This is a genomic window from Yersinia nurmii, from assembly GCF_001112925.1.
In the GTDB taxonomy this organism is placed as follows: domain Bacteria; phylum Pseudomonadota; class Gammaproteobacteria; order Enterobacterales; family Enterobacteriaceae; genus Yersinia; species Yersinia nurmii.
Genome location: NZ_CPYD01000006.1, coordinates 57,672 through 115,342, shown reverse-complemented (window position 1 = coordinate 115,342; position 57,671 = coordinate 57,672). Strand labels below are relative to the sequence as shown.

The following is a 57,671-nucleotide window of genomic DNA, read 5'->3' as shown; positions in this document are numbered from 1 at the left end:
ATTGTGGCGTTAATCGGTGCTTTTGCCTTTGCTATGCTGGCGCTCAGCCGCGGCGAACACGTAAATGCCATCTGGTTAGTTATCGCCGCGGTAGCCTGCTACAGCATCGCTTACCGTTTCTACAGCCTATTTATCGCCAAGAATATCTTTGAGTTGGATGATCGTCGCCTGACACCCGCCGAACGGCGCAATGACGGTCTGGACTACGTTCCTACCAACAAATGGGTGCTCTTCGGCCATCACTTTGCCGCTATCGCCGGTGCCGGCCCGTTGGTCGGCCCAATTTTGGCCGCGCAAATGGGCTTTTTGCCGGGCACTATCTGGATTTTGGTCGGCGTAATGATGGCCGGGGCAGTGCAGGACTTCCTTATCCTGTTTATTTCTACCCGCCGAGATGGTCGCTCGCTGGGTGAAATGGCGAAGCAAGAGCTGGGGGCATTCGCCGGGGTGATTACTATGCTTGGCGCATTGGGGGTCATGATCATTATCCTGTCCGCCCTGGCGTTGGTGGTAGTCAAGGCGCTGGCAGACAGCCCGTGGGGGCTATTCACTATCGCTGCCACCATTCCTATCGCGCTGTTTATGGGCGTGTATATGCGTTACCTGCGTCCGGGGAAAATTGCTGAGGTCTCCCTGATCGGTTTCGTGTTGATGATGGCCGCTATTATTTATGGTGGAAATATTGCCCTTCACCCTTATTGGGGGCCGTTCTTCACGTTACATGGCACGACTCTGACCTGGGTCTTAGTGATCTACGGTTTTATTGCCTCGGTGCTGCCGGTCTGGCTGTTACTGGCTCCCCGTGACTATCTGTCTACCTTCCTGAAAATCGGCGTTATCATTGGTTTGGCTATCGGCATTGTCTTCGCTATGCCGGAAATGAAGATGCCTGCGGTATCCCGCTTTATCGACGGCAGTGGGCCGGTGTTCTCCGGCAGCCTGTTCCCATTCCTGTTTATCACCATTGCTTGCGGAGCTATCTCTGGCTTCCACGCCTTGGTTTCCAGCGGTACCACGCCTAAATTGGTCGAGCGGGAAAGCCACATTCGCTTTATTGGCTACGGCGCGATGCTGATGGAATCTTTCGTCGCGATCATGGCTTTGATTTGCGCCTCGGTTATCGATCCTGGCGTTTACTTCGCCATGAACTCCCCGGCAGCGCTGATCGGTACTACGGTGGAAAGCGCCTCAGCGGCGATCAACAGTTGGGGATTTGTGGTGACGCCGGAAGTGTTAACCATGATCGCCAAAGACGTGGGGGAAAACTCCATTCTGTCGCGAGCCGGTGGTGCACCGACCTTCGCCGTGGGTATGGCTCATATCATTAGCGAAGTCTTTAATAGCCGCAATATGATGGCGTTCTGGTATCACTTTGCCATACTGTTTGAAGCCATGTTTATTTTAACCGCAGTGGATGCAGGAACCCGCGCCTGCCGCTTTATGGTGCAAGATTTGGTCGGCGTGGCAGTGCCAAGTCTGGCCAATAACCGTTCCTGGTTCGGTAATCTGGCGGGAACCACCGTCGCTGTCGCTTGCTGGGGCTTCTTCGTCTACCAAGGGGTTGTTGACCCATTGGGCGGGATTAATACTCTGTGGCCACTGTTCGGCATTGGTAACCAGATGCTGGCGTCGATGGCGCTGATTCTGGGCACCGTGGTGCTGTTCAAAATGAAGAAACAGCGCTATGTCTGGGTGACGATTGTTCCAACTATCTGGTTGTTTATTACCTCGATGACCGCCGGTTGGCAGAAGATTTTCCATGAAAAACCGAGCATTGGTTTCCTGGCGCAGGCAAAGAAATTCTCAACCGGCTTAGAACAAGGGGTATTAATTGCTCCGGCCAAAAGCTTTAAAGACATGGAAACTATCGTGTTTAATAACCAGATCAACGCCGCCCTCTGCGCTTTCTTTATGTTAGTGGCGGTAACGATGCTGATTTCTGCATTCTTCGTGGTACGTCGGGCGCTGAAATCCAGTAAACCCACCGCTCATGAGAGCGAAATTGTGTTACGCGAGGAGGTCGCTCGTGGTTAATTCAGGTTTAATTTTCCAGCAGAAATCTGCCGCTGCCCGGTCTGGGCTGCATATCCTACGCTGTGTTCCTTTGGCTCCGCTGATGCCCCAACCGAAAAGTCTGTGGGGCAAAGTGAGGCTGGTCGCCAAGCGAACTGCCCAGAGTTTTCGTTTGATGGTTGGCGTGCAGGATTACGGTAATTATCTGCAGCATATGCAGCGTCATCATCCGGAAAAAACGCCGATGACCGAACGGGAATTCCACCGTTATTGTCTGGATGCGCGTTTCCCTAGTCAGGGCGGAAAGCTAGGAAAGTGCCCGTGTTAGCGGAGATTCCAGCCTAATATTCAGTACTCTATACAGGCGAGGAATTAAGTGACGATGTAACGCCTCATCCGCAACGATGAGGCGTTTTTTATTGGATGAAAAACCAAAATCAGCACAGTGTCTCACTCACAGGACCGTTAACTCAACATCGGCGACCCAAATGCGCTCTGCCAATCTTGTTCAAACTGCTCGACTGCGGCCTGTACCGCTGGCGTTGAAATAAACTGTTCGGCGACGTCTACCGGTAGCGTCACTGATTGACAGCCCGCCAGCAGGCAATCCAAAACCTGCCTCGGCGTGCGGAAACTGGCCGCCAGCACTTTGGCCTGCGGCGCATGTAAATTCAGCAGTTGCTGCAACTCGCGCACCATCGCCACGCCATCCTGGCCTTGCGCATCTAACCGGTTGACATAAGGCGCTACATACTCTGCCCCCGCCAACACCGCCAGCAATCCCTGACCGGCACCGTACACTGCAGTACCCAAGGTCGGAATTGACATAGTTTTCAATTTTTTAATCGCTGCCAGCCCCTCGCTGGTCACCGGAATTTTCACCACCAGTCCCGGCACTCGTTGAGACAATAACATCGCCTCCGCCACCATTCTTTCGCTATCGCTGGCAATCACCTGAGCAAACAGCTTGCCGGTTCCTCCCAGAGCGTCCCGCAGCGCGGGCAGCACTTCCCATATCGGCTTCCCCTCTTTCGCCACAATACTCGGGTTAGTGGTCACGCCCTGTAAAGGCAAGATACGCGCCAACCGTTTTACTGCCGTCACGTCCGCCGTATCGAGATAAAGCTCCATGGGGATCTCCTGATTCAATAAATGTGAGTGCCAAGATCATATGACTAATCATAAACTAATCGAGGTTATTATAGGGTGATCGCTGTCATAGCTGTTTTACCGCCGATCTGGCCGCGGGTCAAAATGGATGTTCCTCATGATTCCATTCGGGTATTTCGCAGCTCGGCTACCACACCTCCCGCCAGATGATGACCATTATCAGGTATCATTCAGTTTTACAGCCTTATCAAGGTAAAAACCCAGTGCTATTCTGGATTAATTGCTATACGTCAGGCTATTACTACGCCGCGCCATTTCTCGCCGTATAGCGCGACTTTTGCCCATTGGCGCAACAATTTAATACGCAGACAGGCTCATCCCATCGGCGTAAATAGTGGAGATTAAAATGGCGGAAATCGTATTTAACCGTGAACAGACCCGTCTCATGGCGCAGAAAATTCAGCGCTATCTGGAGCGCGAACATAAGTTCGAATTAGGGGATTTTGAAGCCGAATTTTTATTGGATTTTTTTACCCAGGAACTCGGCGCTCATTATTATAATCAAGGTATTGCCGATGCTATTGCACAAGTAGAAGCCAAAATGGAAAATATGGTGGATACCCTGCTGTGGCTAGAGAAACCCGTCCATAATTAATTAATTAGAAAGGCCGGCCAATCAGAATGGCTCGTAAAGACGGTGACTTCAAGTTTCAGCAAATACGGATAACCTTTGGCCGACATCATTGGCAATCAGGAAGTCACCATCGATTGGAGAACATGAGCTGTCGTTCTTATTGACTAATCGTGCGATTTTACGCACATCCTCGCTTTTGCCTGTCAATAGGTGTCAAATTAAGACTATTTACCTATTAAATACCTCTTAGTGATTTATACTATTTTCTACGGGGGTATTTACCGTCAAATTATCATTAATCTGGCATTTAAGTCAGATTAACGTTTTATATACCGTTACTTTAAAAAATGACCCACCAGCTAAAGTTGGAGTAATGCCTATACTTATTGAGGTAACTCCAGCGGAGTAATGTCCGGCAGCCCATGAGTTAATGGACAATATTCCAGGCCAACGTCAGGAGAATTTATGATGATTAAGACTAAACGATTTGCTACCGCCGCTCTGGCTATTACTTTAGCGTTATCCCTGAGCGCCTGCTCCAATATGTCCAAGCGCGATCGTAATACCGCTATTGGTGCCGGTGCCGGTGCCGTGGGCGGCGCCGTACTGACCGGCAGCACACTGGGTACGTTAGGTGGTGCAGCTATTGGTGGGGTTATCGGGCATCAAGTGGGTAAATAATAAGGCGAGTTATTCCCTACTTGATCGTTCCGCTGAAATATCTTTCGCTGCGGCGGTGATTTAAACCGCAGCGAAAGTTGTTGCTTAAATAACGTTGCTATCAGTCCAGCTACATACCAAACGATTATTTCAGATGGCAAAAAACCGATGGGTGGAGTGAATGAGTGACGCCAGAAAATAGTCGTCCCCAACAGGGATTCTCCTGATATCAACCTCCGGCCAGCTTGACCTTCATTCCTTTCGCTTCCAATAACTGTTTCAATAGCTCCCGCTTATCACCCTGAATTTCGATCACACCATCTTTTAATGAACCACCGCAACCGCATTTTTTCTTTAATTCCGCCGCCAGTTTCTCTAGCACTTCATCACTGCCATCAACGCCGGTAATCAGGCACACGCCTTTGCCTTTACGCCCGCTGGTTTGTCGTTGGATACGGACAATGCCGTCGCCCTTTGGACGCTCAGCCTTCACCACGGGTTCGTCAATGCGCCCGGTTTCCGTTGAATACACCAACCGACTACTATCGTTAACCATTAAGCCCCCTTTACCAAAGATGCCCGAATATCCCGTAGCGTTTGCGCTGGATTTTCTGATTGCGTAATCGGACGCCCGATCACCATATAATCTACACCGGCCGCCAGCGCCTGTTGTGGCGTCATAATCCGGCGCTGATCCAAAGCCTCACTGCCTACGGGGCGGATACCCGGCGTCACCAACGTAAAGTCACTGCCGCAGCTCTGTTTTAAACGCACCGCTTCCTGAGCAGAACAGACCACGCCGTCCAGGCCGCAGTTTTTAGTCAGTTTAGCCAGACGCTCGGCGTGATCGGCCGGATCGGCGTCAATACCGATGCCGAGTAAGTCTTCTTTTTCCATACTGGTCAGCACGGTCACGGCGATCAACAGTGGAGCCTGCGCGCCATAAGGCAGCAATGCTTCTTTTGCCGCCGTCATCATACGCGCACCGCCGCTGGCGTGGACATTCACCATCCAGACGCCCATTTCTGCAGCGGCAGCCAAGGCTTTAGCGGTAGTATTTGGAATATCGTGAAACTTCAGATCCAGAAAAACGTCGAACCCACGCTGATGCAGATCACGCACCAACTGAGGACCAAACAAGGTAAACATTTCTTTGCCGACTTTTAACCGACAATCGCGCGGGTCAACGCGATCGGCAAACGCCAGCGCCGCGTTTTTATCGGCATAGTCCAATGCGACCACAATCGGGGAAGATCCTGAGTCATTATTATTGGTTTTAGTATCCGACGTCATGTTTCTGCCCTCTGTCATATATGCAAATAATCAAGGCTGCCTTTAACGGCTAACGACACGCTATCTATAACAGCCACTCAAAAATATTAACCGACCGCATTCTACATGGCGTCGAGGGGAAATTACAGATATCCGTCCCTGTTATCTCTCGAGGGATGACAGTTATCACCACGGCTATGACAACGGCGAGGTGTCAGAGGTATGAAATGTATAAATCATTGCGGAAAGGTCAATTTAGGTCAGCCCTGCCCAATAGTGAATAACCAGTAGAAAGTAAAACAGTTTCAAGAAAGGTAAATTATTAATCAAAACATTTGAATGAGATAATCAGGAGTTTGAGATTTTCATTAATTTAAGATGCTATATCATTCAGTCCATCGGAAGACATCGCCTTCCACTTAATCATAACGGACTGGAGTTTCACATGAAAAATATCAAATATATCGCCTCTGCCTTAGTTCTTTCCCTAGCATCGTTCACCAGCATAGCTTCAACCAGTGTGAACACTCAACAGTCAGCAAGTTTGAACAAAACTGGCGTTATCTCTGCCAGTAACGCCGGTACTCTGACCGAATTGGAAAACGCATTGGCTCAAAAAGCGCAGGCCGCGGGTGCAAAATCTTTCCAGATCACCTCTGCCAGCGGCAACAATAAGCTGCACGGCACCGCTGTTATTTACCAATAAATAACAATTTTGGCCCATGTCAAGATAACTAATCTCATGTAGCTATGACAAGAAGAGCGCCGATGCGCTCTTTTTTGCATTTTATATATGAATTTTTTGTGAATTTTATGTTATCAGCTAGACAGCGCGCTAAACCTCACATAGCTTGGTACTTTCCCCTGCTTAAAGGTGACATGATGAGCGAAGTATCGACCTTAACCATTAAAATTCCTCTGGAATTAAAAGAAAAGATTAAAGCCGCTGCGCTGGAGAAACAGTTTTCGCTCAGCACCGAAGTCTGCGAACGACTGGAGCAAAGTTTTAACCCGGTAGCCAAGAATGCCAAAGCTGGCCGAAAGGACGGGAAAACGCATCACAGTGAGATTGATAACCAGGGAGTTGAAGAGATTTCCGAACAGCCGCTGAGTCAGAAAGAGTTGAAAAAACTGCGGCAGTTGCTCAAAGACGGCGTTAAACCGGCACAAAAGAAGAAGTAGAAAATGACATGATTAGGGTGAGAAAAGTTCTCACCCTACTGTTCCCCGGCCACCAGCCATCGCTGTAAACAATCCTTAGCGATCATTGCCCATCCAGCCCACGAATCGGTTTGACCGACGCCCAAGCGCGGCAAGATGGACAGTGCCAATAGAGCGAATGTGCGGTAAAACCGCATTTATGGCAGCGATAACGCGGTTTGGTTCTGATCTGCTCGCCCACCATATCCCGCAGCAGTAGCAAACTTTCTTTGGCTCGCCCTTCTTCCGCGTCGGCCAAATGGTAATCCATTAAACGATAGAATACCCGCATGGTTGGATGGCGTTGTAGCTGGCGGTTAATATACACCTGCGCCACATCGCGCCCATCTTGCTGTTCCAAAATTTCTGCCAGCATCAGCTCAGCGGTGGCACCGGTATTGTCTTCTACACAACGCTTCAGGAAATCAGACCACGCCTGCGGTTGCTGTAAATGCTGGTAGCAATCGTGCAGCATCGGTAGCGCCTCGCTGACCACTTCTTTATCCTGTTCCAACACTTGCTGTAAAGCTTCCGCGGCTTTAGCAAAATCGCCGCGCGCCATATGAACGCGCCCAAGCATAATTGACACTCTGGCGCAGTCTTTATCGGCGCTTGCCGCCTTTTTCAGCAACCCCATTGCCTTATCCAGGTCGTCACTTCCCATGGCCTGCAGCGACAGTTCGCAATAGAAATGCGCAATTTCGCTACGCTGCTTATCTTTGCCCAACTTCACCAGTTTTTCCGCTACTTCGATGGCTTTGGTCCAATCGCTGGTGGCCTGATGGATAACCAGCAGTTGCTGTAAGGCTCCAACGCGAAAGTCAGCTTCTTCGATCAGTTGGGTAAACATGTCTTCGGCGCGGTCATACAGCCCGGCGGCCATATAGTCGCGGCCTAATTGCTGAATGGCCAACAGACGTTGTTCAAAGGTTAGTGATGCGCTTTCCATCAAAGCTTGATGGATACGAATGGCGCGGTCAACTTCACCACGCGAACGGAAAAGGTTACCCAAAGTAAGATGCGCTTCAACGGTGGAGCTGTCCTCTTTCAACATATCGAGAAAGAGATCGACCGCTTTGTCCTGCTGATTGGATAAAAGGAAGTTAACCCCTGCCACGTATTCACGAGACAGGCGGTTGGCATCCTGTTGTTTATCCTGCTGAGCGCTTCTGCGACCCATGTACCAGCCATAGGCGGCAGCCACGGGCAACAGCAGAAACAGCAGTTCTAACATAGAGAATTATTCCTTGCTGACAGCAGGCTGAGTCGCAGAGTGACGCTCTTCAGCAGGTTGTTCCAGTTGCAGTTCAAGCCGTTTGATTTTGCGCTCTGCGCGTCCCAGAGAAATGCGGACACGTAGATAAAACAGGCCGCAAATAATCCAACCCAAGATCAACCCAATGGCAAACAATGTTGCTAATAACGTTGATACCCGGTATTCGCCCTGAGCCAATAAGTAGTTAAAGGTAACAACCTGATCGTTATTCGCCCCTAACGTGACTGATATCACGAAAATCACCAGTACTAACAAAAAAATCAGCAAATATTTCACGTTCTTTCCCATAGGCCGGATTACCCGACGAATTATGCCAAAAAAGTGGCGACATGACGTTATAAATTAACACTGACCCTGTGCGCAAATAAACCCTGGAGCACGATAAAAGCACGATCTTGAACGCTATTTTGACTTTTTATCGCTTTCATTTAAAAAATAATGAGAAACGCTCACAATCATACGCCAGAGTAAAGATATGGGGCGTCTGCAACCAAAAGCCAATAGCGCCGCCAATCAGATACCCATAACCCCTGATTATAACCGTTGTTCTCGCTGCTCAATTTCTTTTTGCTCTTGCGGCGGAATAGTCAATGGGCCGATCCAACGCTGAACCCCCATAGTGGCCAGTGCCACCAGTAGACCGCTAATGAAGGTCGCGACAATCAGATCCTGTGGCCAATGCATTCCTAGCACCAGACGGCTACCCATCACGCCCATCGCCCATACCATCAATAAGCCGACGGTTTTGTAATGACGACGTGGCCAAAGCAACCCAACGCCCAGCAATGCCCAGGTTGCCGCAAAAACCGTATGTCCAGAGGGAAAAGCAAATCCGGTTTCAAAACGCCAATGTTTGACTAGCCATTTCGGTACCAGCGTTTGATTCTGAAGCTGCTCTTTCACCATTGCGCTGCGTTCTTTACGAGGTAACTGGTAAAATTCTTCACTGGTTAAGTGATTCTGATTTTCCAGCCAGACCACGAACGGACGCGGTTCCTGCACTTGCTCTTTAATCAGAGATTTCACGCCCTGCCCGACAACGATAACCAGCGTTAATATCATCAGCAGACCCGCAGCCGGTTTAAGGCGGAAACGCAAACACCATAAAAACCAACCGCTTAATATGATACTGGTTACTATTCCCCAAGGCGCGGTGACAGTTTCCGTTAGCGCAAAAAGTCCTTTAAGCCAAAATCCGGATGCACCGGGTTGCCAATGCCAACCGGAGATCCATACCGCTACCGGCATAAGTAATAAAAGAACAGTCCCAATAATGATTCGCTTTGCGATGTTTAACATCAAATATCCTTTTCTTTACTTAGCCTTAACCGCAGACCATTTTTTACTTCATTGATAATATACGTAAAATTGATTGGATAGCGAAGTTATCTGTTACACCCTCTTTCATCGCTCATTTGTTGAACAGCTAATAATTTGAAGTTATGGCAATATAAATCATCAAGTGTAGCGAAAGTTATAATTCGACCGTTTCACTGGTTAAACCGCGAATCTGAAAGTAGGATGCGCTACAATAATTGTATAAGAGCCTGATGTATTAATATGAACACTAACATGCAGCTAAAACGTGTAGCAGAAGCCAAATTGCCTACTCCGTGGGGCGATTTTTTGATGGTCGGTTTTGAAGAACTGGCAACCGGTCACGACCATCTGGCATTGATTTTTGGTGATATTTCAGGTGATACACCGGTACTTTCCCGGGTTCATTCCGAATGTCTGACCGGCGATGCTCTGTTCAGTTTACGCTGTGATTGTGGGTTCCAGTTGGAAGCCGCGCTGGCTCAAATCGCGGAAGAAGGTCGTGGTGTGCTGATTTATCACCGCCAGGAAGGCCGCAATATTGGTTTACTGAATAAAATCCGCGCTTATGCACTACAGGATTTGGGCGCAGATACTGTGGAAGCCAACCATCAGCTTGGTTTTGCCGCCGATGAACGCGATTTCACCCTGTGCGCAGACATCTATAAGCTATTGAATGTCAAAGAAATTCGCCTGTTGACTAACAACCCGAAGAAGGTCGAAATTCTGACTGAAGCCGGAATTAACATCGTTGAACGCGTGCCGCTGTTAGTGGGTCGTAATCCTAAAAACGAACATTATATGGCGACCAAAGCAGCCAAAATGGGTCATTTGCTAAGCAAATAATACAGGGGGGTTTTTACCGCCGATGCGCTTTTATCCCTACATTTTTCCGTAAAATGAGTATCGACATTAGTATTACTCACATCATAAGTATTATTGCGTCCAATATAAGCATCGCGCACATAGACGTACACAGAAAAGGGTGGCCTCAACGCCACCCTTTTGTTACAACGTCACTTATCTATCCTGATGGATTACAGCATCTTGCGAATAACATAATGCAAAATGCCATCGTTTTGGAAGTAGATCAGCTCATTGCCGGTATCAATACGACAGCGTGTATTGACGATCTCCTGTCGCCCGTCGGCGTAAGTCAGCGTCACCGGCACCTGTTGCCCCGGCGTCAGATTCTGCATTCCACTCACGCTAATGGTTTCATCCCCACTTAACCCTAAAGTTTTACGGGTAACGCCCTGCGGAAATTCCAACGGTAAAATGCCCATCCCAATCAGATTAGAACGATGAATTCGCTCGAAGGATTCGGCAATCACGACGCGAATACCTAACAAACGCGGCCCTTTCGCTGCCCAGTCGCGGCTGGAACCTGAACCGTATTCTTTACCGGCAATCACCGCCAGCGTCACTTTTTCCTGCTGGTATTGCATCGCCGCGTCATAAATCGCCATGAGATTATTTGAAGGAATATGTCGCGTCATTCCCCCTTCCACTCCCGGCACCATTTCATTACGGATACGAATATTGGCAAAAGTACCGCGCATCATGACTTCGTGGTTTCCTCGACGCGAACCGTAGGAGTTAAATTCCTTGATTTCCACGCCGCGGTCCCGCAAATAGCGACCAGCCGGACTATCGAGTTTGATATTGCCTGCGGGAGAAATATGGTCGGTGGTCACTGAGTCCGCCAGAATCGCCAGAATCCGCGCATTCTGGATATCCTGCACCGGCTCAGGCTCCGCTTTCATATCGCTAAAGAAAGGAGGATGGCGAATATAGGTAGAATCAGCCTGCCAATCGTATGTCGGTGTGCTTTCTACCTGAATAGCCTGCCAGGTCTCGTCTCCGCTAAAGACTTCCGCATACTCCTTGCGAAACATTTCGGTTTTAACTTCTTCCACCGCTTTAGCAATTTCATTTCCGCTCGGCCAGATATCTTTCAGATACACCGGGTTACCATCATGACCTTTCCCCAAGGGTTCGGTCGTGAGATCCAGCTTCATATTCCCTGCTAGCGCATAGGCCACCACCAGCGGCGGTGAAGCGAGCCAGTTGGTTTTAACTAGCGGATGAATACGCCCCTCGAAGTTACGGTTACCTGACAGCACGGCACCAACGGTTAAATCACCAACTTTGATAGCGTTTTCAATTGGATCCGGTAAAGGACCGGAGTTGCCAATACAGGTAGTACAACCGTAGCCCACCAAGTTAAAGCCCAGATTATCCAGATAAGGCGTTAATCCCGCTGAATTAAGATACTCAGTCACGACTTTCGAACCGGGAGCCAAAGACGTTTTCACCCAAGGTTTGGTTTTCAACCCTTTTTCTGCGGCGTGCTTAGCCAGCAAACCCGCAGCCATCAGTACGCTTGGGTTTGAAGTATTGGTACAGGAAGTAATGGCCGCAATCACTACAGCCCCGTTCTCAAGCTGATGATTTTCACCGTTCAGTGAAAACTCAACCTGCTCAACCTTATCTTTCTTACTACCCACTTCCAGCTCACCAAAAGCGTTAAACGCCTGAGGGACTTTCGGCAGCGCCACGCGATCCTGCGGCCGTTTCGGCCCGGCCAGGCTGGATTCCACGCCACCGAGATCCAAAGATAATGAACTGGTAAACACGGGCTCATCCCCCGGATGGCGCCACAGTCCCTGCGCCTTGCTGTACGCCTCTACCAGTGCGATTTGCGCATCGCTGCGCCCGCTCAAGCGCATATAACTCAGCGTGACCTCATCAACCGGGAAGAAACCGCAGGTTGCGCCGTATTCTGGCGACATATTGGCGATAGTGGCCCGGTCAGCCAAAGGTAAATCGGCCAGTCCGTCCCCGTAAAATTCAACAAATTTCCCCACCACCCCATGTTTTCGCAACATTTGGGTGACGGTAAGCACTAAATCGGTGGCGGTGATGCCTTCGCGGATTTTCCCCGTCAGCTTGAACCCCACCACATCAGGAATCAGCATGGATACCGGTTGGCCCAACATGGCGGCTTCCGCCTCAATCCCGCCGACGCCCCAGCCCAGAATCCCCAAACCGTTAATCATCGTGGTATGGGAATCGGTTCCGACTAAGGTATCCGGATAGGCAATCTGTTTATCGCCCTGCTGTTCGTGCCACACCGTTTGCCCGAGGTATTCCAAATTCACTTGATGACAAATACCGGTTCCCGGCGGCACCACGCGGAATCGATTAAAGGCTTTTTGCCCCCAACGCAGGAAGATATAACGTTCATGGTTGCGTTCCATTTCCAGCCGAACGTTTTCCCCGAAGGCTGCTTTATCGCCAAATTCATCAACGGTAACCGAATGGTCAATCACCAGATCGACCGGTGACAGCGGATTAACCTGATTGACATCGCCGCCCAAACGGTGAACGGCTTCCCGCATCGCGGCCAAATCGACCACGGCCGGTACACCGGTGAAATCCTGCATCAGCACGCGCGCGGGCCGATAGGCAATTTCGCGATCGGCATGTCCATCCTTTAGCCAGTCAGCAACGGCTGCCAGATCCTCTTCATGTACCGTATCGCCATCAATGTGGCGTAATAGATTTTCCAGCAGGACTTTCATAGATTTAGGTAGCCGGTCAATATCACCTAACAGCGGAGCCACTTTTGGCAAGCTGTAATAGTGATATTCCGTACCTAAGGCGACCAGCGTGTCCATACTCGTTTTACGTAGATCCAACGACATAGCGGCTCCTTTATTGTTCTGTACAGAGGATTTTTATTGGGATATTGATGCAGTCCGACGGAGAATAACCCGCTCGGTTATAGGGTTTGATTTAAATATAACACAAAGCCAAGTTAACATTTTGATAACAACACGTTTTATTTATAGCAATAGGTAAAATCGATGAATAGCGTTTGTTACGAGGAAATCAGATCTTTTGAGAAGGAATAAGCGCTATGCCAATAGGAAAACGCTGAGGCAACCGGCTGAACACACTAATAAAAATAAAAGCGCCTATTTACATCATACGTTCCCGAGACGCTTTCTATGTCGCATTGGCTGAGATCTATTCCCCCGTGGCTGGCGTTTTCTGATAAGGATGAAACTCTTTTCGATACTGGCTGGCGCGATAAATTTTATAACTATTGTCGCCCCGATTTGATTCGAAATCACTTTTGATCGCCCGAATCCCATGTACGCTACGATGGTTAGATATTATGCCTAAACCATGATAACCAAATACTTTAGTCGTTAATCCTCTTTCCTGTAACGCATCGCTCATATGCTGAGCCAGCGATTTTTTATTACCTTGGGTTGTCGCTCGCGCTGCCAAATATTGTTCGTCCAGATTCCGGGCACTTTTACTGTCCGCGCTTTCACACAGACGCAGACGAATATCAATTTTATTTTCTGCCTGACGTTTTAGCAGGTCTGCCAATTCAGCCACAATTTCTTTTGCCGTCTTAACGAATTTCTTTCCGTCCTGATAGCTAACTATATGTTCACTCCCAGCACAACCATGGCCACAAATATATATTTTTCCAATCTCAGATGCTTTGACGGTGGAAAGAGAAAAATATTTGGTTCTATCGTAAAGCAAATACTGCCCTAGTTTGTGAAGATTGTTGCAGTTCTCACTGTACATCACATCCATTGAATCTTTATTAAAATATTTATCTATAAACAGTTTTTTGTCACATCCACTGATAAATTCGTCTGCTTCAATAATTGAATCCCTTTTCTTTAAAAGATAATAATACAACCCTTCATTAAACAATTTTGTTGGGTCGGGCGATAATATCCCGTAGGGTTCCTTCCCCTGTAACATTCTGGTGCTATTCATAGAGAAAGCGATTTTTATCATTTCATCATTGAAAAATGGGCAATATATATAACCCTTGTTTTTTATTGGCGTGGTAGTCTTAGCATCAGTTCTGGTTTCTGCTGAATATGATTTTGAAAGAATAGCTGGTGAGCTTTGAGTAGCGTTATTGATATTGATGCAGCGAGTCGCCACCGAATTTTCTTGATTTCCCCTCGGTGACTCTGTCGCCATTTTAGACACATAAGTAATAACAGGAACTTTTAACGACCACATTATCATCTCCTTAAAGAAGAGCCTAAAAATAGCAAAGAAAGCCATTTTACAGTTATCGTAAGCGATAAGTTTGCTTACTCTACAGTCAGAGCAAGCAATAGGATTATCTACATTTTGTTAGATTTCTTTTGCGGTAAAAACTCTTGGCGTACATCGCTGGCACGATAAATGTCATATTTTACAAATTTATTATCGATGGTCTTTTTCACCGCACGTGTTGAGTGAATATGATGTAGTTCATTCAGGGCGGAAGTACCTCTATAGCCAAATACTCTGGCCGGGACACCTGCATCAGAGAGCGCATTACTCATATATTGAGCTAAAGGCTTTTCGTCACCGGCGGGCTCGGCACTTTCCATTTGTAGCATTCTGATATCAACAGGGCCATCCACGGCGGTTAGTAATGGTAAGAGATCTTTAGTCACTAGGTTGGCTGTCGCTAAACTGAAATTTTCTAATGTGTTTTTACCCAAATTTAAAAGTTCCCCCCCCGGCTTACCGTATCCGGCGATATATATCTTTCCCAGTGAGGACGGATTAACTTCGTTCAAACTAATATATTTAGTGGTTTTTAACGCCAGATATCGACCCAATGTTCTAAATTCGTCTGGGTTTTTATTATAATTGATTTTAATCAATTCTTTAGTTAAACAGCAACCCAGTTTCTGAAATCGTTTTTCATTACTCTCACTGTCCGTATCTATACTTTTATTTTTAGCCATTGCGGCCAAAGCTGTATCGCAAAACAGTTTCGGATCGGCCAAAAAAATAGGGTAAGGCTCCTTGCCCGATAGTATTCTTGTGCTATTTTTATCAATGACCTGACGCACTGAAACCTCATTATACAGTGGCAAATAGAAATAATTACTTTTTGGCATAAGATTCTGTTTTGGTGGTATTGATGCATTATCTTTTAATTTAGAAACCAATTTCCCTGCAACATAAGATTGTTCTACATCACTGATATTTTTCACCCCCGTAATATTACCAGAATAAATCTTAACAAGATTTTTCCGCCAATGAATATCGTTAGTCTGTTTTTTATTTATCTCAGATAACTTTGGTGCATACTTTATAACAGAAGGCCTTTGTAGCATTGTTTTCATAGTTCCCCCTTATAAGATACTTTTTTATTTATACAGGTGAGAATAAGTAATATAATTCCTCAGTCTATTATAAAACGCTTATTTCAAATTAAAGAGCAAATAAGTTATTGACCATCGCCGCTCATTAAAAAATTTGATAAAATTTACATAGACAATCGTTCCCAAGTTAAAAACTCAGCACATCTATTTTTAGTACAAAATGGGATATTTTTTCACTTCTTATAAAAAGAAAAACCGAAGGCAAGAGCATTCGGTTTTTACGATGGCTACGCGATTAACGAGCCCAAGAATAAAGATGCTGCCCTTATTTGATCGGCAGCTTAATATCTTTAAACATAGCTTCAATATCTTCATTTGAACGCAGAGCAACGGCATTATCCACCACATCGCGGGTCAGGTGCGGTGCAAATCGTAGAATAAAATCATACATGTAGCTGCGCAGGAAAGTGCTGCGGCGGAAACCTATCTTGGTGGTGCTGTAGGTAAAGATATCGCGGGCGTCTACCGTAACCAAATCAGGATCTTGAATCGGGTCAACCGCCATACTTGCGATAACCCCAACCCCTAACCCAAGGCGTACATAGGTTTTAATCACATCGGCATCGGTGGCGGTGAAGACGATACGCGGTGTCAGCCCGGCACGATTAAAAGCGGTATCCAGTTCGGAACGGCCCGTGAAACCAAAGGTATAGGTCACAATAGGATAAGCCGCCAATTCTTCAATAGTGACATGCGCCTTTCCTGCCAACGGATGATCCGGTTTGACCACCACCGCGCGATTCCAGTGGTAGCACGGCAACATAATCAAATCGTCATACAGATGCAGCGCTTCGGTGGCAATCGCAAAATCGGCGCTGCCTTTGGATACTGCCTCGGCAATTTGAGTCGGCGAGCCTTGATGCATATGCAGTGACACGCGCGGATAGCGTTCAATAAAACCTTTAATCACATTAGGCAAAGCGTAACGAGCCTGGGTGTGAGTGGTCGCCACATACAGTGAACCTTTATCAGGATAAGTATGTTCACCGGCAACGGCTTTAATCGCATCAACCTTCGACAATACTTCGCGGGCAATACGGATAATTTCCAGTCCAGCCGGCGTAACCTGCGTCAAATGTTTACCGCTACGGGCAAAAATCTGAATACCCAGTTCATCTTCCAACATTCTGACTTGCTTACTGATTCCCGGCTGGGAAGTGTACAAGCCTTCAGCGGTCGAGGAGACGTTGAGATTGTGGTTTACCACCTCAACGATGTAACGTAGCTGCTGCAATTTCATATCTATACCATCCTAGGTTGAACGCTGTGATCATCTCACAGTTTGGTATATCGGTGTCACCCTGGTAAGCCAAATAGTTATTAAGTAAAAAACCATTAACGCTATTATGCCAACAGTACTGGAAGCGACTTTATAATATCTTTTAACGATAAGAAAAGTTTTAATATAACCACTATAACATTTTGCTTAGCGCTGTATAGAACTTAACAATAAAAAAACAATAGCCAACAAACTTGCCATACTCATTATTATCAAAAACAGAATAGATCGATCATATTTTCTAAAATATTCGGATTGTTCAAACTATAAAGCACTACTCCTGCTTAGCCCATAAAAAAACCAGTCACAAAGACTGGTTTTATTAACAGGCATCGCGCTGCAATCACCGCGCCACAAAAACTGCCTTATTTTTTAGCTTCAACCCACTTGCCATCGATATAGAAAGCCGTCCAACCCGTGGCCTTTCCTTCCTTCTCTGACGAAACATACTGCTGCTTGGTCTTACGACTGAAGCGAACCTGGGTTTTGTTGCCTTCTTTATCCGTTACCGGCGCATCGGCCAAATAACGCAGTTTCTCCGGTAAGCGATCCTTAAAGCGTACTAATTCTTCCACCAACGGCGCGCGAGTTTCGCGGGATTTAGGGAAAGTGTTAGCCGCTAGGAATACGCCCGCTGCACCGTCACGTAATACAAAGTAAGCATCGGATTTTTCGCACGGTAATTCAGGGAGCGGAACCGGATCTTCTTTAGGTGGAGCCACTTCGCCGCTGCGTAAAATTTTACGCGTATTCTTACACTCATCGTTAGTACAGCCCATGTATTTACCAAAACGCCCTAATTTAAGGTGCATTTCAGAGCCACATTTCTCGCACTCAACGATTGGGCCTTCATAACCCTTAATGCGGAATTCACCTTCTTCTATCTCATAACCTTCGCAAGCCGGGTTATTACCACACACATGCAATTTACGGTGAGTATCGATAAGATAGCTGTCCATTGCGGTGCCACAAATCTGGCAGCGACGACGGGCGCGCAAGGCGTTAGTTTCCGCATCATCTCCTTCAAGAACGTTCAGTATTTCCGTTTCCGGCACCAGGTTAATGGTGGTTTTACAGCGCTCTTTCGGCGGTAAGGCATAGCCAGAACAGCCGAGGAATACGCCGGTGCTCGCTGTACGGATCCCCATTTGGCGGCCACAGGTCGGGCAATCAATGCTGGTCATCACCATCTGATTCGGGCGCATACCGCCGTCTTCAGGATCTTTTTCCGCGGTTTCCAGTTGCTCGCTAAATTCAGCAAAAAACTCGTCTAGTACCGCTTTCCACTCAGCCTGATCGTTGGCAACCTGATCCAAACCACTTTCCATACGCGCGGTAAAATCATAGTTCATCAGCTCGCGGAAGTTCTCTTCCAGACGATCGGTGACGATTTCACCCATTTTTTCCGCATAGAAACGACGGTTTTCCACTCGGACGTATCCACGATCCTGAATGGTAGAAATGATAGACGCGTAGGTAGAAGGACGACCAATACCGCGTTTTTCCAGTTCTTTAACCAAAGAAGCTTCGCTGTAACGCGCTGGCGGCTTGGTAAAGTGCTGGCTAGGAATCAGTTTTTGCAGATCCAGTTCGCTGCCGACCTCAATCACCGGTAAGGTGCGATCTTCATCGCCTTTACGCAATGCGGGCATGACTTTGGTCCAACCGTCAAAACGCAGAGTTCGCCCTTTGGCACGCAACTGATAATCACCCGCCTGCACCGTTAGCGTAGTGGAATCGTATTTTGCCGGCGTCATCTGACAGGCGACAAATTGACGCCAAATCAGCTGATACAGCTTCTGCGCATCCGCTTCCATGTCTTTCAACTGCTCAGCCAACACGTTGACATCCGATGGACGGATAGCCTCGTGAGCCTCTTGAGAGTTTTCTTTGCTGCTGTACTGATTAGGTGCTGACGGCAGGTATTTATCGCCGAAATTCTCGCCGATATAACCCCGCACCATGGTCAATGCATCCTGACTCAAATTAGTCGAATCGGTACGCATATAGGTGATATGACCCGCTTCATACAGACGCTGCGCCATCATCATGGTTTTCTTCACGCCAAAGCTCAAACGGGTACTGGCCGCCTGTTGCAAGGTAGACGTAATGAAGGGCGCACCCGGTTTGCTACTGGTCGGTTTATCTTCACGATCCAGCACTTTATAACGCGCAGTTTCAAGCAGCTTGAGCGCCGCATGAGTTTGTTCGCGATTAACCGGTTTGAAAGGTTTATTGTGCGCATGGGTGACTTCCATTTGAATTGGAACTTCACCTTTGGCCAATAGGTCAGCATGCAGCTCCCAGTATTCTTCAGGAACAAAGGCTTTAATATCCTTTTCGCGCTCAACCACCAAACGCACCGCTACGGATTGCACTCGCCCAGCGGATAAACCGCGAGCAATTTTTTTCCATAACAGTGGAGAAACCATGTAGCCCACCACGCGATCCATAAAGCGGCGAGCCTGCTGAGCGTTAACCCGGTTGATATTCAACTCACCTGGTTGATTAAACGCCTGCTGAATAGCATTTTTAGTAATTTCGTTAAAAACCACGCGACTGAAACGCTTGTCGTCACCGCCAATCACCTCCCGCAAATGCCAGGCAATAGCCTCTCCTTCGCGGTCAAGGTCGGTTGCGAGATAGATGTGGTCTGCGTTTTCCGCTAAGGCTTTTAGCTCGGCAACCACTTTCTCTTTGCCGGGCAGGATTTCATAATGCGCTTTCCAACCGTGATACGGGTCAACGCCCATACGATTTACCAGCGCAACCTTTTCGTCCTTTTTAACTTTCTTTTTGGGTTTGTCTTCTTTCTTGGTTTTATCTTCGGTTGAGTTAGCGCTCTTCTTGCTGGCTGAACCACTGGTCGGCAAATCACGAATGTGACCGACACTGGACTTAACCACGTAGTCATTCCCTAAATACTTATTAATAGTTTTGGCTTTTGCCGGGGACTCAACTATTACGAGAGCTTTACCCATAATTACCTTTACCTAAATTATTGCTTCTAAAAGAAGGTTTTTATCTCGCCATACCGCGGCATTCTGCATCTCTTTTTTATATTGCGGTACTTTTGCAGGAGATCAACATGTTTTTTGATCGGCGCCTCAACCCGACGATCCTAAAATCCGTATCAAACGCCTTCAAGATTTTTGTCTGCGCCCAGAGGCCAAGCCATTAATTCAGCCCAATTGCGTCAACAAAACCTTCCACCTAGTAGTATAAAATCCCACACTGTACCTGATAAAAACCGCTGCGCAACCTAATTAACTCGGAATCTTAATTTAGCCAATCCCTTAAGGTTAAACGTTTGTTCACTCGCATAAACCTTAGCCTGTTTGCGGATAAACGCTAACCCGCAGTAGAATAGCGACAGAAATTACCTTAGAGGGAGAAAGATAATGCACGGTGAAACAACCCCGATTCAACGTCAGGCATTACTGGCTGAAGCTAACGAAATAATCCAACAACACGAGGATTATTTGCACGGCATGGTGGCAACTGAAGTGGAGCAAAAAGGGCCGGTATTGGTTTTTCGCGGCGAATTCTTCCTAGATGAGGACGGGTTACCGACGGCAAAAACTACCGCCGTATTTAATATGTTTAAGCATTTAGCCCACGTGCTGTCGGCCAAATATCACCTGATTGATTAACCGCCGCTTTGCGGCATCTCAATTTTGCTAGGCACCATAAAACAACAGGGGGCATTAGCCCCCTGCTTTCTTCTATTTATTATCTGACATTTATTACCTGATACTGATTGCCAGGCAATTAGCCAATCTACTTACAGAAGTGGTTTCTCACCGCGCTGCCACCAGCGTAATAACAGGCGGTCGACGCTTTCTGCCGCACTACCGGTAAAACGGTCCATCAGACGTTTACGACGAGAATAACGCACGCCAATCACTTCGTGATTTTCCATCTCGGCAATCAGTAAATCATCGCTGGTGCCAATGGCATCAACCAGACCTTTTTCCTTTGCCTGAGTGCCAAACCAATGTTCTCCGGTTGCCACTGAATCAATATCCAGTGAAGGTCGTTGTTGATGCACAAATTGCTTAAACAGCGCGTGAGTTTCGTTCAGGTCTTCTCGGAATTTCTCGCGGCCCTGTTCGGTGTTCTCACCAAATAATGTCAAAGTGCGTTTAAATTCGCCGGCGGTGTGCAATTCCACATCAATATCATTCTTTTTCAATAAACGATGGAAGTTAGGAATTTGCGCAACAACGCCGATCGAGCCGATAATGGCAAAAGGTGCAGAAATAATGCGATCAGCGACACAAGCCATCATGTAGCCACCGCTAGCCGCCACTTTATCTACCGCCACCGTCAAACGCACGCCTGCATGGCGTAAACGTTCCAACTGGGACGCCGCCAATCCGTAACCGTGAACCACGCCTCCGGGGCTTTCTAACCGAAGCAACACTTCGTCTTGCGGCGTCGCCACCGCCAATACGGCCGAAATCTCTTCACGCAAAGAGGTCACCTCATGTGCATCAATACTGCCTTTGAAATCCAGCACATACAGGCAAGGTTTCACCGCAGCAATAGCACCGGCCTTGGCGCGTTCTTTTTTCAGCTTCAGATCGGCTTTTTGCTGCTTTTTAAATTCTTTGCTCCAGACTTTCCGTTCGGCGGATGACATACGCGCTAAACGCATTTCCCGCTGGGTTTCTCGATACTGCTCGCCAAGATCCTCCAGATTTAATTCACCCTTTGCACCTTGCTTACGTTGCCCAAGGCTTACCCCCAGCAGAACCAGCGCCCCAATAGCCACAACAACAGTGATAACCTTGGCTAGAAACAGCCCATACAGTGAAATTAACTCCACACATTCCGCCTTTCTTAATCAGTGTTGAAAGAGAGTATTTGCATTCTAGCGAACACCTGACTCGCCGTCTTGCGCAAATGATGAATTGCATTAGTTTCTCTTAAATATGAGAATGAATGTTATTCAGTAGCGGAAAAATGAAACGAAATCACCCCTAAATTGTTACAAACAAAAACATCTTCAAGGCATTTCCGATTGAAAATGCATTTTGTTTCAGGCATATAGGAGTAATGACTTTTTCTGATGCTCGCCATTTTCGCGCAAGATAGTCAGTAGGTTGAGCTTAGGTTCGATCGAGTTCCCTTCCGTTATCCTGCTTTGTTAACTGCCTGCTATCGCGCAAACCTGCCGATAGTGAGAGGATTTGTTATGCATTATCAACCTAAAAATGACCTTTTGACGCATCGAATCATTCTGGTAACCGGTGCCGGAGACGGCATTGGCCGCGAAGCCGCGCTAACCTACGCTCGCTACGGCGCACGCGTGATTTTGGTTGGCCGTACTGAAAGCAAATTGGAAAGTGTTAAGCAACAAATCGAGCAGTCCGGCGGTTTACCCGCCACGGTTCTGACACTGGATTTACTGCATGCTACCTCCGCCGATTGCCATCAGCTAGCGCAAAAAGTTGCTGAGGTAGTGCCTTATCTGGACGGCGTATTGCACAACGCCGGTTTGCTGGGCGAAGTGGTGCCAATGACTGAGCAAAACGTGCAGATTTGGCAAGACGTGATGCAGGTGAACGTCAACGCGACCTTTATGCTTACTCAGGCCTTACTGCCATTGTTGCTGAAAGCGGCTTCTCCTTCGCTGGTCTTTACCAGTTCCAGCGTTGGCCGCCAAGGGCGCGCCGGTTGGGGAGCCTATGCGGTTTCCAAGTTTGCTACCGAAGGAATGATGCAGGTCTTGGCCGAAGAGTATAAGACGACCAACTTACGGGTTAACTGCATCAATCCAGGCGGAACTCGCACCAAAATGCGCGCATCTGCTTTCCCGGAAGAGAACCCAAATAGCCTGAAAACACCGGCTGAAATCATGCCGCTTTATCTCTATTTAATGGGCGATGATAGCCGCCGCAAAACCGGCGTTAGCTTTGATGCACAGCCGGGACGCAAAGCTGGCGCTGCCGAGTAACCTGACCGTCAAGTCGCTTAAGGAAAGTATTCAACTATGTCTGACGATCGTCACCAACAGCGCCAACAGCGGCTGAAAGAAAAAGTAGATTCGCGCATCGCGGCGGCACAGGAAACGCGCGGTATTCTGATTGTGATGACCGGCAATGGCAAAGGTAAAACCACCGCCGCATTCGGTACTGTCACCCGCGCTGTTGGCCACGGTCTGCGCGCGGGTGTTATTCAGTTTATTAAAGGCGAATGGCCGAATGGCGAACGCAATCTGCTAGAGCCTCACGGCGTCGAATTTCAGGTTATGGCCACCGGTTTTACCTGGGATACGCAGAATAAAGCCACCGATACCGCTGCCTGTCAGGAAGTTTGGCAGCATGGATTACGGATGCTGGCAGACACCACGCTGGATGTGGTGGTGCTGGATGAACTGACCTATATGGTCAGTTACGGCTATTTAACGCCAGAAGAGGTTATTCAAGCGTTGAATAATCGCCCTGATCATCAAACGGTCATCATCACCGGGCGAGGTTGTCATCGCGATTTGCTGGAACTAGCGGATACCGTAAGCGAGTTACGGCCGGTTAAACATGCTTTTGACGCCGGAATTAAGGCGCAGCAAGGAATCGACTGGTAACACTACATTCGCTGTATGAATACGAGCATTGGGAAACCAATGGGAATAATCAGGCAGTAATTTGAAGACGATGGATGAAGAAGAAAATTTGCCGCAGTACAGAGACTGCGGCAATAAGGTTAACCGCTATTTTGATCCGCGTTTAGCGGGCGCGCCGCGGCGACCTGAAACCGGAGTGCTCGCAGATGGGGTATTACCCGCGTTCTGACGAGTCGAACCTTTACGTGCTGAACCTTGACGACCCGCAGTCTGCTGACGACCCGCCACTTCAGTGTGACGTTTTACCGCCCGACGAATCTGGTTGGCTTTCACACGGCGACGATCTTTTTCCACCGGCAGCTTGCTAACAGTTTCAACATCCAACTCAACCAGCTCACGCAGGTAGTTGGTGGCTTTCAAATCCAGCTCGGTCCAACCGCCTCGCGGTAAACCTTTAGGCAGATTGATATCACCGTAACGCACGCGAATCAGGCGGCTGACCTGTACGCCAACGGCTTCCCACAGACGACGAACTTCGCGGTTACGCCCTTCCGTCAGAGTAACGTTATACCACTGGTTCAAACCTTCCCCGCCCTGGAAGCTGATGGTGCGGAATGCGGCCGGGCCGTCTTCCAACTGTACGCCGCGGCTCAGTTGTTTGATTTTTTCATCATCAATCTGGCCAAAAACACGTACGGCATATTCACGTTCAACTTCGCGGCTTGGGTGCATCAGGCGGTTTGCCAGTTCACCATCGGTGGTGAACAACAGTAAACCTGAGGTGTTAACGTCCAAACGACCTACAGCGACCCAACGGGAGCCGCGTAGTTTAGGTAAACGATCGAACACCGTTGGACGTCCATCGGGATCGCTGCGGGTACACAGCTCGCCTTCCGGTTTGTAATAGGCTAAAACCCGGCATACCGCTTCTTCCGATTCAGTGATCGACAGAACGCGGCCATCCAGGCGAATTTTGGTGGACTGAGCCACTTCAACGCGATCGCCCAACTTTGCCACTTTGCCGTCAACGCTGACGCGGCCTTGTTGGATAATCCCTTCAATTTCACGGCGTGAACCATGACCGGCACGCGCCAGAACTTTCTGTAACTTCTCGCTCATTGAGCAACCTCTAATGTCGCCTTCACAGGCGTCGTGTTATATATTTTTATCAATCGCTTACCCCGAAACGAGCATAACCAACTGATTGGAATACATTTTAGAACTAAGCATGTCAATAAATCCGCCCTATAGGCAGCCACACAAGCCAGTCCGTGGTCGGTTATTTTACACTAATTTTCTGCCCAATGATTCTAATAAATATCGCCGTTGCACACCACATTCCTCTCTGCCGGTATCAGTCACCATAGCGATGGGCAAAATAACGTCTTATCTGCGTGAGTATGGGCTCAGGATAGAGGAGGAATGGGAAAACTATTGATGTTTAGTGGCCAAGATACGACCCGTTTAGAGGAAAAATATGAAAAATTATCGGGCTTGGACAAACGCCAAACCCGATAAATATGACCGTTTCAGGAAAATTATCGGAAAGGTCGGGCGTCACCTGCCCCTTCGCGAATCACTTCCGGCGCAGATTCGGTCAGATCGACAACCGTAGTTGGCTGCTGCCCAAGGGATCCACCGTGAATCACCAAATCCACCTGTTTGCCCAAATGATCCCGAATCTCTTCCGGATCGGATTCGGCAAAATCATTCCCCGGCAGCATAAGCGTCGTGGACATCAGAGGCTCACCCAATACGTCCAGCAGCGCCAGTGCAATGGGGTTGGACGGCACGCGCAGCCCTATAGTTTTACGTTTGTCATTCATCAGGCGCCGAGGCACTTCCTTGGTCGCCTTCAGAATAAAAGTATAGTTACCCGGTGTATTGTTTTTGATCAGACGGAAAGCGGTGTTATCTACGTAGGCGTAGGTAGACAATTCCGAGAGATCGCGGCAAACCAGAGTGAAGTTATGGTTACCATCGAGCTGACGAATACGACAAATGCGTTCCATCGCCGCTTTGTCTTCGAGACGACAGCCCAGCGCGTAGCCAGAATCCGTTGGATAAACAATCACACCGCCTTTGCGCAACACGTCTACGCTCTGATTAATTAAACGCGGCTGCGGGTTATCCGGGTGAATATAAAAAAATTGACTCATGACTCTACCTCATCTTTCAACGTGTCTTCGGTATGGCTGGCTTCTACGGGCCAATCACGCCACACCGGTTCCACCCCAGCGGGCAGCCACAATTTGCGGCCCAGCTCAATCCAAGAACAAGGCTGATGAAAATCAGACCCCTGGGATGCAAGTAAATGATAGTCGCGCGCATACTGCGCCAGCTGAGCTCGCTCGTGCGGTGCCTGCTGGCACTGAGCGACTTCCATTGCGTCTCCGCCTTGCTCGGCGAAATAAGCCAACAACCGTTTCAACCATTTGGTGGAAAGATCGTAACGACCAGGGTGCGCCATTACCGCCTGTCCGCCAGACTGATGAATGGCCTCAACCGCTTGTTCTATTGTACACCACTGCGCCGGAACGTAACCGGTCTTGCCTTTCGCCAGATATTTTTTAAATACCTGACCGACGTTCGACGCTAATCCCAACTCCACCAGATAACGTGCAAAATGGCCGCGCGTCACCTGCCCGCCGCTGGCCAGTCGGTTCGCCCCTGCCCAAGCGTCAGGAATACGTGCTTTCTCCAGACGAACGCTGATTTCCATCGCTCGCTGATGGCGGTGATCTGACTGCTGTTGCAGCAAACCGCAAATCGCAGGATGGCTGATATCGATATTCAGCCCGACAATATGAATTTCATGATTTTCCCACAGCGTTGAGATTTCCACCCCGTTAATCAACCGTAGCGCTAACCCTTGCTCGTCTATAGCGTGCACCGCTTCGGCCAGTCCAGCTGTGGTGTCATGGTCAGTTATTGCCAATACCCCCACCCGCATGGATGCCGCACGCGCCACCAATTGTGACGGCGTTAATAACCCATCAGAGGCAGTGGTATGGCTATGGAGGTCATACAGGGTAAAAGCGGTCGGTTCAATTGTGGTGTCAGTCAAAGCTAGGGTCCGAATCAGTCTGGGCGGCCTATCATAACCGCTAACCCGCCGCAGATGTTAACCAATCTTAACAAAGGCATGTGGGTGGATGAAAAAGCACGTTAAAAAACAATATTAAGGGGTTGACAGCAATCTCTAGAACTAGTTTACTAGTACACGAGTTCACTTGCAGAGCGAATAACTCGGTTGAGCAATAGCAAACCGCTATCGAAGAAAATTCCTCAGTGCAAGGCAATCAGTAACAACGGTAATAAAAGTATAAGTAATAACGATCAAACAGTAGCGAGAAAACGGTAGTGCGGACAGCGGTAAGCTGACCCAGCCCCATAAACTGAATGCAATCATAAAGAGACTGATGATGAACAAATATATGACTTCTCTACTTCGTTGGTGGCATAGCTCCCTTTCTCGGGCGGTGTAATCACGCATATCAGTCATCAGACCATGCAGATTGCTTCAGCCCGCTCACCCGCGGGCTTTTTTATGGACAGAATTAGGGTTAAATCAATGCAAACAGTACGCCCCACATTAAAGCTACTCACGGCTGAAGCCTGTTATCGTGACGACCCGACCGCCCTTTTCCATCAGCTGTGCGGCGCTCGTCCGGCAACGTTGCTGCTGGAATCCGCCGAGATCACCAGCAAACAAAATCTGAAAAGCCTGCTGGTGGTTGATAGCGCACTACGCATCACCGCGTTAGGTCCTCAGGTCAGCATTCAGGCACTGAGTCGCAACGGCGCGGCGCTGCTGCCACTGCTGGATGCGGCGCTGCCCGATCAAGTCAAAATCGAAGTTCGTCCTATTGGTCGCGAGCTCACCTTTCCGCCGATCAACGATATGCAGGACGAAGATTCCCGCCTACAGGCGCTGTCGGTATTTGACGCGTTACGTCAGTTATTAACGCTAGTAGAAACACCGGCCGACGAACGCGAAGCCATGCTGTTAGGCGGTCTGTTTGCCTACGATTTGGTCGCCGGATTTGAAGACCTGCCGCCGCTGCGCCAGGAGCAACGCTGCCCGGATTTTTGTTTCTATCTGGCAGAAACTTTGCTGGTACTGGATCACCAGAACCGCACTACCCGTTTACAAGCCAGTCTGTTCACGCCAGATGCCGAAGAACAATACCGTTTACAGCAACGCCTGAACCAATTGGTGCAGCAAATGCAGCAGGTTCCGCAGCCGATTCCAGCGGTCTCCGTGCCAGAAATGGCGCTGCGTTGCAATCAGTCCGACGAGGAATACTGTCAGGTGGTCAGCGGCTTGCAACAGGCGATTCGCGCCGGAGAAATTTTCCAGGTGGTACCTTCACGCCGCTTCTCTCTGCCTTGTCCCTCGCCTCTGGCTGCCTATCAAACGCTGAAAGACAGCAATCCCAGCCCTTACATGTTTTTTATGCAGGACAACGAATTTGCTCTGTTCGGCGCATCGCCGGAAAGCGCCTTGAAATACGACGCAGACAGTCGCCAGATCGAAATTTACCCCATTGCTGGAACCCGCCCGCGCGGTCGTCGTGCCAACGGCGAGCTGGACCGAGATCTGGACAGTCGCATCGAGCTGGAAATGCGTACCGACCATAAAGAGCTGGCGGAGCATCTGATGCTGGTGGATTTGGCACGTAACGATTTGGCGCGAATTTGCGAGCCAGGCAGCCGCTACGTCGCGGATTTAACCAAAGTGGATCGCTATTCCTTCGTGATGCATCTGGTTTCCCGCGTTGTCGGCGCGCTACGCCACGATTTGGACGTTCTCCATGCTTATCAGGCCTGTATGAATATGGGCACCTTAAGCGGCGCCCCCAAAGTTCGCGCCATGCAGCTTATTGCCCAAAGCGAAGGCACTCGACGCGGCAGCTATGGCGGGGCCGTCGGTTACTTTACCGCACACGGTGATTTGGATACCTGCATTGTTATTCGCTCGGCTTACGTCGAAGACGGCGTAGCGACGGTACAGGCCGGTGCAGGTGTAGTTCTGGATTCCATCCCGCAGGCCGAAGCCGATGAAACCCGTAACAAAGCGCGAGCGGTATTACGCGCTATCGCGACCGCTCATCAGGCAAAGGAGATTTTCTAATGGCCGATATTTTACTGCTCGACAACATTGACTCCTTTACCTACAACCTGGTGGATCAACTTCGCGCCAGCGGTCATAACGTGGTGATTTACCGCAACCAGATCGCCGCCGACACCATTATCGAGCGCTTGCAACATATGTCTCAGCCGGTGCTGGTGCTTTCACCCGGCCCCGGTGCGCCAGCGCAAGCAGGTTGTATGCCGGAATTATTGCAGCGCCTACGCGGTCAACTTCCCATTATCGGGATTTGTCTGGGACATCAAGCCATTGTGGAAGCCTACGGCGGTCACGTAGGTCAAGCGGGGGAAATCCTGCACGGTAAAGCCTCGGCGATTGAGCACGATGAACAAGGTATGTTCGCCGGTATGCCGAATCCGCTGCCGGTCGCCCGCTACCACTCATTGGTCGGCAGCCATATTCCCACCGAACTGACGGTTAACGCGCATTTTAACCAAATGGTAATGGCGGTGCGTCACGATGCTCATCGAGTTTGCGGCTACCAGTTCCATCCGGAATCTATTTTAACCGCTCAGGGCGCTCGTTTACTCGAGCAAACTCTGGCCTGGGCTTTGGCGTAATGTTTAAGGAACTCATCATGCAAAATTTATTTGAAAAACTGTTCCGCGCCGAGCCACTGACTCAGCAGGAAAGCCAGCAATTATTTACCGCCATCGTGCGAGGCGAGCTGGAACCTAGCCAACTGGCGGCGATTTTAATCAGCATGAAAGTCCGCGGGGAAACGCCGGCAGAGATCGCCGGAGCAGCACAGGCGCTACTGGCCGACGCGCAGCCATTCCCTCGCCCGGATTACGCCTTTGCCGATATCGTCGGCACCGGCGGCGACGGGACCAACAGCATTAATATCTCCACAGCCAGTGCCTTTGTGGCTGCTAGCTGCGGGATGAAAGTAGCCAAACACGGCAACCGCAGTGTGTCCAGCCGTTCTGGCTCCTCGGATTTGCTGGCAGCCTTCGGCATTCGTTTGGATTTGACCGCCGAGCAATCTCGTCAGGCGCTGGATGAATTAGGGGTTTGTTTCCTGTTCGCACCGCAGTATCACACCGGTTTCCGCCACGCGATGCCGGTACGTCAACAGCTAAAAACTCGCACCCTGTTTAACGTGCTGGGCCCGTTGATAAACCCGGCGCGCCCACCGCTGGCGCTGATCGGGGTATATAGCCCGGAATTGGTGTTGCCGATTGCCGAAACGCTGCGAGTGCTGGGTTACCAACGCGCGGCAGTGGTTCACGGTGGAGGAATGGATGAAGTGGCCATCCACGCGCCCACTCAGGTAGCGGAACTGAAAAACGGTGAGATCCAAACTTATCAACTGACGCCGGAAGACTTTGGTCTATCAACCTATCCGCTGGCGTCCTTGCAAGGCGGCGCGCCGGAAGAAAATCGTGACATTCTGGCAAGGTTGTTACAAGGTAAAGGTGAACCTGCCCACGCGGCGGCGGTAGCGGCTAACGTGGCGCTATTGCTGAAATTAAACGGGCAGGAGGATTTACGTCAAAACGCACATCAGGCTCTGGAAATGATTCATAGCGGCAAAGCTTTTGAGCGAGTTAGCGCACTGGCAGCAAGAGGATAGATCATGCAGGAAACGGTACTTCACAAAATTGTTCGCGACAAAGAAATCTGGGTCGCCGCACGTAAGCTACATCAGCCGCTGTCCAGCTTCCAACATTTGGTTACGCCAAGTCAACGCAGCTTCTATCAGGCGCTGCAAGGGGATAAAACCGTTTTTATCCTGGAATGCAAAAAAGCGTCGCCCTCCAAAGGAGTGATTCGCGAGAATTTCAATCCGGCGGAGATAGCCGGGGTTTACGCCAACTATGCTTCGGCCATTTCAGTGCTGACTGATGAAAAATATTTTCAAGGCAGCTTTGATTTTCTGCCTCTGGTCAGCGCGGCGGTCACTCAGCCGGTGCTGTGTAAAGATTTTATTATCGAAGAATATCAAATTCTTCTGGCGCGTTTTTATCAGGCCGATGCGGTATTGCTGATGCTATCGGTCTTGGACGACCAACGCTATCTGGCGCTAGCCGCTGTCGCTCACAGCCTGAATATGGGCGTGCTGACCGAAGCCAGTAATGAAGAAGAGCTGGAACGAGCAGTTAAACTGGAAGCCAAAGTAGTGGGTATCAACAACCGCGATCTGCGCGACCTGTCTATCGACCTGAATCGCACCAAACAGCTGGCTCCTCGCCTGCCAGCCGGCGTCACGGTAATTAGCGAATCCGGTATTAATACTTATCAACAGGTGCGAGAACTGAGCCAGTTTGCCAACGGTTTCCTGATTGGCAGCGCTTTGATGTCAGAACCAAACCTGAATGCCGCAGTGCGTCGGGTGTTGCTCGGGGAAAACAAAGTTTGCGGCCTGACTCGCCCGCAAGACGCTGCAGCCGCCTATAGCGCTGGCGCAGTGTACGGCGGATTGATTTTCGTCGGCAGTTCCCCTCGCTATATTGATATGGCACAGGCCCGCACCGTCATCAGCGCCGCGCCGCTGAAGTATGTCGGCGTATTCCGTGACGCCAAGCTGGAAACCGTGCAGCAAAGTGTCGAAGTGCTGGCATTAGCGGCAGTTCAGTTACACGGTAACGAAGATCGGGACTATATTCAGAAGCTACGGGAATGGCTACCGGCAAGCTGCCAGATTTGGAAAGCGGTTAGCGTCGGCGATTCCCTGCCCGCCCGCGATATCCCCAATGTGGATCGTTATGTGCTGGACAACGGCGCGGGCGGCAGCGGCCAACGCTTTGACTGGTCGGTTTTGAAACAACAGCCGTTGGATAATGTGCTGCTAGCAGGCGGCCTGAATGCCGAAAACTGTGCAACTGCCGCTACCCTTGGCTGTGCCGGACTGGATTTTAATTCCGGCGTAGAAGTGGCTGGCGCAGCCGGAATTAAAGATCCGCACAAGATTGCTGCAGCGTTCCAGACTTTACGCGCTTATTAGAATAGCTTTGCTATTGGTAAACCCGATAAACCAACGAATAACGGACAGGATAATGACCAAACTTAACCCCTACTTTGGTGAATTCGGCGGTATGTATGTGCCGCAGATTCTGATGCCAGCATTGGTACAACTGGAAGAAGCTTTTATCAGCGCCCAGTTGGACCCTGAGTTTCAGGCACAATTTCATGATTTGTTAAAAAACTACGCCGGTCGCCCAACGGCTCTGACCCTGTGCCAGAATCTGACAGAAGGCACCAATACCAAGCTGTATCTGAAGCGCGAAGACCTGCTGCACGGTGGTGCGCATAAAACCAACCAGGTATTAGGGCAAGCCTTGCTCGCCAAACGCATGGGCAAAACTGAAATCATCGCCGAAACCGGTGCCGGTCAACACGGCGTAGCGTCGGCGCTGGCTTGCGCCCTGTTGGGCCTGAAATGCCGCATTTATATGGGTGCCAAAGATATTGAACGTCAGTCACCGAACGTCTTCCGTATGCGCCTGATGGGGGCGGAAGTGATCCCAGTACACAGCGGCTCCTCTACTCTAAAAGACGCCTGCAACGAAGCGTTGCGCGATTGGTCAGGCAGCTACGAAAAGGCTCACTATATGCTGGGCACCGCTGCAGGCCCGCACCCTTACCCGACTATCGTCCGTGAATTCCAGCGCATGATTGGCGAAGAAACCAAAGCGCAGATTCTGGCGCGCGAAGGTCGTCTGCCCGACGCCGTTCTCGCCTGCATCGGCGGCGGATCCAACGCCATCGGAATGTTTGCCGATTTTATCGATGAAGAAAATGTTGGGCTGATCGGCGTGGAACCCGCCGGTCACGGTATCGAAAGTGGTCAGCACGGCGCTCCGTTAAAACATGGTCGCGTTGGCATCTACTTCGGTATGAAATCACCGATGATGCAGACTTCCGAAGGTCAGATCGAAGAGTCCTACTCTCTTTCCGCCGGTCTGGACTTCCCTTCCGTCGGGCCACAGCACGCATATCTCAACAGCATTGGTCGCGCGGAATACGTTTCCGTCACTGACGATGAAGCGCTGGAAGCTTTTAAGGCGCTCTCTCGTAAAGAAGGCATTATTCCAGCGTTGGAATCCTCCCACGCATTGGCCTATGCCCTGAAAATGATTAAAGCAGCGCCAGAGAAAGAACAGATTCTGGTAGTGAATCTCTCTGGCCGCGGTGATAAAGACATTTTCACCGTTCACGATATTTTGAAAGCACGGGGAGAAATTTGATGGAACGCTATCAGCAACTTTTCAAACAACTGGATGCACGTAAAGAAGGCGCATTCGTTCCCTTTGTGCAGCTGGGCGATCCATCGCCAACCCAATCATTGGCGATCATTGATACATTGATTGCTGCCGGTGCCGATGCTCTCGAATTAGGTATTCCTTTTTCCGATCCTTTGGCTGATGGCCCAACGATTCAAAATGCTGCCCTGCGAGCCTTTGCCGCCGGAGTCACCCCGACCCAGTGTTTTGAAATGCTGGCGGAAATTCGCAAAAAACACCCGAATATTCCTATCGGCCTACTGATGTATGCCAATTTGGTCTTCACCAAAGGCATCGATAATTTCTATCAGCGCTGTGCTGAAGTCGGCGTGGATTCAGTATTAATCGCCGATGTTCCTTTTGAAGAATCAGCGCCTTTCCGCGCCGCCGCTCTGCGCCACGGTATCGCGCCGATCTTTATCTGCCCGCCTAACGCCAGTGATGACCTGCTGCGGGAGATTTCTTCCCACGGTCGCGGCTACACTTACTTACTATCCCGCGCAGGCGTCACCGGCACAGAAAACCGGGCGCAGCAACCGCTCAATCATTTGCTGGATAAACTGCATGAATACCACGCGGCTCCGGCACTGCAAGGGTTCGGAATTTCCGATCCTGAACAGGTAAAAGCCTCGCTGGATGCCGGTGCCGCTGGTGCTATTTCCGGTTCGGCCATTGTGAAAATTATCGAAAACAATCTGGCGCAACCTGCAGAAATGCTGGCGCAGCTATCTCGATTTGTCAGTAAAATGAAGGCCGCCACTCGCCGTTAATACTGCATGCCCGGTCCGTCAGATCGGGCATTATTTATGTTTAATGAGTCTCTTTTCACACCAAATTGCCTGCACTAATTTGCTCAATCACTATTCATAATCAATACTTAACTGCACACGCGAACGATCAATTGCCCAACGCCGAATCACTTCGGCGGTACTGATGGTATTGAGCGTGTCGTTATTCTTGGCTCAACATTATTTTCTTCTCAACACAATTACCGCTTTAACACGATTAAGGTTTCAGCTATTAACGCTGTAGCGAACGTTCTTTTAACATTGGCAGGACATGGAGAGTAACTTATGAAGCTATTTAAAACCCTTTCAGCCTTATGTATTGCCGCCGTGATGGCGTTAGCCGTATCCGCCTGTGCTCCGACGGCTAAAACCGAAGGCACCGGGGGTTATGTAGATGACACCGTGATTACCACGAAAGTAAAAACCGCGTTATTGGGTGAGAAGAACCTAAAATCGACTCAAATTAGCGTTGAAACCTTTAAAGGCAGGGTACAGTTGAGCGGCTTTGTCAGCTCCAGCCAGGAAGCCGATCGCGCCGTACAGATTACCCGCACCGTACCCGGTGTCAAATCTGTAGCAAACGATATGAGAATTCGATAATTAATATGCGTCTTAGTCAGTCATCATCATTATAAGAAAAAGGAGGCGCTCAGTGCGCCTCCTCTGTTTTGTGCCATATGGCTCAGCTGAATTAGAAGCGGTAACCCGCGCCGAACATGAATACCCAAGGGTCCAGACGGGTATTGATCGTGTGCTCTTCCCCCGCCGCTTTGAATTTCACGTCAGTTTCAATATTCATCCACCAAACGGACATGTTCAGCATCCAGTTTTCGCTGACCATATAATCCAGACCCGCCTGCCCAGCGATACCCCAGGAATCTTTCACGCTCAAATCCGTCAGACCCGCTTCGCTACCGGTATTATTGAATTTTTGATCAAAGAAAGTGGTGTAGTTCAGACCCACGCCTAAATAAGGACGCAGTTTGTCCTGTTTGTCGCCAAAGTAATATTGCGCCATCAAGGTTGGCGGCAATTGTTTGACTTCAGCGATATTGCCCATCGCGCCCAAACCAATTTTATGGCGGAAAGGCGTCGCAGCCAGTAATTCCACCCCGATGTTGTCCGTAACCAGATAACTGAAAGTCAGGCCCAGTTGGGTATTGTTGTCAGCGCTGAAAGAACCTTGCCCCAATACGTCATCTGAACCGGCATTTGGCCGTACCGTTGCCGTACCCGCGCGGAAAATGTAATCACCTTCCTGATGAGCAGATGCCAGAGACGGAGCCAGAGTTGCCGCAGCCAGTAATAACAAACATACCTTTTTCATTATCCATTCCATTTGTATGGTTTATCGTGAGGCAGAATATACCTATAAATGCGTGGTTGTGATCCAATCCGGATCACAACTTTTAACGTCGTTTTAAAAAATAACATTTTACGTAAGGTTATTTAATTCCTTAAAAACGTTGGAATTGATCTGAATCAAGAAAGGGGTAAATGGTTCATTTGTTGCCGTCTGTTAAATAACCATTGATTCCTCAGGGTGAGGTGGGTAATGCTGTCAGACGTTGTGAGTTGTGTGAATTCGTGATCGGTTGGCTGTCCTATATTCTTTATTTATACAGGAGCGAATGAGTTCAAGATGAGCGCTGTTATCAACCCTTGTATTAGCTGTGGCGCATGCTGCGCCTATTTTCGTGTTTCTTTCTATTGGTCTGAAGCGGCCAGCGGTCAAGGTTCAGTGCCCAATGACCTGACTGAGCAAGTCACCCCTTTTATTAGCTGCATGAGCGGTACTAACTGCAAATCGCCGCGCTGCGTCGCCCTAGAGGGTGACATCGGCCAACGGGTCACCTGTAGCATTTATCCGGATCGCCCCACTCCCTGCCATGAATTTTCCTATTCTGGTGAAAATAACCAACGCAATGAATCCTGCGATCGGGCCAGAGCCTATTACGGCTTACCACCGTTACCCGTTGAAGAATTTGAGCAATTGGCCGTCGAGGAAATAGGCAGCCTGTTGATCACAGGATCACAGAACGCGCATAACAGGGTATAATCCTTCCCTGAAAGTTATTTTTATCGATTATCCCAAGGAGCCTTCATGCCTATCACGGCGAACACTCTGTACCGTGACAGTTTTAATTTCTTTCGCAATCAGCTCGCCGCCATTCTGTTATTGGCGTTATTGACTGCGTTTATTACCGTCATGCTGAATCAGGCGTTTATTCCTGATGCAGACCAATTGTTGATTTTGAATGCTGGTGATACGGATATCGCTTCTTCAAGCACCATGGGAATTCGCGAAATGGTGTCGCAAATGACGCCAGAACAGCAAATGGTGCTGCTCAAAGTCTCTGCGGTGGCAACCTTCTCCGCACTGATCGGTAATCTGCTGCTGGTTGGTGGAATGCTGACGCTGATTTCTGCCGTCTCACAGGGTGGTCGAATCAGCGCATTGCAGGCTGTGGGGCTCTCCTTGCCGATCCTGCCGCGTCTGCTGCTATTGCTGTTTATCTGTACCCTACTGATTCAATTGGGTCTGGCGCTGTTTATTGTGCCGGGCGTGGTGATTGCGGTCGCGGTATGTCTGGCTCCAGTGATGGTCGCCAACGAAAAAATCGGCGTATTTGCGGCAATGAAAGCCAGTGCCAAATTGGCCTTTGCTAACGTGCGCTTGGTGATTCCGGCGTTAATGTTGTGGCTAGCAGCCAAGCTGATTTTGCTGTATCTGGCCGGTCACCTTGCCGCGCTGCCACCGGCTATTGCCACCGTGGTACTGAGCACCCTGAGCAACTTGGTCTCGGCACTGCTGCTGGTTTATCTGTTCCGCTTATATATGTTGTTGCGTAAAGCATAACGTCATCATAGAGAAACCGAAAAGGGCCGCTCAGGCCCTTTTTTATTGCCAATGTTCTGGCAAACGAACGAGAAAACCGCAAGTCGAGGTGGGAGAAACACGGCAGTCAGTCATAGGCCGCCTCGCTTCACGCCCAGCAATTTATTCAAGACGATCCTTCCAGTTGCTCCGCTTCGGTTCGTTCCTCAACCCGTTGTTTACTTTGAATCAGCTTGAGTGCCAGATACAAATCCGGTACCAAAATCAGATCGTTATCCTGACTTCTTAAGCGATTCAAGCGGAACCAACGCGTTAACTCAGTGCGACGCCCGGCCAATACCAGTTTGACATTGCGCTGTTTTAAGTCTCGCTTTAGCTCATCAATAGCCGCCAACACGCTGATATCGGCGTAGGTGAAACTGGCAACCGCGTCTATCACCACCCAATCGGCCTGATGTGGCGTTGAGTCTACTAAGTTAAGGATGCGGCGCTTAAAGTAAGCTACGTTGAAATAGGTTAACGGCGAGTTGAAACGATAAATCATCACTCCCGGCACTGCTTTAATGCCATTATTGTTACCCATAGAGTGAATCATACCTTCTGAGTTCACCCCCAACATCTGCTCCGTCGGGCGGAAAACCGTACGTAAAAACTGCAGTAACCCCAGTAAGACCGCTAACCCAATCCCGCCGATAACCCCCACCAGCACTACGCTGCCAAAGGTAAAAATCGCCAAACTGAAAGCCTGCGTATTTCTTTTCCGCAGTTGCCAGATGCCTTTGAAACTCAGTAATGACCACGCGGCGTAGATCAACACCACGCCCAAGGCAGCTACAGGGATAAACTGCAACGGCGCGGTGAGGAAAAATAGCACCAACGCAATGGCTAGCGCGGCAATTATCGACACCAATTGGCTCTTGCCGTGGTTGGCATCGTTAACCGCGGTACGAGTGCTGGCTCCGCTGATGGCAAAGCCCTGCGATAGCGCCGAAACGATGTTAGTCACGCCTAAAGCGCGCAGTTCAACGTCTGCATCGACCTCGTAACCGTTTTTGGTAGCAAAACTGCGCGCCGTCAGCATCATACTAACGAAGCTGACTACCGCGAGGTTAAGCGCCGGGATCACCATATCTCGCAGCAAGCCCGGCTTGAATTCCGGCCAACTGACTATCGGCAAGCCGCCATTAAAACCACCCACCGCTTCCACGCCAAACTGCTGTAAGCCACCGGCCCAGGTCACAAAAGTCGCGATTACGATAGCCAGCAGCGGTGCCGGCCAGTTGGGACGCGCCCATTTCACGCCGAATAGAATGGCAAAAGTCAGGATAGAAATCGCCAGCGTCGGTAAATGGCTGTTAAGAATATTGTGCGGCAGCGCCAGCACCCGTTCTATTAGCTGCGGCGGCCGGGTCATAAAACCAAACACTTTGCCCAACTGATCGACAATAATGGTAATTGCCACGCCATTTAACAAACCGGTCAGAATCGGTCGCGACAGCAAATCCGCCAGCGCGCCCAGCTTGAACCGGCTGGCCACCAGACACCAGCTCCCCATCATCAACGTCATCATGATAGTTAACTGCCAATGAACCTCTTTGTTTCCTGCTGCCAACGGCGCTACCACCGCCGCGATTACTGCACAGGTTGCCGCATCCGGGCCGACAATTAACTGTCTGGAAGAACCGAAAAAAGCATAGGCAATCATCGGCAAAATACAGGAATATAGCCCCACCGCCGCGCTCACGCCGGTTAGCTCGGCATAAGCAATGGCAATAGGCAACGCCACCGCAGCCACCGATAGACCCGCGCGAATATCCGGTTTTAACCATTCACGCTGGTAGGCCATTAGCAGGGTTAATCCCGGCATCCAATAACGGAGCGATTTCCTCAGCATTTATTCTTCTCTACCTCTAAATCAATAGTCTCAGTCCATCATGCTGAGTTCTACGACAACTGGCAACTGCCAGATAGGTTAATCGTAAGTTTCTGCAAATAACGCTGGCAGCCCGCGCATTCCGGCTGATAATTAGGGATAATAACGATTTGCCCACTGTACCCTCACACCGCTGAATCCGGTATAGTCACCTGATGTACAGAAAATGGATTGATTAATGAAGCAACTTTTAGATTTCCTACCGCTGGTCGTCTTCTTTATATTTTATAAGATGTACGACATTTTCGTCGCCTCAGGCGCACTCATCGTCGCAACATTGTTAGCTTTGGCTATAAGTTGGGTGATGTACCGTAAGGTCGAGAAAATGACCTTGATCACCGCCGCCATGGTTGTGGTATTTGGTTCACTGACTCTGGCCTTCCATAGCGACCAGTTTATTAAGTGGAAAGTCACGGTAATTTACGTTCTGTTCGCCGGCGCTTTACTGATCAGCCAGTTAGTCCTGAAGAAACCCTTGATTCAGCGCATGCTGGGCAAAGAGTTAACCCTGCCGGATAGCGTATGGTCGCGACTGAATCTGGCCTGGGCGATGTTTTTCCTGCTCTGCGGTCTGGCGAATATCTATGTCGCTTTCTGGTTGCCACAGGATATCTGGGTAAACTTCAAAGTATTCGGTTTAACCGCATTAACCCTAGTTTTTACCCTGATAAGCGGCGTGTATATTTATCGCCATATGCCAGCAGAACAAAAAAAATCCTAAAATTGATTTGATGCTCGCCCGCCGTTCTGGGCGAGCCATTATTGTATGAATTTACTTTTTATAAGAAGACAGAGATGACTCAGCAACTTTTACCCAACGGGGAATTGGTACTTCGTACCTTGGCAATGCCAGCCGACACCAACGCGAACGGCGATATTTTTGGCGGCTGGCTGATGTCACAAATGGATATTGGTGGAGCTATTCAGGCGAAAGAAATTGCTCACGGTCGAGTAGTGACGGTACGAGTGGACGGCATGACTTTCCTCAAACCAGTGGCCGTCGGCGATGTAGTTTGCTGCTACGCCCGTTGCATTAAAACTGGCCGCAGCTCCATCGTGGTGAATGTCGAAGTGTGGGTCAAGAAAGTCTCATCAGAACCTATTGGTCAGCGTTATCGCGCTACCGAGGCGGTATTTACCTACGTGGCCGTCGATGATGAAGGCAAATCTCGCCCACTGCCTGCAGGAAAGATTAATTTTGAAGTGGGTTCCGGGCAGTAATCATTTTCCACTGCTTTTTAACTTCAGTTTCTACAGTGTGAAAGGGTCGCTGAAGCGACCCTTTTTAATGTGACATAGATGCTGACTTAGATACCGCACAACCTTATGACAGGCCGAACCTATGGGAAATAACCCCATCAGTTCATTTCCATATCACCGCCAATCTTGAACACAATGGTGGTGACATAATTTTTTGCCGCTACAGCCTCAAAGCGCCATTTCCTCATCACCTGTTTAACTTCTCGTTCAAAAGTATTACGCGGTGTGGCTTCTAATATACGCACGTTGGTCACGCGACCATTTTCATCAATGTCATATTGCACTTTAACCGAACCTTCCACGCCTAACGCCAGTGCGCGCGCCGGATAAGTCGGTTTAGCCTTACTCAGCGCTTTAGGGCCGGCTGTGTTAGAAGTGCCTGGCACCGAGGCTGGCGGTGCAGACTTCACCGGTGCCGCTTGGGTCACCGCGGTCGGCTCATCGGATTTAAACAGAGATTCCGTTGGCGGTTGCTCGATTTTCTTCACGTCCGGTTTTTTCACTTCTTTCTTCACCGGTTTCGGCTTGGGTTTCGGCTTAACCACTTCCTTTTTCACTGGCTCAGGTTTAGGCAAAGGCACCGGCTCTGGCAAAACTTCAGGTTCTGGCTGGGTTTCCTCAACTACTGGCTCCGGCTGACTTTCAGGTTCGGCTGCCGCTGGCTGCGGAGCAGCAAAAGTGGCGACATTGACCATCGTCACTGCAATCGGTGCATCTTCAATTTCAGGTTGTTTATTTATTTCCTCGACGGAGACATAAAGCAATGCAGCAATAACGCTGCCGTGCAACCCGAGAGAAAATGCTACTGGCCATGTAAGCCGACGAACCGAGAAAAGTTTTTTTAGCTGCATAGTGATTCAATATCCTCTGATGCCGCCAAGTTTAAATGCAAATAGCAATCATATTCAATAAGCAATGGCAAACAATTGCTTCAATCGGCACTAAATGATGTTTTTACCTGCGATCTCAGAGTGATAAAACTTTCTGTTGACAGTTAATTATCATTTTATTTCAGCACTGATAACCTGCCATTATCGAGCGAGTGAAAACAAATAACCGAAACGCCGTTCGCGGGTTGAATTTATTCACTGAACATGGTCAGATGAATATTCTGATTACTACTCTTTTATCGGTCTGATTTTTAAGGTGAAACGATGCTTTATTTAATTTTCTCAACCGATGTACCCGATTCTCTGACACAGCGTTTGTCCGTACGCCCCGCCCACTTAGCGCGCTTGCAAACCCTACGGGATCAGGGACGTTTATTAACCGCAGGTCCTAATCCGGCTATCGACAGTAATGACCCAGGTGCCGCGGGTTTCAGCGGTTCAACGGTTATTGCAGAATTTGAAAGTCTGGCAGAAGCTCAGGCTTGGGCAGAACGCGATCCCTATGTGGCGGCCGGTGTTTATCAATCGGTGATCGTGAAACCTTTTAAACAAGTATTTTGATGAGTATTTGAATTTACCGGCGGATCAAATCGACATATTAAATGTGTGGCCTATTGGCTGACGCTGATTTAAAAGTCATTTCTTTCGCCCATATAATATATGTGGGAAATTAACTTTTTCAGTCTTACTCTCCGTTAATTCATTATATCAATTTAATTAACTGTATTTTTTCTTACTGAAATAAAGTAATCAATATAAACCCTGATTAAATATCATTCATATCTTGCTGATTAACTGTGCGATGAATAGAGCAGTGCAGCCCGTGTATGCAAGTCATGGCGTATACTAATCTGGGTCTCATCGATAACCGCTGTTCTGATGAGACCCTCAATAAAACTATTTCTTCACAATCAGGGCTTGTTGAATGGCATCGGCCAGTGGCGCTAGCCACTCGACAGCGTGCTTCATATCGTCATTTACTCGCGAATAAGCCGCTCCTTCGCTGGCCCCAACCGACTGTTTAATAATTTCTAAGGCTGCCTGTACCGCCAATAGTCGCTGTTTTTGCTGATCGCTTGGGATATTCCCAGAACCAAAGTAATTATCTAACATTCGAGCCTCCTTTGTTACACCGCCACAGTTGGTCAGGATCTCGCGAACACGGCCTGCATAACTTTCCCCCTAATTCTGTCGGGCAGAATTAGCCAGCCATTCACGTTTTAGTTGCGCATAAATAAGTTCATCGCCCCACACGCCGTTAAAACAGTCGTTTTGTATCAGATGCGCTTCTTTGCGCATACCCAAACGCTCGACCACATTTATCGAGCCGATATTCAATGCATCCAGCCGGGCAAAAATACGGTGACATCCATGTTGGGTAAAGCCGATATTCAACATGGCCTGAACCGCCTCAGTGGCAAAGCCCTGCCCGCCAAACTTTGGATTAAATATATAGCCGACCTCTGCCTGAGCGGCCGATTTATTAGACAGCTTAAACAATACTTCGCCAATATGCTCACCGGTATCCACGCGCTCAACGGCCAACGTCAAGGTATCTCCTTCTTCCTGAAAACGGCATTCAGCGGCCCGCAGTAAATTTGCCCGAAGAGTGGCATCATCCGCCGGCGCGCAATAGAGATAACGATAAACAGACGCCAGTGAGTGATAGGCCTGATAAGAAGGGAAATCATCTGGAGTAAAGCGTCGTAGCAGAAGTCTTAAGGTTTTAATCGGTAATTGCATTGATATCCTTGGATGTTGTTTCCACTCTATCTGGCGTTATTGGCAGCTGCCCACAGTGTCTGCCAATAACCGTATTTGTGTGAAAACAAAATGTCAGCGATTATTTAAGGTTCGCGTAGGTTTTTTCCCAATGCTCCTCGCAGGCATCGACGGCCTGTTCAAGATCATGAGGCGCAGCCTTCAAAATGCGATGATCTTTCCGTACCCACAAACTATAACTGTGTTTCCCCTGAGTCAAAGTCTGTTCAGCATAAATGGTGGTTTGGAACACAGTTTCAGCCCGATCGCTGTAAATCTCATACTTGTAAAGCGCGTCACTCTTTTGCAAATTCCCAAAGAAAACCGTTTTAGCCAAAATATATCGAGACATAAAAAATACACTCTCTGCTGAAATGGAAGAGCCAGTCTCCACCGATTTGATAATGACATCTGTGATGATCACGGCATAACCGCAGTAACGGCTTTGAAATAACTCAATTTTTAAAGTTGCGTTGAGGATTTATCCGAATCGGGCTCCAGATCAATAGTCCTATCTACACCAATTTTAATTATTATCGTTTCACGCATAAAAACGAGATTTCGCTCAATCGCGCGAATACCGACTCTGTTTTTTTTAAATTAATACCTAGTTTTAAACTGGATTTATCTGCAGAACCCCGTACACGGTTTGGATATAAGACTATAAGCGGTTGATTCATCTTTCATCGCCCCTAAAAAGAACAGATGAAAACATATAACAACAAGTGGGATAACGTTATTTTAGGCTGCGCATTGAAGATGATTACCCGCAGATTTGGCCAAAAGTTAATTGTCTGATTTATTGTCCATCGCACGAGAAAAGCGTTGTAATATTTATTTTTAGGTTGTTATGGATATTGACATTTGATTAAGCAATCAGATTCATCTCGCACACCTAAATAGTCATTTCTGAAATATTTCAGATAGTGTCCATTGATATACAACCGAAATTGAACTCGTCATTATTGAATGTCAAATCTATAAAAAACAGCATGATACGATGAATAATGCGAACATTAATAAAGAAAGGAAACTTGAATAAATGGCTAAATATTACGCCGAAAGGTCGGTCGCTTTATGCTATCGCTCAGTAACACCCCTGAAACTGACCTCTAGTCACAAAGCGACCATGTATATATATTAACGCGACTTTACTCAGAAGTGAAATCCGTTCAAGAAATATCTGAAGAATATTTTTATGTCCACTTCATCTGGTTAGATTCCGCGCAGAAAAATGAAGTAAAAATACTCATGGCCTATTTGTAGGATATATTGAAGCAAGATAAAAACAGCCCCACAAAGGGACCGTTTTTATTATTCTCATCATTTACTGCCACTCGTAAGCCACACTAAACAACAACGCCCGACGATGCTGATTTACATGAATCTGGCGCACGCTATATATATGGCGATAACGACGAGATTGCCCTTCCAGCCAGCGATTACGCCGACGTTGATTTTGCCGAAGCATCCGCCAACGGCCAACTTCATTTTTACTACGTCTCATGAAACTATTCTTCCAAAGCTGAGAACCGGCTCATTATAGACCTTTCGGCTCAGCCGCCAAGTACTTGTCCGCAGGTAATAAGAATTCGTAGTTATCTTATTCCATCGCAGGTTTATTCACGCTTGACGAGAAACCCGCTAAGATTATAAGAGCATGAATGGACGCAAGTCCTTTTAACTGAAAGAATTTATAGTTGAATATATCGAGTTAATGGTTTCCCCTTTTCATTACTGTGCGTACACTCAGTGATGAACGTTTGCGAACAGGACTTCTCGCTTTTATGACAACATTTTATACCGTAATCAGTTGGCTCTCCATCTTCGGCTACTGGCTGCTTATTGCCGGGGTAACGCTACGTATCCTGATGAAGCGACGCGCAGTCCCTTCCGCCATGGCCTGGTTGCTGATCATCTATATTCTGCCGTTGGTCGGAATTATTGCCTACCTGTCGTTCGGGGAGCTGCATCTTGGTAAACGACGAGCCGAACGTGCCAAGGCCATGTGGCCTTCCACCGCTCATTGGCTAAGTGAATTAAAAGAATGCCAGCATATCTTTGCCACCGAAAACAGCGAAGTAGCTGCACCGCTATTCCAACTGTGCGAACGTCGTCAGGGCATCAGCGGCGTTAAAGGCAACCAACTTCAGTTGTTGACCACCACCGATGACACACTGAAAGCGCTGATCCGCGATATCGATCTGGCTCAACATAATATTGAAATGGTTTTCTATATCTGGCAACCCGGTGGACTGGTGGACCAAGTAGCGGAATCCTTAATGGCCGCCGCTCGTCGGGGCGTGCATTGCCGCGTTATGCTAGATTCTGCCGGAAGCGTGACCTTCTTCCGCAGCCCTTATCCCGCCATGATGCGCAACGCCGGCATTGAAGTGGTTGAAGCACTGAAAGTGAATTTGTTCCGCGTATTCTTGCGCCGAATGGATTTACGTCAACACCGTAAAGTGGTGCTGATTGATAACTTTATCGCTTATACCGGCAGTATGAATATGGTTGATCCGCGTTTCTTTAAACAGGATGCAGGCGTGGGTCAATGGATCGATATGATGGCGCGAATGGAAGGCCCGGTAGCAACAACCATGGGTATAGTTTATGCCTGTGATTGGGAAATCGAAACCGGAAAACGTATTTTACCCCCGCCGCCCGATACCAATATCATGCCGTTTGAACAAGAGTCCGGCCATACTATTCAGGTTATTGCTTCCGGCCCTGGATTCCCGGAAGAAATGATTCATCAAGCGCTACTGACCGCGGTTTACGCCGCCCGTGAGCAATTGGTGATGACCACCCCCTACTTCGTGCCTAGCGACGATTTGCTCCACGCTATTTGCACCGCTGCGCAGCGCGGCGTAGACGTCAGTATTATCGTTCCAAAAGACAACGATTCCATGATGGTCCGCTGGGCCAGTCGCGCATTCTTCGCCGAATTGCTGGAGGCTGGCGTTAAAATTCATCAGTTTGAAGGCGGCTTGCTGCACAGCAAGAGCGTCTTGGTCGATGGTCAGCTAAGCCTGGTCGGTACGGTCAATCTGGATATGCGCAGCCTGTGGCTAAACTTTGAGATCACGCTGGTGATTGATGATGCCGGTTTCGGTAATGATTTGTCTCAGGTTCAGGACGATTACATCGCTCGCTCAGTGCTGCTGGACGGTGAAGTTTGGGCCAAACGGCCGCTCTGGCATCGAGTGATGGAGCGTCTGTTCTATTTCTTCAGTCCATTCCTATAATAATGTTGCTTAGTAATGATTATTGTATTGTAGAAATTCTTAGTTATTGGCAATAAGCGCTATAAAGTGTGTAAAAGGTGCAAAGAGAATGTTTTAATGTGGGCAATATTGCGATGACTAATGGGAACCTGCACATGGACCAGACGATTATGGACCTCAACAACCGCCTGAGCGAAGACGAAACGCTGGAACAGGCTTACGATATTTTTCTTGAGCTGGCAGGCGACAATCTGGATCCGGCAGATATTCTGCTCTTCAATTTGCAGTTTGAGGAACGCGGTGCGGCGGAGCTTTTCGATCCCGCGGAAGACTGGAATGAGCACGTCGATTTTGATCTGAATCCCGATTTCTTCGCGGAAGTGGTCATCGGTCTGGCCGAGAGCGAAGGCGAACCGGTTAATGACGTCTTTGCCCGCGTTCTGTTATGCCGAGAAAAAGACCATAAACTCTGCCATATTTTGTGGAAAGAGTAAGTCAGGCACGCATTCAGTCTCAGACTAATGGGGTACCTTGCCGATAGAAAAGCCCTGTCAGTAATTGAACTGACAGGGCTTTTTGTTTGCCTCAATGAAGCTCAGCAGGAATGCTTACAACGGATCAACTTTCAGACAGGAAACCGCATGACGGAAGCTGCCTTCCAGCAGCGGTCGGGTTTTAGCACACTCCGGCCCGGCAATCGGACAGCGGGTACGGAACACGCAGCCGGACGGCGGGTTGATCGGCGAAGGGAGTTCCCCTTCCAACAGTTGGATCACCTTGTCACGCTCTTTATCAGGATCGGGAATAGGTACTGCCGACATTAGCGCTTTAGTATATGGATGCTGCGGATTATGGTACACCTCATCGTAGGTACCCAGTTCGACCGCATGGCCGAGATACATCACCAATACGCGATCGGAAATGTGTTTTACCACCGCCAAATCGTGAGCAATAAAGATCAACGACAGCCCCATCTCACGCTGTAACTGCTGCAACAGATTAACCACCTGCGCCTGAATCGATACGTCCAGAGCCGATACCGGTTCGTCACAAATAACCAGTTTCGGCTCCAAAATCAGCGCTCTGGCAATACCGATGCGTTGACACTGACCGCCAGAGAACTCATGCGGATAACGGTTGATCAGGTTGGGTAACAGGCCCACTTTTAACATCATGGCCTTTACTTTATCCCGCACTTCCTGACGTGGCATTTTAGGGTAATAGGTGCGCAAAGGTTCGGCAATAATTTCACCGATAGTCATTCGCGGATTCAATGACGCTAACGGGTCCTGGAAAATCATCTGAATATCGCTGCGCGTAGTACGCCACTCGGCGTCGCTCATATTCAGCAAATCTTTCCCTAACCAAGCAACGCTGCCGCCGGTCGCTTTAACCAAACCGATAATGGCGCGAGCAAAAGTCGATTTACCACAGCCGGATTCGCCCACCACACCCAGGGTTTCCCCTTCGTATAAACGGAGCGTCACGCCGTCCACCGCTTTCAAGGTTTTCGACGGTTGCCAGAACCACTGTTTGCCATCCTGAATGTCGAAATGCACTTTCAGATCGGCGACTTCGAGCAAAACGCGCTTATCTGTCACTGTATTCATACCAATTCCCCCACTGGCTTAAAGCAAGCGCGTAAACGTCCTTCACCAAAATGCTCCAATGCCGGTGCGGTTGAGCAACGGTCCATGGCGTACTGGCAGCGAGGCTGAAACGGGCAGCCCTTCGGTAAACGCAGCAGGTTCGGCGGATTGCCGGGGATGGTCATCAACGATTCGCCTTCAGCGTCCAAACGCGGAACCGCATTTAGCAAACCAATAGAATATGGGTGGCTTGGATGATAAAACACGTCGCGGGCTTTGCCGTATTCCATGGTTCGGCCAGCATACATCACCAATACTTTATTGCAGATACCCGCCACCACCCCCAAATCATGGGTAATCATAATAATCGCGGTATTGAATTCGTTTTTCAGCTCATTCAACAGCGTCATAATCTGCGCCTGTACGGTAACGTCCAGCGCAGTAGTCGGCTCATCGGCAATCAATAACTTAGGACGACACAACAACGCCATAGCAATCATGACTCGCTGACGCATCCCGCCAGAAAACTCATGGGGATACATCCGCATCCGCTTACGAGCTTCCGGCATTTTTACTGCATCCAGCATCCGAATGGATTCTTCAAAGGCTTCGCTTTTGCTCATCTTTTTATGCAATTGCAGCACTTCCATCAGCTGTTCGCCGACGCGCATATAAGGATTCAGCGATGTCATTGGATCCTGGAAAATCATCGAGATTTCCTCTGCCCGCAGCCGGTTCAGCTGTTTTTCCGGCAGATTCAGAATTTCCCGGCCGTTGAATTTGGCAGAACCACCAATACGCCCATTGCTGGCCAGCAGGCCCATCAGAGCAAATGCGGTCTGAGATTTACCTGAACCAGACTCCCCGACGATGCCCAAGGTTTCGCCGGCACGTAGGTCGAAGTTCAGATCGTTCACCGCCGTCACATCGCCATCCGGCGTAGAGAAAGTCACACTGAGGTCTTTCACATCCAACAAGACAGACTGTGGATTGGCAGACTGATTATTCGTAATCGACATGGCAATATTCCTCAGCGATCTTTCGGGTCGAGGGCATCACGCAAGCCATCGCCGATAAAGTTGAAACAAAATAGCGTAATCACCAGGAAACCCGCCGGGAACATCAGTAACCAAGGGGAAACTTCCATCGAGTTGGCGCCATCACTCAATAATGCGCCCCAGCTACTTAACGGTTCCTGAGTTCCCAATCCGAGGAAGCTCAGGAAGGATTCGAACAGAATCATGCTCGGAACCAATAAAGAAGCGTAAACCACCACCACGCCCAATACGTTAGGGACAATATGCCGCACCACAATATTGCGGGTTGATACGCCGCCCACCAGCGCCGCTTCGATGAATTCTTTGCGCTTTAGGCTTAGAGTCTGTCCGCGCACGATACGCGCCATATCCAGCCAGGAAACCATACCGATCGCCACAAAGATCAGCAGAATGTTCTGTCCGAAGAAGGTCACCAATAGAATCACGAAGAACATAAACGGGAAGGAGTTCAAAATTTCCAGCAAACGCATCATCAGGGAGTCGATTTTTCCACCCAGATAACCGGAGAGTGAACCGTACAACGTACCAACCACCACCGCGACCAGTGCCGCGGCAACGCCTACCATCAGCGAGATTCGTCCACCGATGGCAACACGAACCAGTAAATCACGGCCAGAGGAATCGGTGCCAAAATAGTGCCCGGATTCAAAGCTTGGCGCCGCCGACATCATGGCCCAATCGGTATCGTCATAGGCAAATGGCGACAGCATCGGAGCCAGAATCACAAACAAAGTAATTAACATCAGGACCACCAAACTGGTGATCGCCGCGCGGTTATGTACAAAACGGCGACGGGCATCCTGCCAAAGGCTACGCCCTTCCACTTCCAGTTTTTCACTGAAAGCTTCCAGCGTTTCGCTATTTCTTTTGCTCAACATAATAGGCCAGCTCCAGTGTTAGTAACGGATTTTGGGATCGATAACGGCATACAGCACGTCAACGATCGCATTAAATAAAATGGTTAACGCGCCCACCAGTATCGTCAAACTCAATACCAGAGAATAATCGCGGTTTAACGCTCCGTTTACGAACAGCTGACCAATCCCCGGTAACCCGAAAATGGTTTCAATTACCATAGAACCGGTAATAATGCCCACGAACGCTGGCCCCATATAAGACAAAACGGGCAACAGCGCCGGTTTTAATGCGTGGCGGAATACAATAGTACGCAGCGGCAAACCTTTGGCTCGCGCGGTGCGAATAAAGTTGGAATGCAACACTTCAATCATCGAACCGCGGGTAATACGCGCGATACTGGCTATATAAGCCAGAGAAAGCGCCACCATCGGTAGAATCATAAATTTCAGTGCGCCCCCGTTCCAGCCTCCACCCGGTAACCATTTAAGCATGATGGCAAAAATCAGCACCAACAGCGGTGACACCACAAAACTGGGGATAACTACCCCGGTCATGGCAAAGCCCATTACCGTATAATCCCATTTGGTATTCTGATTCAACGCCGCAATAACGCCGGCACTCACCCCCAACACCACGGCCAAAATAAAGGCCGCAAGACCGAGCTTGGCGGAAACCGGGAAAGACGCGGCCACCAAATCATTAACGGTATAATCTTTATATTTGAATGAAGGCCCCAAATCCCCTTGCGCCAATTGGCCAAGGTAATTGAAATACTGCTTATAAATAGGATCGTTGAGGTGATATTTCGCCTCAATATTGGCCATGACTTCTGGCGGAAGATTACGCTCACCGGTAAATGGACTTCCCGGCGCAAGACGCATCATAAAGAATGAAATGGTAATCAGTATAAATAACGTCGGAATCGCTTCCAAACAGCGGCGTAAAATAAACTTTAACATTGCCCGTACCTGTGTCTTTAGCCTTTTAATACGGCTTTATATTATCGAAACAATAAGGGCAGTTTCCCATAGGAAACCGCCCTCAAAATGATTAATGCTTGATAATATAAAGATCTTTAACGTGCAAGTTGTCCAGCGGATCTTTACCGGTATATCCCCCCACGTAAGGTTTCACCAAACGGGCATTCACGTAGTAATACACTGGCACGATGGCAGAATCTTTATCCAACTGAGTTTCTGCCTGCTGATACAACGCCGCACGCTCTTCATCGGTTTTCACTTTCAGCGTATCGGAAATCAACTTATCAAAGGCCGGGCTCTTATAATGAACGGTATTGTTGCTACTGTTAGACAGCATCATATTCAGGAATGAAGAAGGCTCGTTGTAGTCGGCGCACCAACCGGCACGCGCCACGTCGAAATTGCCCTGATGACGCGTATCCAGGAAGGTTTTCCATTCCTGATTTTCCAGCTTCACGTCCACACCCAGATTTTTCTTCCAGATAGACGCAGCGGCGATAGCCAGTTTTTTATGCAGATCGGAAGTGTTATACAACAGGTTGAATGTCAGCGGTTTATCTTTGGTATAACCGGCTTCGGCCAACAATTTTTTCGCTTCTTCATTACGTTTTTCTTGTGTCCAGCTCGCCCACTCGGGTTGCTTCAGATTGGCACCGCTGGTATATGGCGGCGTGAAACCAAAGGCTGGCAGATCGCCCTGATTCTTCACCTTATTAACGATAACGTCACGATCCATACCTAATTTCAATGCTTCACGTACGCGAACATCTGTAAATGGCGCTTTAGCATTATTGATTTCGTAGTAATAAGTACAAAGATAAGGATCTACATGTACTTGATCGGGAATCTCTTTCTTCAGCTTCTGGAATAACTCGATCGGCATGTTGTTATAGGTCATGTCGATTTCGCCGGTGCGATAACGGTTAACGTCAGTCACTTCTGAAGAAATTGGCAGATAAGTAACCTGATTGATAACGGTTTTATCGTTATCCCAATAGGTTGGGCTACGTTCCAGAACGATGCGTTCGTTCACCACCCAGTCTTTCAGTTTATAAGCGCCGTTGCCAACGAAGTTTTTCGGTTGAGTCCATTTGTCGCCAAACTTCTCAACGACGGCTTTATTCACTGGAGACATAGACGGGTGCGCCAGCAATTTGGCCAGATAAGGCACCGGCTCGCTTAAAGTGACTTCCAGCGTATGGTCATCCAGCGCTTTTACACCCAGCGTGTCTGCCGGTTTCTTACCGGTAATAATGTCATCAATATTAGCGATATGCGCATATTGCACATAGCTTTCGTAAGGGGAAGCCGTTTTTGGGTCGGCCAATCGTTGCCAGCTATAAACGAAGTCTTGAGCAGTGACAGGGTCACCATTTGACCATTTAGCATCTTTACGCAGATGGAAAGTCCAGACCTTAAAATCTTTGTTATCCCAGCTTTCTGCCACACCCGGAACAATGTCACCGTTTGGCGAGTTGATCACTACGCCTTCCAGCAGGTCACGGGACAGGTTTGACTCAGGCACGCCTTCAATTTTGTGCGGGTCCAAAGACTGAGGCTCAGAGCCGTTATTACGGACTAAAACCTGCTTTTCTGCCAATTGAACGCCGGCCGGAACGTCTGCGGCAAAACTGCTGCTGACGGACGCTATACCCAAAGCGGCGATGATACCTGCGGCCAGGAGACTTTTCTTTGTGATGTTGGTCATACTTATCTTAACTCCAGTTTTTTATTATTGCGTTATCCAGTGACTGAATACGCCTCGCCTTTTAAAAGGCATTTTTTTATTTACCCCTATGGAGGAACGAATCCATAGGAAGTAAGACCCACATGTATTAACACCGCGCTGACGCTGCGTCATACATCCCTATTTCACTGCCATCATTGTTTTTACTACGATATGTCTGACTCTGCTAGAGTTTACGGATATACAAATTCTTTATATCAGTTGCGTCCTGCGGATCTTTCCCGCTAAAACCACCAACTGTTGGCCGAATAAGTCGGGCGCTGACCCGGTAATACACCGGAACCATCACCGAATCTTTATCCAGCAAATTTTCTGCCTGCTGGTATAGCGCGGCCCGCGCTTTTTCATCCGACACCGTCAGCGTTTTAGCCAAAATAGCGTCAAATTCAGGACTTTTATAGAAAAAGGTATTATTGCTACCGTCGGATAACAGCATATTCAGGAAGGCACTAGGCTCATTATAATCCGCGCACCAAGTGGCTCGAGCCACGTCAAATTGACCTTGATGGCGGCTTTCAAGCGAAGTTTTCCATTCCTGATTCTGCAAAGTAACTTTGGCGCCCAGATTCTTTTGCCACATAGACGCGGCGGCAATTGCCTGCTGTTTATTCTGATCCGATGTGTTGTAGAGCAAATTGAACTTCAGCGGATTTTTATCGTTATATCCCGCCTCGGCCAATAGTTGTTTTGCCACCTGATTACGTTTCTCTTGCGACCAGCCCGCCCATTCCGGCAATGTGAAATTCGCCCCTTCCATAAAAGTTGGCGTAAATCCGTAAGCTGGGATCTGCCCTTGTCCCATAATCTTATTGGCGATCACATCACGATCCAGCGTCAATTTAATGGCGGTTCTAACGCGCGCATCGGTAAACGGCGCTTTTCCATTATTAATTTCATAATAGAAAGTACATAGATAAGGGCTAACGTGAACTTCTTTTGGCAGGTCTTGCTTCATTTTGGCGAATAAAGTTGGCGGGATAGCACCGCTGGTAATATCTATTTCACCGCTACGATAACGGTTGATATCACTCACTTCAGAAGCAATTGGCAGGAACGTCGCCTGATCAATCACCGTCGCGTTGTTATTCCAATAGGTAGGATTACGTTCAATAACAATGCGTTCGTTGACCACCCAATCTTTCAGATTGTATGCACCATTGCCGACATAGTTTCCCGGCAAAGTCCATTTATCGCCAAACTTTTCCACCATAGCCCGATTCACTGGCTTCATTGAAGTATGCGATAACATACTGACAAAATACGGCACAGGTTTGTTTAACGTGACCTGTAGCGTTTTGGCATCCAATGCCTTAACGCCTAAAGTGTCTGGCGTTTTCGTGCCGTTTAAAATATCGTCAACGTTTTCAATTTGAGCGTACTGCAAATAACTGGCGTAAGGCGACCCTATTTTGGGATCGGCAAGGCGCTGCCAACTATACACAAAATCTTCTGCAGTCACAGGTGAGCCATCATTCCAAACCGCGCCATCACGGAGATGGAAAGTCCAAACCTTAAAATCTTTATTTTCCCAATGAGTCGCAACTGCGGGAATAATATGGCCATCGGCGTCATTACTCACCAGACCTTCCAGCAAATTTAAAATCACATTGCTTTCCGCGACGCCTTCGACTTTATGAGGATCGAGCGAGGCAACTTCTGCACCGTTATTAATAGTGATGGATTGAGTTGCGGCTAATTCAACACCAGCAGGAACGGTTGCGGCACCGACCATACAAGGAAACGATAAACTCAGAATAGTGCTAAGTAGCGTTAATGGCTTACGCTTCAACTTTATCTGCATGTCCAATAGTCCTTTTGCCAAATTTATGATGTTTTTTTCAATGGTTAGGGTCAGTCTGGAGCCAAGACCACGCTGCACTACTCATTTCCTTGCAATATCCATGCTCATTTTTTGCAGAGAACACAGAAAAATCTCATTGGAAAGTTGTTCGAAAGCTAACAGAAGCAGAAAATCTACGCCAATAATTTTTACAGAAATGTTAAGCAATTCTCTTTTCTTGCGTTGAGTGAGTAATCGTCCATAGTATTAACCCCACGCAATGAATTGCACAACAATTTGATTTAATTATATTAATTTAGGGGAAAGGGAAGCATTGAACTAATGAAATTTCGCGCACCCCACAAAAAGAAACATAAAATTAACATTTATACCATTCCCAGAATAAACATCTGGATATGCCGTCTTAATCACTAATAACATCTAGATAAATTCCACACAAGCATTACAGAATCATGTGAGCAAATTAACAACAAATGACGGACTTATTTTAATCAAACAGCACTGATGCAGGTACATAAACACAGATAAATAAGCGATAAGTCAGTTTAAAGGCAGGAGAGCTCTATTTACGCCACATTAAAGTGCATCTGGTTAAAATCAATGCACTATTTGCACCAAATTAATGCAGCGGAATAGCTTTTGAGCAAAGACTGGGAGTTTGAAAAACCGGATAAGTTAGAAATAAAACAAAAAATGAAAGCGAGAGGTAGGAAACCGGCCAGCCGAGGATATAGGTCAGCCAGCCGGTATCATCGCGAGATTATATTAAAGCAAGCCGGGGAAGCTGGCCTTTAAACCGGTAACAATAAACTCGATACCTAATGCCATAAGCAGCAAACCCATGATTCGAGTGATAACGTTAATACCGGTCTGCCCTAACAGGCGTACCAACAGAGGCGCCGCGCGGAATAATAACCAGCAACAGAAGGCAAATAAGGCGATAGCAAGAGTTAAACCGAGCAAATTTGGCCAACTGTGATAGCGGGAACTCCAGACAATAGTCGAACTGATCGCCCCAGGCCCTGCCATTAATGGTAAAGCCAAGGGCACTACGCCAATACTTTCCCGCACTGCCGTTTCGGTTTTTTCCTGCTTATTCTGCTTATCCTCGCCCAGTTTGCCGCTGATCATCGACATTGCAATGCTTACTACCAGAATGCCGCCGGCGATGCGGAAGGAATCGATAGAAATACCAAATATTTTCAGGATGGCATCCCCAAGGAATAGCGCTATCCACAAAATAATGGCGACCGAAAGATTCGCCGTCAGGTTTGTCTTATTGCGCCCCGCTTCTGCCTGGTAACTCGTCATACTAATGAATACAGGCAATATTCCTACCGGGTTAACCAGCGCAAACAAGCCAACAAAAAACTTGATGTAACCTGACAGGTCCAACAGTGATTGACTCACACCCACTCCGCACGATCGCTAATATAAAAAGTACCTCGGAGCAATAACCTTCAATTAGCGGTTAATGTCCGTCGATTAACGCCTCCCCAGCCAGTTTTTGCTCAGGTGACGGCGCGACTACAAGCTACTACAGAAGAAATCAGCCGCTGAGAGCCATTCAGACAGTTATTTTGGCTACCTGAATGGCATAACGCACAGCCTTCATCTATATGCGCGCTAATGTAATAGAATTACTTTGGGGAATCTATGGATTAGAGCAGCATTTTAATACGCAATAAGTTTACTCAGGGAATAGACGACCAAGTGTTAATAAAGTGTATCTTTTCTGCTGTTTTAACGTCATAAAATGTCGCTTTAATGGTTTTAATGCTTTTAATTCTCAATTCAACACTGCTGAAAGGTGTCAGCTTGGTGTTTTTGTGATTTAAATCACGAAATCTATACCTAAGAATAGTTAAGCTCTGTCATAGGAAAAGAGGTAGAGAGCGTGGAAGGGTCAGTTGTGGTTAGCTTCAAATCCGCATCCCGACAAAAATAAAGAAAGCTCTTTCAGTAAATCAGCGGTAGTAATGGTTGAGTAGAATGCGAAAAGTCTTCCTATTCGACGATGCAGCACGGGATAGCCTGACTATACTAGTTGCTTCAACTGCTTATTTACTAAAAGAGTTTAACATTATCAGGAGAGCATTATGGCTGTAACGAATGTCGCTGAACTTAACGAGCTAGTAGCACGCGTCAAGAAAGCCCAGCGCGAGTATGCCAACTTTACTCAAGAGCAAGTTGATAAAATCTTCCGCGCTGCCGCCTTGGCTGCTGCTGATGCCCGTATCCCTTTGGCTAAACTGGCCGTAGCGGAATCTGGTATGGGTATTGTCGAAGATAAGGTGATTAAAAACCACTTCGCATCTGAGTATATCTATAACGCTTACAAAGATGAAAAAACCTGCGGTATCTTGGGTGAAGACAAAACTTTCGGCACCATCACTATTGCAGAACCTATCGGTTTAATCTGCGGTATCGTGCCGACAACCAACCCAACTTCAACGGCTATTTTCAAAGCATTAATCAGCCTGAAAACCCGTAACGGTATCATTTTTTCTCCGCATCCTCGTGCTAAAGACGCAACCAATAAAGCTGCTGATATCGTGCTGCAAGCCGCTATCGCTGCAGGTGCGCCAGCCGACATTATTGGTTGGATTGATGCTCCTACCGTTGAATTATCGAACCAGCTGATGCACCACCCAGATATCAACCTGATTCTGGCAACCGGTGGCCCAGGCATGGTTAAAGCGGCCTACAGCTCTGGTAAACCCGCTATCGGCGTAGGCGCAGGTAACACTCCAGTTGTGGTTGATGAAACTGCAGATATCAAACGCGTTGTAGCCTCTATTCTGATGTCTAAAACCTTTGATAACGGCGTCATTTGCGCATCTGAACAATCGATTATCGTCGTTGATTCCGTATACGACGCGGTGCGTGAGCGTTTTTCTTCCCACGGCGGCTACCTGCTACAAGGTAAAGAACTGAAAGCCGTTCAGGACATCATCCTCAAAAACGGTGGCCTGAATGCAGCTATCGTCGGTCAGCCAGCAACTAAAATTGCTGAAATGGCCGGCATTAAGGTTCCGGGCAACACCAAGATTCTGATCGGTGAAGTCAAAGTTGTGGACGAATCTGAGCCATTTGCTCATGAAAAATTGTCCCCGACGCTGGCGATGTATCGTGCGAAGAGCTTCGAAGACGCAGTCGAAAAAGCGGAAAAACTGGTTGAAATGGGCGGGATTGGTCACACCTCTTGCCTGTACACCGACCAGGATAACCAGACTGCTCGCGTGAAATACTTCGGCGATAAAATGAAGACTGCCCGTATTCTGATTAACACCCCTGCCTCACAAGGTGGTATCGGTGACCTGTACAACTTCAAACTGGCACCGTCTCTGACGCTGGGTTGTGGTTCATGGGGTGGTAACTCCATCTCTGAAAACGTCGGTCCGAAACACTTGATCAACAAGAAAACTGTGGCTAAGCGAGCAGAAAACATGTTGTGGCATAAACTACCGAAATCTATTTACTTCCGCCGTGGCTCTCTGCCAATCGCGCTGGAAGAAGTGGCAACTGACGGTGCAAAACGTGCCTTCATCGTGACTGACCGCTACCTGTTCAACAACGGCTACGCTGACCAAATCACCAGCGTGCTGAAATCTCACGGTATCGAAACCGAAGTCTTCTTCGAAGTTGAAGCTGACCCAACGTTGAGCATCGTGCGTAAAGGTGCCGAGCAGATGAACTCCTTCAAACCAGACGTGATCATCGCGCTGGGTGGTGGTTCACCGATGGATGCGGCCAAAATCATGTGGGTCATGTACGAACATCCGGAAACTCACTTCGAAGAACTGGCGCTGCGCTTTATGGATATCCGTAAACGTATCTACAAGTTCCCGAAAATGGGTGTGAAAGCGAAAATGATCGCCGTCACCACCACTTCCGGTACTGGTTCAGAAGTAACACCGTTTGCGGTAGTTACCGACGATGCTACTGGCCAGAAATATCCATTGGCGGACTACGCATTGACTCCAGATATGGCTATTGTTGATGCCAACCTGGTTAT

52 protein-coding genes, 1 pseudogene and 1 other annotated feature (2 of these 54 cut by a window edge) are annotated in these 57,671 nt (G+C 48.5%); of the genes and pseudogenes, 24 read left to right on the top strand and 29 right to left on the bottom strand.

The genetic code is table 11. The annotated features are described in order from the left end of the window. Positions 1-2,034 carry the 3' portion of a carbon starvation CstA family protein gene (locus tag AD970_RS09580; protein WP_049598278.1) on the top strand. It extends 33 nt beyond the left edge of the window, so 2,034 of the gene's 2,067 nt are visible here — the last part of the coding sequence; its start codon lies beyond the left edge, outside the window; its stop codon occupies positions 2,032-2,034. Beyond that, positions 2,027-2,341 (top strand): YbdD/YjiX family protein, encoded by a 315-nt coding sequence (locus AD970_RS19845; protein ID WP_049598277.1) that lies wholly within the window; start codon positions 2,027-2,029, stop codon positions 2,339-2,341. The genes AD970_RS09580 and AD970_RS19845 overlap by 8 nt, the downstream gene beginning before the upstream one ends. A gap of 137 nt (positions 2,342-2,478) precedes the next feature. Here AD970_RS19845 and fsa read toward each other — a convergent pair whose 3' ends face one another. After that, positions 2,479-3,144 carry a fructose-6-phosphate aldolase gene (gene fsa, locus AD970_RS09570; protein ID WP_049598276.1) on the bottom strand — a complete coding sequence of 222 codons (666 nt, stop codon included), beginning with the start codon at positions 3,142-3,144 and terminating at the stop codon, positions 2,479-2,481. Between the two features lie 385 nt (positions 3,145-3,529). Between fsa and AD970_RS09565 the strand changes: the two genes are divergently transcribed. Together AD970_RS09565 and osmB are read left to right on the top strand one after the other, a co-directional pair. Further along, positions 3,530-3,778 (top strand): DUF2164 domain-containing protein, encoded by a 249-nt coding sequence (locus AD970_RS09565; protein ID WP_049598275.1) that lies wholly within the window; start codon positions 3,530-3,532, stop codon positions 3,776-3,778. Between the two features lie 444 nt (positions 3,779-4,222). Next, positions 4,223-4,438, top strand: coding sequence for an osmotically-inducible lipoprotein OsmB (gene osmB, locus AD970_RS09560; protein WP_049598274.1), 216 nt, complete (start codon positions 4,223-4,225; stop codon positions 4,436-4,438). A 208-nt stretch (positions 4,439-4,646) separates the two neighbouring features. Here osmB and yciH read toward each other — a convergent pair whose 3' ends face one another. Further along, positions 4,647-4,973: a stress response translation initiation inhibitor YciH gene (gene yciH / locus AD970_RS09555; protein ID WP_049598272.1), complete on the bottom strand. Its 327-nt coding sequence runs from the start codon at positions 4,971-4,973 to the stop codon at positions 4,647-4,649. Next, entirely contained in the window at positions 4,973-5,710 is a 738-nt protein-coding gene (gene pyrF, locus AD970_RS09550; protein ID WP_049598271.1) for an orotidine-5'-phosphate decarboxylase, read from the bottom strand. The genes yciH and pyrF overlap by 1 nt, the downstream gene beginning before the upstream one ends. Before the next feature lie 424 nt (positions 5,711-6,134). On the opposite strand from pyrF, the gene bhsA reads away from it, so the two are divergent. Together bhsA and AD970_RS09540 are read left to right on the top strand one after the other, a co-directional pair. Then, the gene (gene bhsA, locus AD970_RS09545) at positions 6,135-6,395 is read left to right on the top strand and encodes a multiple stress resistance protein BhsA (protein WP_049598270.1); all 261 of its coding nucleotides are present in this window, start codon (positions 6,135-6,137) and stop codon (positions 6,393-6,395) included. Positions 6,396-6,571: 176 nt separating this feature from the next. Then, positions 6,572-6,871, top strand: coding sequence for a hypothetical protein (locus AD970_RS09540; RefSeq protein WP_049598268.1), 300 nt, complete (start codon positions 6,572-6,574; stop codon positions 6,869-6,871). 82 nt (positions 6,872-6,953) lie between these two features. Here AD970_RS09540 and lapB read toward each other — a convergent pair whose 3' ends face one another. From lapB to pgpB, 3 genes are all read right to left on the bottom strand, one after another. Next, positions 6,954-8,123: a lipopolysaccharide assembly protein LapB gene (gene lapB, locus AD970_RS09535; protein ID WP_049598266.1), complete on the bottom strand. Its 1,170-nt coding sequence runs from the start codon at positions 8,121-8,123 to the stop codon at positions 6,954-6,956. 6 nt (positions 8,124-8,129) lie between these two features. After that, positions 8,130-8,441 carry a LapA family protein gene (locus AD970_RS09530; protein WP_049598264.1) on the bottom strand — a complete coding sequence of 104 codons (312 nt, stop codon included), beginning with the start codon at positions 8,439-8,441 and terminating at the stop codon, positions 8,130-8,132. A 258-nt stretch (positions 8,442-8,699) separates the two neighbouring features. Then, entirely contained in the window at positions 8,700-9,464 is a 765-nt protein-coding gene (gene pgpB / locus AD970_RS09525; protein ID WP_049598262.1) for a phosphatidylglycerophosphatase B, read from the bottom strand. 273 nt (positions 9,465-9,737) lie between these two features. On the opposite strand from pgpB, the gene ribA reads away from it, so the two are divergent. Further along, the gene (gene ribA, locus AD970_RS09520) at positions 9,738-10,328 is read left to right on the top strand and encodes a GTP cyclohydrolase II (protein ID WP_049598260.1); all 591 of its coding nucleotides are present in this window, start codon (positions 9,738-9,740) and stop codon (positions 10,326-10,328) included. Between the two features lie 191 nt (positions 10,329-10,519). On the opposite strand, the gene acnA is transcribed toward ribA, so the two are convergent. From acnA to topA, 5 genes are all read right to left on the bottom strand, one after another. Continuing rightward, entirely contained in the window at positions 10,520-13,192 is a 2,673-nt protein-coding gene (acnA, locus tag AD970_RS09515; protein ID WP_049598258.1) for an aconitate hydratase AcnA, read from the bottom strand. Between the two features lie 325 nt (positions 13,193-13,517). After that, the gene (locus AD970_RS09510) at positions 13,518-14,549 is read right to left on the bottom strand and encodes a hypothetical protein (protein WP_049598257.1); all 1,032 of its coding nucleotides are present in this window, start codon (positions 14,547-14,549) and stop codon (positions 13,518-13,520) included. 107 nt (positions 14,550-14,656) lie between these two features. Then, positions 14,657-15,655 carry a hypothetical protein gene (locus AD970_RS09505; RefSeq protein WP_049598255.1) on the bottom strand — a complete coding sequence of 333 codons (999 nt, stop codon included), beginning with the start codon at positions 15,653-15,655 and terminating at the stop codon, positions 14,657-14,659. A 304-nt stretch (positions 15,656-15,959) separates the two neighbouring features. Continuing rightward, the gene (cysB, locus tag AD970_RS09500) at positions 15,960-16,934 is read right to left on the bottom strand and encodes an HTH-type transcriptional regulator CysB (protein ID WP_049598254.1); all 975 of its coding nucleotides are present in this window, start codon (positions 16,932-16,934) and stop codon (positions 15,960-15,962) included. Positions 16,935-17,338: 404 nt separating this feature from the next. Then, complete coding sequence (gene topA, locus AD970_RS09495; RefSeq protein ID WP_049598252.1) at positions 17,339-19,954, bottom strand: type I DNA topoisomerase; 2,616 nt, start codon at positions 19,952-19,954, stop codon at positions 17,339-17,341. Positions 19,955-20,374: 420 nt separating this feature from the next. Here topA and AD970_RS09490 point away from each other — a divergent pair, with 420 nt between their 5' ends. Beyond that, the gene (locus tag AD970_RS09490; protein ID WP_049598251.1) at positions 20,375-20,626 is read left to right on the top strand and encodes a YciN family protein; all 252 of its coding nucleotides are present in this window, start codon (positions 20,375-20,377) and stop codon (positions 20,624-20,626) included. Positions 20,627-20,757: 131 nt separating this feature from the next. On the opposite strand, the gene sohB is transcribed toward AD970_RS09490, so the two are convergent. Next, positions 20,758-21,804 (bottom strand): protease SohB, encoded by a 1,047-nt coding sequence (gene sohB / locus AD970_RS09485; protein WP_049598250.1) that lies wholly within the window; start codon positions 21,802-21,804, stop codon positions 20,758-20,760. Positions 21,805-22,173: 369 nt separating this feature from the next. On the opposite strand from sohB, the gene AD970_RS09480 reads away from it, so the two are divergent. Both AD970_RS09480 and cobO read left to right on the top strand, forming a co-directional pair. Further along, positions 22,174-22,935: a YciK family oxidoreductase gene (locus tag AD970_RS09480; RefSeq protein WP_049598249.1), complete on the top strand. Its 762-nt coding sequence runs from the start codon at positions 22,174-22,176 to the stop codon at positions 22,933-22,935. Positions 22,936-22,971: 36 nt separating this feature from the next. Continuing rightward, the gene (gene cobO, locus AD970_RS09475) at positions 22,972-23,562 is read left to right on the top strand and encodes a cob(I)yrinic acid a,c-diamide adenosyltransferase (RefSeq protein ID WP_049598248.1); all 591 of its coding nucleotides are present in this window, start codon (positions 22,972-22,974) and stop codon (positions 23,560-23,562) included. A 126-nt stretch (positions 23,563-23,688) separates the two neighbouring features. On the opposite strand, the gene rluB is transcribed toward cobO, so the two are convergent. The 3 genes from rluB to rnm all read right to left on the bottom strand — a co-directional run bounded on the left by rluB (position 23,689) and on the right by rnm (position 26,608). Next, positions 23,689-24,660, bottom strand: coding sequence for a 23S rRNA pseudouridine(2605) synthase RluB (gene rluB / locus AD970_RS09470; RefSeq protein WP_049598247.1), 972 nt, complete (start codon positions 24,658-24,660; stop codon positions 23,689-23,691). A 419-nt stretch (positions 24,661-25,079) separates the two neighbouring features. Further along, positions 25,080-25,700, bottom strand: a complete 621-nt coding sequence (locus tag AD970_RS09465; RefSeq protein ID WP_049598244.1) for an L-threonylcarbamoyladenylate synthase — start codon at positions 25,698-25,700, stop codon at positions 25,080-25,082. Next, positions 25,697-26,608 carry an RNase RNM gene (gene rnm, locus AD970_RS09460; protein WP_084728143.1) on the bottom strand — a complete coding sequence of 304 codons (912 nt, stop codon included), beginning with the start codon at positions 26,606-26,608 and terminating at the stop codon, positions 25,697-25,699. The genes AD970_RS09465 and rnm overlap by 4 nt, the downstream gene beginning before the upstream one ends. A gap of 382 nt (positions 26,609-26,990) precedes the next feature. Beyond that, positions 26,991-27,093 (top strand) — a sequence feature (Trp leader region). Positions 27,094-27,115: 22 nt separating this feature from the next. Between rnm and AD970_RS09455 the strand changes: the two genes are divergently transcribed. From AD970_RS09455 to AD970_RS09425, 6 genes and pseudogenes are all read left to right on the top strand, one after another. After that, positions 27,116-28,678, top strand: a complete 1,563-nt coding sequence (locus AD970_RS09455; RefSeq protein WP_049598241.1) for an anthranilate synthase component 1 — start codon at positions 27,116-27,118, stop codon at positions 28,676-28,678. Next, positions 28,678-30,272, top strand: a pseudogene (gene trpD / locus AD970_RS20125) (bifunctional anthranilate synthase glutamate amidotransferase component TrpG/anthranilate phosphoribosyltransferase TrpD). The gene AD970_RS09455 and the pseudogene trpD overlap by 1 nt, the downstream one beginning before the upstream one ends. 3 nt (positions 30,273-30,275) lie before the next feature. Beyond that, entirely contained in the window at positions 30,276-31,643 is a 1,368-nt protein-coding gene (trpCF, locus tag AD970_RS09440) for a bifunctional indole-3-glycerol-phosphate synthase TrpC/phosphoribosylanthranilate isomerase TrpF (RefSeq protein WP_049598235.1), read from the top strand. Between the two features lie 49 nt (positions 31,644-31,692). Beyond that, the gene (gene trpB / locus AD970_RS09435; protein WP_209429071.1) at positions 31,693-32,886 is read left to right on the top strand and encodes a tryptophan synthase subunit beta; all 1,194 of its coding nucleotides are present in this window, start codon (positions 31,693-31,695) and stop codon (positions 32,884-32,886) included. Beyond that, positions 32,886-33,692 (top strand): tryptophan synthase subunit alpha, encoded by an 807-nt coding sequence (gene trpA, locus AD970_RS09430; RefSeq protein WP_049598232.1) that lies wholly within the window; start codon positions 32,886-32,888, stop codon positions 33,690-33,692. The genes trpB and trpA overlap by 1 nt, the downstream gene beginning before the upstream one ends. Positions 33,693-33,995: 303 nt before the next feature. Continuing rightward, entirely contained in the window at positions 33,996-34,310 is a 315-nt protein-coding gene (locus tag AD970_RS09425; RefSeq protein ID WP_049598231.1) for a BON domain-containing protein, read from the top strand. 91 nt (positions 34,311-34,401) lie between these two features. Here the strand turns inward: AD970_RS09425 and ompW are convergent, their stop codons facing one another. Next, entirely contained in the window at positions 34,402-35,037 is a 636-nt protein-coding gene (gene ompW, locus AD970_RS09420; protein ID WP_157045497.1) for an outer membrane protein OmpW, read from the bottom strand. Between the two features lie 315 nt (positions 35,038-35,352). Between ompW and AD970_RS09415 the strand changes: the two genes are divergently transcribed. Further along, complete coding sequence (locus AD970_RS09415) at positions 35,353-35,769, top strand: YkgJ family cysteine cluster protein (protein WP_049598228.1); 417 nt, start codon at positions 35,353-35,355, stop codon at positions 35,767-35,769. 45 nt (positions 35,770-35,814) lie between these two features. After that, a complete protein-coding gene (locus AD970_RS09410) occupies positions 35,815-36,570 on the top strand; it encodes a YciC family protein (RefSeq protein WP_049598225.1) in 756 nt (251 codons plus the stop codon). Positions 36,571-36,715: 145 nt separating this feature from the next. On the opposite strand, the gene AD970_RS09405 is transcribed toward AD970_RS09410, so the two are convergent. Continuing rightward, positions 36,716-38,443 (bottom strand): SulP family inorganic anion transporter, encoded by a 1,728-nt coding sequence (locus AD970_RS09405; protein WP_049598224.1) that lies wholly within the window; start codon positions 38,441-38,443, stop codon positions 36,716-36,718. Positions 38,444-38,660: 217 nt separating this feature from the next. Between AD970_RS09405 and AD970_RS09400 the strand changes: the two genes are divergently transcribed. Both AD970_RS09400 and yciA read left to right on the top strand, forming a co-directional pair. After that, on the top strand, positions 38,661-39,203 hold the full coding sequence (locus tag AD970_RS09400; protein WP_049598223.1) for a septation protein A: 543 nt from the start codon (positions 38,661-38,663) through the stop codon (positions 39,201-39,203). A 74-nt stretch (positions 39,204-39,277) separates the two neighbouring features. Next, positions 39,278-39,703 carry an acyl-CoA thioester hydrolase YciA gene (yciA, locus tag AD970_RS09395; RefSeq protein WP_049598221.1) on the top strand — a complete coding sequence of 142 codons (426 nt, stop codon included), beginning with the start codon at positions 39,278-39,280 and terminating at the stop codon, positions 39,701-39,703. A gap of 137 nt (positions 39,704-39,840) precedes the next feature. Here the strand turns inward: yciA and AD970_RS09390 are convergent, their stop codons facing one another. After that, positions 39,841-40,593, bottom strand: coding sequence for an energy transducer TonB (locus tag AD970_RS09390; RefSeq protein WP_049598219.1), 753 nt, complete (start codon positions 40,591-40,593; stop codon positions 39,841-39,843). 303 nt (positions 40,594-40,896) lie between these two features. On the opposite strand from AD970_RS09390, the gene AD970_RS09385 reads away from it, so the two are divergent. Beyond that, complete coding sequence (locus AD970_RS09385) at positions 40,897-41,193, top strand: YciI family protein (protein WP_049598217.1); 297 nt, start codon at positions 40,897-40,899, stop codon at positions 41,191-41,193. 336 nt (positions 41,194-41,529) lie between these two features. On the opposite strand, the gene AD970_RS09380 is transcribed toward AD970_RS09385, so the two are convergent. From AD970_RS09380 to AD970_RS09365, 4 genes are all read right to left on the bottom strand, one after another. Continuing rightward, positions 41,530-41,745: a hypothetical protein gene (locus AD970_RS09380; protein WP_049598216.1), complete on the bottom strand. Its 216-nt coding sequence runs from the start codon at positions 41,743-41,745 to the stop codon at positions 41,530-41,532. A 69-nt stretch (positions 41,746-41,814) separates the two neighbouring features. Then, entirely contained in the window at positions 41,815-42,375 is a 561-nt protein-coding gene (locus AD970_RS09375) for a GNAT family N-acetyltransferase (protein WP_049598214.1), read from the bottom strand. A gap of 100 nt (positions 42,376-42,475) precedes the next feature. Next, positions 42,476-42,745, bottom strand: coding sequence for a hypothetical protein (locus AD970_RS09370; RefSeq protein WP_049598212.1), 270 nt, complete (start codon positions 42,743-42,745; stop codon positions 42,476-42,478). Positions 42,746-43,720: 975 nt separating this feature from the next. Further along, positions 43,721-43,900, bottom strand: a complete 180-nt coding sequence (locus tag AD970_RS09365) for a YciY family protein (RefSeq protein WP_038242532.1) — start codon at positions 43,898-43,900, stop codon at positions 43,721-43,723. Positions 43,901-44,180: 280 nt separating this feature from the next. On the opposite strand from AD970_RS09365, the gene cls reads away from it, so the two are divergent. Together cls and AD970_RS09355 are read left to right on the top strand one after the other, a co-directional pair. Then, complete coding sequence (cls, locus tag AD970_RS09360) at positions 44,181-45,641, top strand: cardiolipin synthase (protein ID WP_049598211.1); 1,461 nt, start codon at positions 44,181-44,183, stop codon at positions 45,639-45,641. A 149-nt stretch (positions 45,642-45,790) separates the two neighbouring features. Further along, positions 45,791-46,114 carry an HI1450 family dsDNA-mimic protein gene (locus AD970_RS09355; protein ID WP_049598398.1) on the top strand — a complete coding sequence of 108 codons (324 nt, stop codon included), beginning with the start codon at positions 45,791-45,793 and terminating at the stop codon, positions 46,112-46,114. 114 nt (positions 46,115-46,228) lie between these two features. On the opposite strand, the gene oppF is transcribed toward AD970_RS09355, so the two are convergent. The 7 genes from oppF to AD970_RS09320 form a co-directional block, all read right to left on the bottom strand. Beyond that, the gene (gene oppF, locus AD970_RS09350) at positions 46,229-47,230 is read right to left on the bottom strand and encodes a murein tripeptide/oligopeptide ABC transporter ATP binding protein OppF (protein WP_049598210.1); all 1,002 of its coding nucleotides are present in this window, start codon (positions 47,228-47,230) and stop codon (positions 46,229-46,231) included. Continuing rightward, the gene (oppD, locus tag AD970_RS09345) at positions 47,227-48,228 is read right to left on the bottom strand and encodes an ABC transporter ATP-binding protein (RefSeq protein WP_049598209.1); all 1,002 of its coding nucleotides are present in this window, start codon (positions 48,226-48,228) and stop codon (positions 47,227-47,229) included. The genes oppF and oppD overlap by 4 nt, the downstream gene beginning before the upstream one ends. Before the next feature lie 11 nt (positions 48,229-48,239). Then, positions 48,240-49,148 carry an oligopeptide ABC transporter permease OppC gene (oppC, locus tag AD970_RS09340; protein ID WP_049598206.1) on the bottom strand — a complete coding sequence of 303 codons (909 nt, stop codon included), beginning with the start codon at positions 49,146-49,148 and terminating at the stop codon, positions 48,240-48,242. Positions 49,149-49,163: 15 nt separating this feature from the next. Further along, positions 49,164-50,084 carry an oligopeptide ABC transporter permease OppB gene (gene oppB, locus AD970_RS09335; protein WP_049598205.1) on the bottom strand — a complete coding sequence of 307 codons (921 nt, stop codon included), beginning with the start codon at positions 50,082-50,084 and terminating at the stop codon, positions 49,164-49,166. Positions 50,085-50,175: 91 nt separating this feature from the next. Continuing rightward, positions 50,176-51,813, bottom strand: coding sequence for an oligopeptide ABC transporter substrate-binding protein OppA (gene oppA, locus AD970_RS09330; protein WP_049598203.1), 1,638 nt, complete (start codon positions 51,811-51,813; stop codon positions 50,176-50,178). A 205-nt stretch (positions 51,814-52,018) separates the two neighbouring features. After that, on the bottom strand, positions 52,019-53,653 hold the full coding sequence (locus tag AD970_RS09325) for an ABC transporter substrate-binding protein (protein ID WP_049598397.1): 1,635 nt from the start codon (positions 53,651-53,653) through the stop codon (positions 52,019-52,021). 765 nt (positions 53,654-54,418) lie between these two features. Further along, positions 54,419-55,063 carry a YchE family NAAT transporter gene (locus AD970_RS09320; RefSeq protein ID WP_049598201.1) on the bottom strand — a complete coding sequence of 215 codons (645 nt, stop codon included), beginning with the start codon at positions 55,061-55,063 and terminating at the stop codon, positions 54,419-54,421. Between the two features lie 689 nt (positions 55,064-55,752). Here AD970_RS09320 and adhE point away from each other — a divergent pair. After that, positions 55,753-57,671 carry the 5' portion of a bifunctional acetaldehyde-CoA/alcohol dehydrogenase gene (gene adhE, locus AD970_RS09315; RefSeq protein WP_049598199.1) on the top strand. The gene runs 754 nt beyond the window's last position, so the window shows 1,919 of its 2,673 coding nt (coding positions 1-1,919); the start codon lies at positions 55,753-55,755; its stop codon lies beyond the right edge, outside the window.

Coding starts and splice junctions, on each gene's coding strand:
- AD970_RS09380 (WP_049598216.1), bottom strand. CDS start 41,745: ATGTTAGATAATTACTTTGGTTCTGGGAATATCCCAAGCGATCAGCAA.
- oppB (WP_049598205.1), bottom strand. CDS start 50,084: ATGTTAAAGTTTATTTTACGCCGCTGTTTGGAAGCGATTCCGACGTTA.
- oppD (WP_049598209.1), bottom strand. CDS start 48,228: ATGTCGATTACGAATAATCAGTCTGCCAATCCACAGTCTGTCTTGTTG.
- cysB (WP_049598254.1), bottom strand. CDS start 16,934: ATGAAATTGCAGCAGCTACGTTACATCGTTGAGGTGGTAAACCACAAT.
- AD970_RS09400 (WP_049598223.1), top strand. CDS start 38,661: ATGAAGCAACTTTTAGATTTCCTACCGCTGGTCGTCTTCTTTATATTT.
- AD970_RS09405 (WP_049598224.1), bottom strand. CDS start 38,443: ATGCTGAGGAAATCGCTCCGTTATTGGATGCCGGGATTAACCCTGCTA.
- AD970_RS09410 (WP_049598225.1), top strand. CDS start 35,815: ATGCCTATCACGGCGAACACTCTGTACCGTGACAGTTTTAATTTCTTT.
- pyrF (WP_049598271.1), bottom strand. CDS start 5,710: ATGACGTCGGATACTAAAACCAATAATAATGACTCAGGATCTTCCCCG.
- AD970_RS09365 (WP_038242532.1), bottom strand. CDS start 43,900: ATGAGACGTAGTAAAAATGAAGTTGGCCGTTGGCGGATGCTTCGGCAA.
- AD970_RS09455 (WP_049598241.1), top strand. CDS start 27,116: ATGCAAACAGTACGCCCCACATTAAAGCTACTCACGGCTGAAGCCTGT.
- AD970_RS09425 (WP_049598231.1), top strand. CDS start 33,996: ATGAAGCTATTTAAAACCCTTTCAGCCTTATGTATTGCCGCCGTGATG.
- cobO (WP_049598248.1), top strand. CDS start 22,972: ATGTCTGACGATCGTCACCAACAGCGCCAACAGCGGCTGAAAGAAAAA.
- AD970_RS09325 (WP_049598397.1), bottom strand. CDS start 53,653: ATGCAGATAAAGTTGAAGCGTAAGCCATTAACGCTACTTAGCACTATT.
- cls (WP_049598211.1), top strand. CDS start 44,181: ATGACAACATTTTATACCGTAATCAGTTGGCTCTCCATCTTCGGCTAC.
- topA (WP_049598252.1), bottom strand. CDS start 19,954: ATGGGTAAAGCTCTCGTAATAGTTGAGTCCCCGGCAAAAGCCAAAACT.
- AD970_RS09355 (WP_049598398.1), top strand. CDS start 45,791: ATGGACCTCAACAACCGCCTGAGCGAAGACGAAACGCTGGAACAGGCT.
- rluB (WP_049598247.1), bottom strand. CDS start 24,660: ATGAGCGAGAAGTTACAGAAAGTTCTGGCGCGTGCCGGTCATGGTTCA.
- AD970_RS09540 (WP_049598268.1), top strand. CDS start 6,572: ATGAGCGAAGTATCGACCTTAACCATTAAAATTCCTCTGGAATTAAAA.
- AD970_RS09565 (WP_049598275.1), top strand. CDS start 3,530: ATGGCGGAAATCGTATTTAACCGTGAACAGACCCGTCTCATGGCGCAG.
- lapB (WP_049598266.1), bottom strand. CDS start 8,123: ATGTTAGAACTGCTGTTTCTGCTGTTGCCCGTGGCTGCCGCCTATGGC.
- AD970_RS09390 (WP_049598219.1), bottom strand. CDS start 40,593: ATGCAGCTAAAAAAACTTTTCTCGGTTCGTCGGCTTACATGGCCAGTA.
- ompW (WP_157045497.1), bottom strand. CDS start 35,037: ATGAAAAAGGTATGTTTGTTATTACTGGCTGCGGCAACTCTGGCTCCG.
- AD970_RS09490 (WP_049598251.1), top strand. CDS start 20,375: ATGCACGGTGAAACAACCCCGATTCAACGTCAGGCATTACTGGCTGAA.
- AD970_RS09480 (WP_049598249.1), top strand. CDS start 22,174: ATGCATTATCAACCTAAAAATGACCTTTTGACGCATCGAATCATTCTG.
- trpA (WP_049598232.1), top strand. CDS start 32,886: ATGGAACGCTATCAGCAACTTTTCAAACAACTGGATGCACGTAAAGAA.
- trpCF (WP_049598235.1), top strand. CDS start 30,276: ATGCAGGAAACGGTACTTCACAAAATTGTTCGCGACAAAGAAATCTGG.
- ribA (WP_049598260.1), top strand. CDS start 9,738: ATGCAGCTAAAACGTGTAGCAGAAGCCAAATTGCCTACTCCGTGGGGC.
- pgpB (WP_049598262.1), bottom strand. CDS start 9,464: ATGTTAAACATCGCAAAGCGAATCATTATTGGGACTGTTCTTTTATTA.
- AD970_RS09465 (WP_049598244.1), bottom strand. CDS start 25,700: ATGAGTCAATTTTTTTATATTCACCCGGATAACCCGCAGCCGCGTTTA.
- AD970_RS09375 (WP_049598214.1), bottom strand. CDS start 42,375: ATGCAATTACCGATTAAAACCTTAAGACTTCTGCTACGACGCTTTACT.
- AD970_RS09505 (WP_049598255.1), bottom strand. CDS start 15,655: ATGAAAACAATGCTACAAAGGCCTTCTGTTATAAAGTATGCACCAAAG.
- oppF (WP_049598210.1), bottom strand. CDS start 47,230: ATGAATACAGTGACAGATAAGCGCGTTTTGCTCGAAGTCGCCGATCTG.
- AD970_RS09370 (WP_049598212.1), bottom strand. CDS start 42,745: ATGTCTCGATATATTTTGGCTAAAACGGTTTTCTTTGGGAATTTGCAA.
- fsa (WP_049598276.1), bottom strand. CDS start 3,144: ATGGAGCTTTATCTCGATACGGCGGACGTGACGGCAGTAAAACGGTTG.
- bhsA (WP_049598270.1), top strand. CDS start 6,135: ATGAAAAATATCAAATATATCGCCTCTGCCTTAGTTCTTTCCCTAGCA.
- acnA (WP_049598258.1), bottom strand. CDS start 13,192: ATGTCGTTGGATCTACGTAAAACGAGTATGGACACGCTGGTCGCCTTA.
- AD970_RS09510 (WP_049598257.1), bottom strand. CDS start 14,549: ATGTGGTCGTTAAAAGTTCCTGTTATTACTTATGTGTCTAAAATGGCG.
- yciH (WP_049598272.1), bottom strand. CDS start 4,973: ATGGTTAACGATAGTAGTCGGTTGGTGTATTCAACGGAAACCGGGCGC.
- AD970_RS09385 (WP_049598217.1), top strand. CDS start 40,897: ATGCTTTATTTAATTTTCTCAACCGATGTACCCGATTCTCTGACACAG.
- osmB (WP_049598274.1), top strand. CDS start 4,223: ATGATGATTAAGACTAAACGATTTGCTACCGCCGCTCTGGCTATTACT.
- AD970_RS09415 (WP_049598228.1), top strand. CDS start 35,353: ATGAGCGCTGTTATCAACCCTTGTATTAGCTGTGGCGCATGCTGCGCC.
- oppA (WP_049598203.1), bottom strand. CDS start 51,813: ATGACCAACATCACAAAGAAAAGTCTCCTGGCCGCAGGTATCATCGCC.
- yciA (WP_049598221.1), top strand. CDS start 39,278: ATGACTCAGCAACTTTTACCCAACGGGGAATTGGTACTTCGTACCTTG.